This window comes from Afipia sp. GW823-FHT06G09 (genome assembly GCF_058794875.1).
The window spans coordinates 1-57671 of record NZ_JBXAHF010000005.1 but is presented as its reverse complement, the minus strand read 5'-3'; the positions used below and the strand labels follow the sequence as shown (position 1 = coordinate 57671).

The following is a 57671-nucleotide window of genomic DNA, read 5'->3' as shown; positions in this document are numbered from 1 at the left end:
AATTCGTCGCCGAGGTCACCGAGTCCGAACGCAAGGTGATCGATACGCTGGGGCTGGCGAAGAAAACCAACTGACGCCTGCGCACAGTGCGTGAAGGGCTCGCGCGTCGCGAGCCCTGACCTGAGGGGAGGGGCGCGATGGCGGTTGAGAAGAGTTCGAAAAGCCTGCTGGGCAATTCCGAACTGTGGAGCGGGCTCGTTGGCCTCGCGCTTGGCGTGTTCGTGATATGGGCGGGGCAGAAGCTCAAGATCGGAAGCATCAACGATCCGGGTTCGGGTTTTGTGCTGTTCTACACGGGCATCCTGATGTGCCTGTTCGCCGGCACGATCGTTGTCGCGGCGATCACGGAAGGCGGTCCGAGCGTCGCATCGCTGTGGGCCGGAACGCGATGGACCAAGCCGCTGGTCGTCATTGTGTGCCTCGCTGCGTTTTCCTTCCTGCTTCAGCCGCTCGGCTTTCTGCTGGCAACGATCCCGCTGCTGCTCTTGCTGCTGCGGGTGATCGATCCGGTACGCTGGACGCTGGCGATCCCGCTCGCGGTGCTGGCGCCGCTCTGCGTGTGGTGGGTGTTGAAACACGCGCTGCTCATCCAGTTGCCTGCGGGCATGTTCAACATCGGCTGATCGGGCAGGCTCATGGATGTTCTCGTCAACGTCTCGCATGGTCTCGGCGTCGCGCTTCAGCCGGTCAACCTGCTGTACTGTTTCATCGGCGTATTCATCGGCACACTGGTCGGCGTCCTGCCGGGCATCGGCCCGATCTCGGCGATGTCGCTGCTGCTGCCGGTGACGCTGTCCGGCACGCCGGAGTCGGGCATTATCATGATGGCGGGCATCTATTACGGCTCGATGTATGGCGGCTCGACCACGTCGATCCTTGTCAACATTCCGGGCGAGGCGGCATCGGTGGTGACATGTCTCGACGGTCACCAGATGGCGAAGCAGGGGCGAGCCGGCCCGGCGCTCGGCATCTCCGCGCTCGGTTCGTTCATCGCAGGCACCTTCGCGCTGATCGCGCTGATGCTGATTGCGCCGTCGCTCGCAAGCGTCGCGGTTGCGTTCGGACCGGCTGAATACTTCAGCCTGATGGTGCTCGGCCTCGTGGTACTGACCTTCCTGACCCAGGGCTCGATGGCGAAGGCGCTGCTGATGGCGTGCATCGGGGTCGTACTCGGGTTGATCGGCCTCGACAGCATCACGGCGCAGCCGCGGCTGACGTTCGGCCGCCTCGAGCTGATCGACGGCATTGGTCTCGTGCCGGTGGTCATGGGTTTATTCGGTGTCGCCGAAGTCCTCATCAATATTGAGCAGGTGATCAAGCGCGATGTGATCGAAGCCAGGATCACACAGCTTCTGCCCAACAAGGACGACTGGAAGGCGAGCGCCGGCCCTGTCGGCCGCGGCACGCTGCTCGGATTCTTTCTCGGCATTTTGCCGGGCGGCGGCGCGGTCGTCGCATCCTTTGCGTCCTATGCGCTGGAGAAGCGGCTGTCCAAGACGCCGGAGCGTTTCGGCAAGGGCGCCATCGAAGGTGTGGCAGGACCGGAAGCGGCCAACAACGCCGCCGCCGGCGGCGCGTTCATTCCGCTGATGACGCTCGGCATTCCGCCGAATGTGGTGATGGCGCTCTTGTTGGGCGCATTTGTCATCCACGGCCTTCAGCCGGGACCGCTGATGATCACGCAGAACCCCGGCCTGTTCTGGGGCATCATCGCCAGCATGTATATCGGCAACATCATGCTGCTGATCCTGAACCTGCCGCTGATCGGCATGTGGGTGCAGTTGCTGAAGCTGCCTTACAACGTGCTGTTCCCACTGATCCTGCTGTTCACCATCGTCGGCGTCTATTGCAGCAGCAATAACGTCTTCGATGTCTACGTCATGGTCGGGTTCGGCGTGATCGGCTACCTGATGCGCAAGTTCGGATACGAGCCCGCGCCGTTGGTGCTTGCCTTCGTGCTGGGACCGCTGATGGAAAACAATCTGCGCAAGTCGCTGATCCTGTCGCAGGGCGACCTGATGACTTTTGTGCAGCGCCCGATCTCGGCGATCTGTCTTGTGATCGCGGCGATCCTGCTGATCGGGCCGCTGCTGCCGGCGCTCAGAAAGAAGCGCGAACTGGTCGCGCTGGACGAGGGAGCCTGAACGGAGACATCAGCGAACGGAACTTTTGCCACGTTCTGGCGTCATCATGGTTGCGGTACCGGGGGCGGTTTCCAGCCATGATTGAAGCGAATGATGTTCGATCCTGAGAAAGTTCGGCAGAGCGATTTGCGGGGCGGTACGTCGCCCTGGGGCCAGAGACTCATGCAGCCCGGCCGGCCCTCGGTCGATCGGGATTTCCGCTGCGAGGTTCTGGTGGTCGGCGCGGGTGTTACAGGCTCGCTGGCAGCTGAGCATCTCGCGGCCGAGGGGCACGAGGTTTGCGTCATCGACCGGCAGCGTCCCGGTCTCGGCAGCACCATCGCGAGCACCGCGATGCTGTTATGGGAGATCGACCGCTCGCTGAGCGATCTCACGGCGATGTACGGATTTGAGCGCGCGGCCAACATCTATCGCCGCAGCTTCCGCGCGGTCAGCGGATTGGCCGAACTGGTAAATGCGCACAGGCTGGCATGCGGCATGCGCCACAAGCGCTCGCTCTATCTGGCAGCGGGCAAGATCGGTGCGCGCGAACTCAAGGCCGAGCATGAACTTCGGATGCGGGCCGGGCTACCCGGCGACTATCTCGATCACCTGACGCTGTTGGAGGAATTCGGTCTCTACAGGGAGGCGGCGATCCATTCGATCGGCTCCGCGGATGCTGATCCCTTGTTGTTGTGTCAGGCGCTGCTGGCCGCAGCCGCAACGGAAGGCGTCAGGATATTCGACGCAAGCGCGGAAAATTACGACAACAGCGGGCAGGCGGTCGTCGTCGGACTCGACAACGGTCATGTGATCGAAGCGAAACAGGTCGTTCTCGCGACCGGTTATGTGATGCCGGATTTCATCAGCTCCAGCCTTCACAAGATTTCATCGAGCTGGGCCATTGCGACGCCGCCGCAGCCGGCCGACGGCTTGTGGCGCGACGGCGCGCTGATCTGGGAGGCATCGGAGAACTACAGCTATGCACGCACAACAAACGACAACCGGATCATCATCGGCGGCGAGGACGACGATCAGGCGATCGAACCCGAGGCGCGCGACCGTCTGATGCCTGCTAAGGCTGATGCTCTCCTGCACAGACTCAATGGGCTGTGGTCGCATGCCGAGCCTGTCGCAGAGTTTGTGTGGTCCGGCGCGTTCGGAACGACGACCGACGGTCTGCCGCTGATCGGGCGCGTGCCCGGTCATCCGCGTATTCACGCGGCCTACGGCTACGGCGGCAACGGCATCACCTACAGCTATCTTGCCTCGCGCATGATCGCGGCGTCGATTGCCGGCAATCACCAGCCATGGTTCGATGATTTCGCTATCGACCGCGATGCGCCGAAAATCGCAGCCTAGCGCAACGAAAAACCCCGGCACGAGGCCGGGGTCCATCGAAGCAGTTCAGGGTGGGCCTAGCCGCCCTTGCCCTTTTCCTTGAAGTACTTCAACGCGCCGGGATGGAACGGCACCGGTGAGCGATCCTGCACCTGGTTGTCGAGCGAGAAACTCTCGGCTTCTTTGTGGACGGCGACGATATCCGCCTTCTTCTCCACCAGCGTCTTGACGATGTTATAGGCCTCGTCATTGCTCATCTTGTCGCCGGTGACGATGATGTTCCAGACCTCGGCCATCTTGTTGTCGACGTCGTAACCCGGATACGATCCGGCCTTGATGACGCCCGCGCTGTAGAGCTTGCCGTACTTGGCGTTCATCTTGTCGACGACATCGGCGTGGTCGATCAGCCTGAGCTTGACGCCGGGTGTGGCGGCGAGGTCGGTAACCGATGCGGTCGGGATGCCGCCGACCCAGAAGAATGCGTCGATCTTGCCGTCCTTGATGGCGTTGACGGATTCGGCGACGCCGAGGCGTTCGCGCTTCATGTCCTTGTCCTTGTCGAGACCGGCGGCCTCGATCACGCGGAAGGCCATCACCTCGGTGGCGCCGCCGGGCGAACCGGTGGAGACGCGCTTGCCCTTGAGATCGGCCATGGTCTTGATGCCGGTGCTCTCGACCGTCACGACATGCATGCGGTTCGGATACACCACGAGCAGCGCTTGCAGCGGAATCTTTCCGCTCTTGAATTTGTCTTCGCCCTTGTAGGCGTCGAGCGCAGCGTCGGCCATGGTAAAGCCGAGTTCGTTCTTTCCGGTGCCGATCAGTTTCAGGTTGTCGACCGATCCACCGGTGACCTCGGCGGTGGCCTGCACGTTCGGCAGGTTCTTCGACAGAACGTTCGCGATAGCGCCGCCGAGCGGATAGTATACGCCACCGGTGCCGCCCGTTCCGATCGCCATTGTCTTTTGTTGCGCGTGGGCCGTTATCAGTCCGGCGGACAGCGCGAGGGCCAGCACCGCGGCCATTTTCGTCGTTTTCTTCATTCTCGATCATCCTCCCATTTGAGTTTTCAGGCCGGTCGTTGAACCGCCGGCCCTTTTGCCTGCCATAACAATACCCCCAATCCGATCAGGACGCCGGGTACATAAGTATAAGAAATATCGCGACCAATCGCCGCTTCGATGACGGCCTCGATCAGGCTCGGAAAGACCAGCAGAAGCCCGGACAGCACCAGCAACCCACGTTCGATCAGCGTGGTGTGGTGAAGGACCCAGCCCTGTGCCGCCGCCGCCAGCGCCATCAGGCCGAGCGTGGTCTTGAGGGTGATTTCAAAGATATCGACCCATGAGCCGCCCTTCGGGATGTTGAGCAGCAGGCCGACGCCCTGCGGATCGAGCACGAACACGAACGGCACCAGGAATGCCGGCAGCGTGTACTTCCAGGATTGCAGCGTGGTCTTGTAGGGATCGCCGCCGGTGATGGCGGCTGCCGCGAACGGTGAGAGCGCGGTCGGCGGCGAGACTTCCGACAGCACGGCGTAATAGAAGATGAACATGTGCGCGGCGTAGTCCGGCACGCCGAGCTTGATCAGGGCAGGGGCCGCGATCACTGCGCAGATGATGTAGGACGCGGTGACGGGGACGGCGAGGCCGATGATCCAGACGATCAGCGACGTGTAGATCGCTGTCAGCAGCAGGCTGCCGCCGGCGTAGGCGATCACGATGGACGAGAACTTCAGGCCGAGACCGGTGAGCGTCACGATGCCGACCACGATGCCCGCACATGCGCAGGTGGTCGCGGCGTTCAGTGCGCCGATCGAGCCGTCGGCCAGCGCGCGTTTCAGCTTTGGCGGCATCAGAGCGGTGTCCTTGCGCAGAAAGCTGAGCAGGAACGTGGTGATGATCGCATAGAACACCGACAGAGCCGGCGAATAGCCGATCACCATGAAGACGACGACGGCGACGAGCGAGATGAAGTGGAAGCCATAGCGCCTAGTCATCGCGCCGAGCGACATTTCCGGTGTGAAGTTGACGTCGCGCGCGCCGAAGCGCTTGGCGTCGAGTTCGACCATGATCAGCAGCGACAGGTAATAAAGACAGGTGGGGATGGTGGCCATCCAGATCACGTCGAGATAACTGATCTTGAGAAACTCGGCGATCAGGAATGCGGCGGCGCCAAGCACCGGCGGCGACAGGATGGCGCCAAGGCCGCCCGCGGCGAGCAGGCCGCCGGCGGCGTTTTTCTCGAAGCCGGCTTTCTTCATCATCGGATATGCAACGGTGCCAATCATCACGGTGGTGGCGACGCCGGATCCCGACGGCCCGCCGAGCAGGAACGACGACAGCACCACGGTGCGCCCGGCGCTGTTCGGCTTGCCGCCCATCATCGCCAGCGAGAAATCGATGAAGAATTTTCCGGCGCCCGATTGCTGGAGAAACGCTCCGAAGATGGTGAACAGGATGATCAGCGTCGCCGACACGTCGACTGCGACGCCAAAGATGCCTTCGAGCGTGATGAAGAGATGTCCGACAAGCCGTGACAGGTCGTAAGGACGATGGGTCCAGGGGGCAGGGAAGTACGGGCCGAGCATCGCGTAGGCGATGAACAGGATGGCAACCACCGGCATGATCGCGCCGGTGGTGCGGCGGGTTGCTTCAAGCACGAGGACGATGAAAATCACGCCGACGATAACGTCCCAGCGGTCCGGCGTGGTGGCGCGGTCGGTGAAATCGTCACCGCCCCACAGCGCATAGACGATGGTCGCGACGGCAAGGATGCCAGGGATCACATCCCACCAGCGCACCCGGTTGCGAAAGCGCGCGGCCAGTGGAAACAGCAGGAAGCTCAGCACCAGCGTGAAGGCGACGTGGGTGTAACGGAGTTCCTGCGTCGGGACGATCGCGTAGGCTGCGTAGAGATGAAACAGACTCATCGCGATGGCGATGCAGGTGACAGCCTGACCGGCCAGCCCGCCTAGTCTGTTGGTCGCGCCTTCATCGGCCTCGATGAATTCCTCAGCCTTGCGCAAAGCCTCGTCGGAAATGACCGTCGGGTCATTGCCCGGCGGTGTATTTACCGTCGTCATGCTGCCTCCCCCTGGCCCTGATTGTTCCGGGCCTTAGCGGCCTTCCCGCCGGGGCGGGGGCCATTCGTTGTGTCCATTGAGGCGGGTTTGCCCGATTAAGGCAAGACTTCGTTCTGGGCAGGATGAAAGATCAACAGCGGACAGAGTGACGTGGGGCGCTGATGACTCAAAACGCGGGACGGTTCGCGGTAATTCGATCCGCAGAATCTGATTGCAGGCACCAGCCGCAAACGTGCCTGACAGAGTTCCCGACACTGGTCTTATGGCGAGACGCTGGATGCCCAATTGTGGCTGAAATGCGCATTGCGTTGCAGCAATTCCAGTTGACTTTAGGCTAAGTGAGTGCTTACTCACGCCGCATGAGCACCCTCAGACTCACGAGCGATCTCCGCCGGGAGCAGATCCTGGAGGCGGCCAAACGTTGCTTCGCCCTGTATGGTTTCGCGGGGACGACAACGCGAAGTGTTGCGCAGGCTGCGGGTATCTCGGAAGGATTGCTGTTCAAGCATTTCCCTACTAAAGCCGCACTCTATGCGGAAATACTCGCGGAAGCCTGCGAGGCTGATCCGGAATTGCTTCGGCTGCGCGAGTTGAAGCCATCGACGGAGACACTGGTCATTCTTATCCGCGAAATGGTCGCGCACTTCATGCGCGCGACCGAAGAACCGGATCAGGAAGACGCGCAGCGGGTCAGACTTCTGATCTCCAGCCAGCTTACCGACGGCGAATTCGCGAGGCTGCTCTATGACAAAATCGGAGAGCTGATCGGCCCCATCTTCAACGCTTCGCTTGAAAGCGCCATCGCGGCGGGTGACGCGGAGCGGGTTGAGGGTGAATCGCTAAATCTCTTCTGGTTCGCGCATCAAGTTGTTCACATGATTGCCCTGACAAGGCTTCCCGCGACTCCCTCGCTCGACTATCCAAGCGCGCCGGACTTCGAACGGCATATCTGCCAGTTCATTCTTCGGGGAATCGGAATGAACGGCCACGCTATCGCTTCTTATTTGGATACCGTTCCGTCGCTCTCGCCAGCGACGGTCCGGATTGTGGAAAGTGCATAAACATGGACGCCAAGAGCTCGCCTTCCCATCAAACTCCTGCTGCGAAGTCTCCGCAAAAGCCCATTCGCATGCGGCGCTGGCTGATCATCGTCGGCGGCGCGCTTGTGCTGCTAGTCGGCATCATCTGGGGTTTTAACGCCTTCCGCAGTCACATGATCGCGGAGTTCTTCAAGAACAACAAACCGCCTCCGACCGTGGTGGCCGTGGCTGAAGCCAAGTCCGAAGTGTTGCCGAATCTCCTGACGGCAGTCGGCGATCTCGCCGCGATCAATCAGGTCAACGTCACCACCGACGTCAACGGACGCGTCACCGAGATTCTCTTCCAGCCAGGCTCGGAAGTGAAGGCAGGCGATCCGTTGCTCCAGATCTATGACGCGCCGGAGCAGAGTGATCTCGCCAGCTTCAAGGCGCAGACACTGGCGGCGCAGCTCGCGCTCGACCGCGCCAAGACGCTGCTCGCCAGATCGTTCGGTCCGCAAGCGACGGTCGATCAGGCGCAGGCGGCTTACGATCAGGGTGCCGCCGCGGTCGCGAAGACCGAAGCCATCATTTCGCAGAAGCGCATCACCGCGCCGTTCAACGGCGTACTCGGCGTGCGTCTGGTCCAGCTCGGTCAGTATCTGAGCGCGGGAACGCAGATCGTCTCGCTCACCGATCTGTCGCGCCTCTATCTGAACTTCACGGTGACCGAAAAGGACCGTGCTGTTCTGAACGTGGGCCAGACCGTCCGCATCAAGGTGGACGCCTATCCGGGCCGCACCTTCGAAGGCAAGATCACCACCATCGAGCCGCAGATCAGCGCCGACACGCGCAACGTGCGCGTCCAGGCGACGCTGGATAATCCGAACCGTATCCTGCAGCCGGGCATGTTCGCATCGACCACGGTCGAGCTGCCGCCGAAGCCTGCGGTGATTACCGTGCCGGAAACTGCCGTGGACTATACGCTCTACGGCGATTCCGTCTGGCTCATCACCGAGACCAAGGGCCCCGACGGCAAGGTGTCGCTGAAAACCGACCGGACCTTCGTGAAGACCGGACAGCGCATCAACGGCCGTGTCGTCATCGCCAGCGGCATAAAGCCGGGGGATCGGGTGGTTGCAGTCGGACAGCTCAAGCTGCAATCCGGCTCGGCTGTCACGATCTCGCCTGACCAGCCACCGCAGATTCCCGCGCAGCCGCCGCGCTACTGATTTTTGAACGGAGCGCCACTCATGGCCTTCACCGATATCTTCATCAAGCGGCCCGTCCTGTCGCTTGTCGTCAGCCTGCTGATCCTGCTGATCGGTTTTCAGGCGGCGACGCATCTTGGAATTCGTCAGTATCCGAAGCTGTCGAACACTGTGGTCACCGTCACGACGTCGTATCCCGGCGCGTCGCCCGACCTGATGCAAGGCTTCATCACCCAGCCGATCGAGCAGGCGGTGGCGTCGGCGGAAGGCGTCGATTACATCACGTCGTCGTCGGTGCAGGGCACCAGCACGATCTCGGTCTACATCAAGCTCAATGTCGATCCGAACTCCGCGCTGACCGAAGTCAGTTCGAAAGTCAGTTCGGTCAGATACCTGATCCCGCGAGAATCGAACGACCCGGTCATCACCAAATCGACCGGCCAGACCACGGCCGTGATGTATCTCGGTTTCGCCAGCGACGAGCTGAGCGGGCCGCAGATTTCGGACTATCTGGCCCGCGTGGTGCAGCCGATTCTTTCGACGGTGGATGGCGTCGCATCGGCCGATATTCTCGGTGCGCAGACGCTGGCAACCCGCATCTGGCTGGACCCGGTGCGGATGGCCGGCCGCAACGTGTCGCCCGACGACATCGCCGCGGCGATCAGAGCGAACAACTTCCAGGCCGCCGCAGGTCAGTCGAAGGGATACTTCACCGTATCGAACGTGACGACCAATACCGACCTGACCAGCATCGAGCAGTTCAAGCGGATGACGGTGAAGGCCAAGGATGGCGGCTTCGTGAGGCTTGAAGACGTTGCGACGGTGGAGCTCGGCGCGCAGAGCACGGACTCAAGCGTTGCAATGAGCGGCCAGCAGGCCATCTTCATCGGCGTTCAGTCGACGCCGCAGGGCAACCCGCTGAATATCGTCAAGGGCGTGCGTGGCCTGTTCCCGGAAATCGAGCGCAATCTGCCGCCGTCGCTGAAAATGCGGGTGGCTTACGATTCAACCAAGTTCATTCAGTCGTCGATCGACGAGGTGCGTGACACCCTGCTTGAGGCGGTGGTGATCGTCGTCGTCGTGATCTTCCTGTTCCTCGCGTCGTTCCGTTCGGTGATCATTCCCGTTGTCACCATTCCGTTGTCGTTGGTCGGCGCCTGCATCCTGATGCTGGCGATGGGCTTTACGCTCAACCTGCTGACGCTGCTGGCGATGGTGCTCGCCATCGGACTGGTGGTCGACGACGCCATTGTCGTGGTCGAAAACATCCATCGGCATCTGGAGGAGGGCAAATCGCCCGTTGAGGCATCGCTGATAGGCGCGCGCGAAATTGTCGGCCCGGTCATCTCCATGACGATTACGTTGGCCGCGGTGTATGCCCCGATCGGCTTCCTCGGAGGCCTGACCGGCGCCCTGTTCCGTGAGTTCGCATTCACGCTGGCGGGGTCGGTGATCATCTCGGGTGTGGTCGCGCTAACGCTGTCGCCGATGATGTGCTCGGTGCTGCTCAAGGGCGGTCACGAACAGGGCCGTTTCGCCAAGCTTGTCGATCGCGTGTTTACCCGGGTGACCGACTGGTACGGCCGCAAGCTGGACCGCTCGCTGGACTATCGGCCCATCACGGGCCTCTTCGCCCTGACGATTCTGTTTCTTGTTGGCTTCATGTTCGTCAACACCAATAAGGAACTGGCGCCAGAGGAAGACCAGGGCATCCTGTTCTCGGTGACCAAGGCGCCGCAATACGCCAACATCGACTACAGCAAGTTCTACGGCGAGAAGCTCGACAAGGTCTTTGCGGGTTTCCCCGAAACCGATCTGCGCTTCATCATCAACGGCACCAATGGCCCCGCCAACGGCATTGCCGGCATGATCCTGAAGCCATGGGATGAGCGCAAGCGATCCTCGCTGGCGCTCAAGCCTCTGGTGCAGAATGAGTTGAGCAAGGTCGAGGGTGTGAATGCGTTTGCCTTCAATCTGCCGGCGCTGCCGGGTGGCCCCGGCGGCCTGCCGATCCAGATGGTCATCAGCAGCACGAGCGGCTTCCAGGCCGTATTCGAGCAGATGGAGAACCTGAAGAAGGCGGCCCGCGCCAGCGGACTCTTCATCGTGGCTGACAGCGACCTGGCATTCAATCAGCCGGTGGTCCGCGTCGTTGTCGATCGTTCCAAGGCGAACGACCTCGGCATCAACATGGCTGCCCTCGGCAATACGCTGTCGACCCTGCTGGGCGGCAACTACGTGAACCGGTTCAATCTGGAAGGCCGGTCGTATCAGGTAATCCCGCAGGTGCCGCGTGACCTGCGCCTGACGCCGGAATCGATCGGCAACTATTACGTTGCGACCAATACCGGCCGGCAGGTGCCGCTCTCGACCGTCGTTACGATCGAGACGATGACCAACCCGAACGCTCTGACCCATTTCAACCAGCTCAACTCCGCGACGTTCCAGGCCGTGGCCATGCCGGGCGTGACGATGGGCAAGGCGGTGGAGTTCCTCGAGCAGCAGGCGAAGCAACTGCCTGCGGGCTTCTCCCGCGATTATCTCGCGGACTCGCGTCAGTATGTGCAGGAAGGAAACCAGCTCACGGTTACTTTCATATTCGCGCTCATCATCATCTACCTGGTGCTGGCCGCGCAGTTTGAAAGTCTGCGCGATCCGCTGGTAATCCTGATCTCGGTGCCGATGGCGATCTCGGGCGCGTTGATCCCGCTGTTCTTCGGCCTTGCCACCATCAACATCTACACGCAGGTGGGTCTGGTGACGCTGGTCGGCCTGATCAGCAAGCACGGCATCCTGATGGTGGAATTCGCCAACGAGATGCAGGTCAACGAAGGTGTGGACCGGCGTACTGCCATCGAGCACTCGGCGCGCGTTCGTCTGCGGCCGATCCTGATGACGACGGCCGCGATGGTTGCCGGCCTGCTGCCGCTGCTCACCGCGAGCGGTGCCGGCGCGGCAAGCCGTTTCTCCATCGGCATTGTGGTCGTCGCGGGCATGTCGGTCGGCACGCTGTTCACGCTGTTCGTCTTGCCGGCGGTTTATACCGTGCTTGCGACTGACCACAGGGCTGCGGCTGAAACCGAGCGGGCCAAGGATATCGAGAAATACGAACTCAGCCTGACTTGAGGCTGTGACGCGTCGTCATGCCCGGCCGCAGCGGTCGCAAACCGCGAAATTTGTCTGTGTGCCGGGCATCCACGTCTTTATCGGTGCCCGTTTAAGACGTGGGTGGCCGGGGTAACCCCGGCCATGACGATGTTTCAACCTTCATCGTTGGCACCGGTTGATGCTTCATGATGTACGGCGAAGTCGGCTTTATGTATGATCGCCGCAACCATGCTGACCGTTCGCAACCTCACCAAATCCTATCGGACGTCGGAGGAGCAGCTTGCGGTGTTGCGCGGCGTTGATCTTGCGCTGGCGGCCGGCGAGAGCGTGGCGCTCACCGGCGAATCCGGCAGCGGCAAGAGCACCCTTCTTCATCTGATCGCGGGCCTCGATAAAGCGGACAGTGGCGAGGTTTGGCTCGACGGCGCGCTGGTGTCCGATCTGTCCGACAGCGACCGGGCGGCGATGCGGCGTGACCGGCTGGGTCTCGTGTTCCAGCAGTTCAACCTCATTCCCAGTCTTCGGGTCGCCGACAATCTCGCGTTCCAGGCGCGCATCGCCGGCCGCCACGATCCGGTGTGGCAGGATGAACTGGTGCAGCGGCTCGGGCTTCGCACGCTGCTCGACCGCTATCCAGAGCAATTGTCCGGCGGCCAGCAACAGCGTGTCGCGATCGGACGCGCACTGGCGATCAAGCCGCTCGTGCTGCTGGCCGACGAGCCGACCGGAAATCTCGACGAAGCCACCGCCGACGATGTGCTGGCGTTGGCACGCGATCTGGTCGCCCGTACCGGCTGCGGTTTCCTGATGGTGACGCACAGCGAGCGGCTTGCCGCGACGCTCGACCGGCGAGTCCATCTGACCGCGGGGCGCATCACATGACGCGTCCGTTCTGGATTCTGGTCGGCCTTTTGAGCCACTGGAAGCGGCACCGGATGCAGCTTGCGACCTTGCTGGTCGGATTGATTTCGGCGACTGCGTTATGGAGCGGGGTACAGGCGCTCAACCAGCAGGCGCGCAACAGCTACGACCGCGCGGCAGCCACATTCGGCGGCGGCAACACCGCAATGCTGGTCGGGCGCGACAGCCCGGCATTTCCGCAGCAGTTGTTTGTTGATCTGCGCCGCGCCAACTGGCCGGTGTCGCCGGTGGTCGAAGGCCGGGTACTGATCGGCGGCCGGTCGTCCCGGTTATTAGGAATTGAGCCTGTCTCGCTGCCTCCGGGGGCGGGGTCAGCGCCCGAACTCGGGCAGGCGGACTTGCAGAAGTTCATTGCGCCGCCTGGCCAAACGCTGGTCGCACCGGAAACGCTGGCGGATTTGAAAATGCACGAGGGCGCATCGCCGCAGATAAACGGCATGTCGCTGCCGCCGCTCGTGGTGCAGGACAATCTCGCGCCGGGCGTGCTGGTGGTCGACATCGGCGTCGCGCAGCGCATTCTCAAAATGCCGGACCAGATCTCGCGGCTTCTTGTCGGCGACATGCGCAGCGGCAAGCGTCCTCCACTTGCGCAGGTCACCGGCAGCAAACTGTTGCTGGTGGAGGCAGGCGCACCGAGCGACCTCGAGCGCCTCACCAGCAGTTTTCACCTCAATCTGACAGCGTTCGGTCTGCTGTCGTTCGTGGTCGGTCTTTTCATCGTTCATTCTGCGATCGGGCTCGCGTTCGAGCAGCGGCTGCCGATGTTGCGCACGATGCGCGCCTGCGGCGTGTCGGCGAGGGCACTTACCGTTGTGCTCATCACCGAACTGGTGTCGCTTGCACTGCTGTCCGGTGTTATCGGGCTGATCTTCGGCTATGTCGTCGCGGCCTTTCTGTTGCCGGATGTCGCGGTCAGTCTGCGCGGATTGTATGGCGCGCAGATTCCGGGACATCTGTCGCTGCGGCCAGGCTGGTGGCTGTCGGGCCTCGGCATGAGTGTGCTCGGCGCGCTGCTCGCGGCGGCGGCGGGGCTCTATCGCGTCTACCGTCTGCCGGTTCTTGCTGCGGCGCAGCCCTATGCCTGGCAGCAGGCGCAGCACCGATGGCTGATACGGCAGGGCGCCATGGCGGGGGCGGTCGCGGTTGTCGCTGCGGCCTGTCTTTATTTCGGCGACTCGCTCACCTCGGGATTTTTGGTGCTTGCGGGGATGCTGCTCGCGGCGGCGCTGGCGTTGCCGGTGCTGCTTGGCATGGTGTTAAGTCTGGGTCAGCGCGGCACCGTCCGGCCTGTCGTCAAATGGTTCTGGGCCGACAGCCGGCAGCAACTTCCCGGACTGTCGCTGGCGCTGATGGCCTTGCTGCTTGCGCTCGCGGTCAATGTCGGCGTCGGCACCATGGTGCAGAGCTTCTCGCGAACCTTCACCACCTGGCTCGACGACCGGCTTGCGGCGGAGGTCTATCTGAACGCGAACAGCGATGCGCAGGCCGTGGAGATCGTGCGGTGGCTGCGCCAGCGCCCGGAAGTCGAAGCAATCCTGCCGGCCTGGCGCACCGACGTGACGCTGGACACGTTGCCGGTGGAGATTCTCGGCTTCGCCGATCACGCGACCTATCGTGAGCGCTGGCCGCTGCTGGAATTCATGCCGGGCGTTTGGGACAAGGTGCGGGCGGGCAAGGGTATGCTGGTCAGCGAGCAGCTTGCGCGGCGCTTGAAAGCCGGTCTCGGCGATCACGTTGTGCTTCCAGCGGTAACGGGGCCATGGCCCGTCATGGTTGCAGGGATTTATCCCGACTACGGCAATCCCAAGGGCCAGATCGGCATCGATATCGACGCGCTCGCGGCGCATTGGCCGGACATCGCGCGGACGCGGTTCGGCCTGCGTGTGACCCCCGCGAAAGTGCCTGAACTCGTCACGGCGTTGCGCGAAGAATTCGGTCTCGACACCAGCCGTCTGCTGGATCAGGCGACGCTCAAGGCTGAATCGACGCGCATCTTCAATCGTACATTCTCGGTCACGACCGCGCTGAACGCATTCACCCTCGGTGTCGCCGGGGTCGCGCTGCTGACGAGTTTGCTGACGCTGAGCAACAGCCGGCTCCCGCAACTGGCGCCGTTGTGGGCACTCGGACTGACGCGGCGGCGGCTTGCAGGGATTGAACTTCTGAAAACGATGTCGGTCGCATTCATCACCGCGCTGCTGGCGCTGCCGCTCGGTTTGCTGGTGGCGTGGTGTCTGGTGGCGGTGGTGAACGTCAAGGCCTTCGGATGGCGGTTGCCGTTCCATGTCTTCCCGGCGCAACTGGCGCAATTGCTTGTCGTGGCTATGCTGGCGGCACTGCTCGCGACATGTCTGCCGATCCTGCGCCTGATGCGTCTGCAACCTGCAACTCTTGCGAAGATATTCGCCAATGAGCGCTGATTTTCGCACCAGCCGCCGTTCGTTCCTCGGCGGCAGCCTGCTCGCAAGTCTCGGTGGTACGCTGGCGCGCGCCCAGGGCTTTGCAGGACTGGGCGGCGAGAGCGAAGGCTTTGCGGCCGTCGTGCCCGGCAAGGTGCTGGAGTTCCCGCGCGAACACGGTGCGCATCCGGATTACCGGATCGAGTGGTGGTATCTCACGGCGAATCTGAAGGACACAAACGGCGCGCAGTGGGGCGCGCAATGGACCCTGTTCCGGCAGGCGACGGCACCGGGTTCGCAGCAGGAAGGCTGGGCCAATCAGCAAATCTGGATGGGTCATGCCGCCCTCACCAGCGCAAGTGTTCATCGGTATGCCGAGAAGTTCGCGCGCGGAGGTGTGAAGCAGGCGGGCGCGGACGCGTCGCCGTTTCATGCATGGATCGATTCATGGGAGATGCGAGGGCTTGAAGATTTCAACGCGCGGAACGTCGCGCCGCTTGCCGTCTCGGCATCGGGATCAGATTTCAGCTACACCCTGCATCTCACTGCGGATCGTCCGCTGGTGCTTCAGGGTGAGGGCGGTTACAGCAAGAAATCGGAACGTGGTCAGGCGTCGTATTATTTCAGTCAGCCGTATTTCAAAGCCACGGGCACGATCATACTGGGTGACAGGCAGATCGCCGCCACCGGCGACGCCTGGATGGACCGTGAATGGAGCAGTCAGCCGCTGGCGTCTGACCAGACCGGATGGGACTGGTTTTCGCTGCATCTCGATTCAGGCGAGAAAGTCATGCTGTTTCGTCTGCGTCAGAAAGACGGACGGAACTATTTCGCCGGAAACTGGATTGAGCGCGATGGGCACTCGGTGCCGCTTGCGCCGGATTCGATCGTCATGACACCGACCGGGTTTACCACCATCGAGAGCCGCAACCGCAAGCTGCCGACGTCATGGACCGTTGCGATCGCGGATCGCGGACTGAAGATCGAGAGCGTGCCGCTTAATGCCAAAAGCTGGATGGGAACGCGCTTCGCCTATTGGGAAGGCCCGATCAATTTCAAAGGCAGCCATGCAGGTGTCGGCTATCTTGAAATGACGGGTTACTGAGAAAGAACACAGAATGAAGCAGAAGCCATTCGGCCAGACGGGACAGCAAACCTCAGTCATCGGGCAGGGCACCTGGTACATCGATCATGGTGACCGCAAATCTGCGGTGACGGCGCTGCGCTGCGGCCTCGATCTCGGCATGACTCATATCGACACCGCAGAGATGTACGGCGATGCCGAACTTGTGGTCGCGGAAGCGATCAACGGCCGGCGGGACGAGGTGTTTCTGGTCTCAAAAGTGCTGCCCAGCAATGCTTCGCGCAAGGGGACGATCCAGGCGTGCGACCGTTCGCTGAAGCGGCTCAAGACGGATCGTCTGGATTGCTACCTGTTGCACTGGCGCGGATCATATCCGCTGGAAGATACCGTCGCTGCGCTGGAAGAACTGGTGAGCGCGGGAAAGATCCGCTCGTGGGGTGTCAGCAATTTCGATGCTGGCGATCTTGCAGAGTTGGTCGATGTCGCCGGCGAGGGACGTATCGCCTGCAATCAGGTGCTCTATCATCTGAACGAGCGCGCTATCGAACATTCGGTGATCCCGTGGTGCGAGGCGCATGGCGTGGCGGTGGTGGCGTATTCGCCGTTCGGACACGATGATTTTCCGGCTCCGCAGTCGACTGGCGGCAAGGTCCTGCATCAGATCGCTGCAAGGTACAATGCAACGCCGCGTCAGGTGGCGCTGAGTTTTCTGGCGCGATGGCCGTCGGTGTTCACGATTCCCAAGGCATCGTCATCGGATCATGCAGCGGAAAATGCGGGTGCGGGAGACATCACCTTGACCGAAAGCGACATGGCAGCGCTGGACAAGGCGTTTCCGCTCGGCCGTGAACCGCGCAGTCTGCCGATGCTCTAGATTATTGCTGCGACGCCCTGCCAGAGCAGCAGCAACGAGATGATGAACAGCAGCACATAGGCGATGTTGTAGAACAGTCCGGTCGGCGTCTTGCGGACCAGCCAGATGCCCGCGAAGTTTGCGAGCACCGCGATCGGCAGCAGCAACAGCGAGGTCGCGAAATTCTTTGTGGTGAACTGATCGAGCATGAAATAGGGCCCGATCTTCAGAACGTTCACGACCGCGAAAAAGATTGTGGTGGTGCCGACCAGCGTGAGCTTTGGCAGACGCTGCGGCAGAACGTGCACCTGAAACGGCGGCCCGCCGCCTTGTGTCATGAACGAGGTGAACCCCGAGACGCCGCCCCAGAATACTCCGCTGACCGCGGTTGCCGGATGCGGCTCGATCCTCCCGCGGCGCAGCCAGGTGTTGGCGACAAAGGCGAGCCCGATAATGCCGATGATGATGCGGACAAGGGCGTCGGACAGGTGCGACGCCAGCAGCCAGCCAAGCCCCATGCCGGCAATCGCGCCGGGCAGCATGACTTTCAGATTCCATCCATCCCAATCGCGCCGGTAGACATAAATCGAGATCACGTCCTGCGTGATCAAAATCGGCAGGATCAGCGCAGCGGCTTCCAGCGGCGGAAGATAAAGTGCCAGCAGCGGGGTCGACGCGATGCCGAGCCCCGAAAAGCCGCCTTTGGCTAGTCCCAGCAGGATCACCGCCGGAACCGCCACGAAATAGAACAACGGCTCGGTGATGATGGTATGCACGTCATGATTCCGTCAGATAGCTTTCACTTAGGCCTCAAAAAGCCCGTCCAGATCAACAGCTATCGCCGCGCAGAAATGCAGGCCGCCCTTGTGGGTTTGCCATGGCGACAATAGATTTCGGCCATGCCCCGCTACTTCTTCAACACCCGTATTGGCGAGACGCTTATTCCTGACCCGGAGGGCGAGGAACTGCGCGACCCGGATCACGCCTGGGAGGTCGCGCGTGCGACCATCCGGCAGATCCTTCAGGAAGAGGGCAAGGAGCCGGGGCTGCTGTCGGCGTCGCTCGAAGTCACCGACGAAGCCGGCGAAATCGTGCTCGAGTTTCCGTTCAGCGAAGCGCTCGAGATTCCGGACGAGCCACAGTCGCGGCACTGATAGCGCGCTGGGACACCGTAGGGTCGTCTTCGCCCTGCGCCAGCTTGGCGGCAACATCGGCGACCAGTTCAGCGGCAAGCGTGTCGGGTGATGCCAGCCAGCTCGCGGCGAATGTCAGTGTCGGGACATGCAGGTCGGTGGACAAGAGACAGAGCTGGCCTTCCGCCAGTTCACGCTCGACGATCGCTGTCGGGATCACTGCGACTCCCAGACCATCGGTCGCCATGCGGATCACCGTTCCCAGTGAAGCGCTGGCGTGCAGCCTTGTGTGAGGCAGATCGGGCCGATTGAACAGGGATCTCACGATTTCATATGGTTGCGTCTTGCGTGCGAATGTGATGATCGCGAACCGCGCCAGATCATGCACCGTCAGCACGCGGTCGCCGAGACCAAGCATAGGGCTGGCCACAAACGAAATCGGATAATCGCACAGCACGCGGTTGCGCACGTTCGGAAACGACAATGGCCCGAGACAAAAGGCGAGATCGATCTCCTGCGCCAGCAGCCGCGCGCGAAGATTCGGCGTGATGTCGACTTCGACTTCGAGCGAGAGATTTGGATGTGTGCTTGCGACGCGTTCGATCAGTTGCGGCAGCCAGGTGTGAACAATTGTCTCGGAAACGCCGAGACGCAGGATGCCGCGCATCCCGGATCGATCCATCACCGCGGCCAGCATCTCGGAGCGCAGCGCGATGAGCTTCTCGGCATACTGCATCATCTGCCGTCCGCTCGGCGTCGGCATCACGGTGCGGCTGTCGCGTTGCAGAAGCTTCACGCCAATCTCGCTTTCGAGCTGGGCGATGCGCTGAGAGATTGCAGGCTGGGTGGTGTTGAGCTTTCGCGCTGCGCCGCCGAAGCTTCCAAGCGTCACCACCCAGAGAAACGTCTCGATTGACTTGAAATCGATCATGCCCGTTTATCTCGCTGCCTATTAGTCCAGCTTATCGTTTCTTATAAGAAAACACGACTAGACTTTATCAAACGGCAATGATCCACTCTTTTCTGTGAGAAATGGAGTGGTCTTATGCTTTCGGCAGCCCAACAGATGTCTCCAACCGGTCAGCGCTCTGGCGTCGATCTCCCGAGCCGGGACGCGCGGCTGGCCTATCGGTCCGGCAAGGTGGGGGTCACCGCCGGCGTCGCGCCGGGCTTCGTTCAGGGCAATCTCGCCATCCTCCCGGAAAAACTCGCTTCGTCGTTCCACCGGTTCTGCCAGCTCAATCCCAAGCCATGCCCGATCATCGGTATGTCGGAAGTCGGCGATCCGCGCATTCCGGCGCTCGGCCTCGATCTCGATCTGCGCACCGATCTGCCGCGCTACCGGATCTGGCGCGATGGAAAGCTGGTTGAAGAGCCGACCGACATCATGGCGCACTGGCGCGATGATCTTGTTGCCTTCGTCATCGGCTGTTCGTTCTCGTTCGAGGAAGCGCTGATCGCGGACGGATTGAAGATTCGCCACATCGAGGAAAAGCGGAACGTCCCGATGTACCGCACCAACGTTGCCTGCGCGTCCGCAGGTCCGTTCGCGGGGCCTCTGGTGGTGTCGATGCGGCCGTTCAAGCCTGCGGAAGCGATCCGGGCGATTCAGATCACCACTCGTTTTCCGGCTGTGCATGGTGCGCCGGTGCATTTCGACAAGCCGGAGCAAATCGGCATCAAGGATATTTCCAAGCCTGACTATGGTGACGCAGTAAGCATTCAGCCCGATGAAGTGCCGGTATTTTGGGCGTGCGGAGTGACACCGCAATCGGTCATTCTGCAATCGCGGCCTGACTTCGCGATCACTCATGCGCCGGGCCATATGCTGGTGACGGACGCTCGCAATTCGGAATTTTCGATTCAGTGAAGTTTGCTCAACCAGCCGCCAAGCCTTTGCCTGACATAAGGCTTCGTCACACACAGGAGTATTGTCGATGAATCGTCGCGAAGTGTTGTTGTCCGGTGTTGCGTTGTCTTTGGCCGGTGCTGTCGGAACGCGCGCCGTCGCGCAAGGCGGCGAAGTGCTGATCGGCTGCATCTGGCCGCTGACGGGGCCGACCGCCCAGATCGGCGCCGATGCGCGCCACGCGCTGGAGACCGCGGTGGACATCGTCAACGGGTCGCACGATCTCGATCTTCCGATGGCCAAGAACGCGGGCCTTGCGGGTCTCGGCGGCGCCAAGATCAAGCTGGTGTTCGCCGACCATCAGGGCGATCCGCAGAAGGGCCGCGCCGAAGCCGAGCGCCTGATCACACAGGACAAGGTGGTCGCCATCTGCGGCGCCTTCCATTCGTCGGTGTCGGCAACGGTCAGTGCATCCTGCGAGCGCTACGGCATTCCCTATGTTGCCGCCGACTCGTCATCGCCGAGCCTGCATCGCCGTGGCCTGAAGTTCTTCTTCCGCCCCGCCGCGCACGACGAAATGTTCTCGCTCGCGATGTTCGAGTTCATGGATGCGCTCAAGAAGAAGGGCAAGAAGATCGACAGCGTCGGTCTGTTTTTCGAGGATACGATTTTCGGCACCGACTCGTCTAACGTGCAGCGCAAGCTCGCCGCAGACCGGGGCTACAAGGTAGCCGTCGACATCAAGTATCGCGCCTCTTCGCCGTCGCTGACCGCCGAAGTGCAGCAGATCAAGAGCGCCAATCCTGATGTGCTGCTGCCGTCGAGTTACACCACCGATACGATTCTTCTTATGAAGACCATGGATGAACTCGGTTACAAGCCGAACAACATTCTCGCGCAGGCTGCGGGCTTTTCCGACAAGGCGACCTTCGACGCGGTAGGGGACAAGCTCAACGGCATGATCTCGCGCGCCAGCTTCTCGCTCGATCTCGCCGCCAAGCGCCCGTCGGTCGGAAAGGTCAATGATATGTTCAAGGCGCGCGCCAACCGCGACCTCAACGACAACACCTCGCGGCAGTTGACCGCGTTGCTGGTGGTTGCGGATGCCATCGATCGGGCGAAGTCCACCGACGGCGAGAAAATCCGCGCGGCACTGGCGGCCACCGATACGCCCGGCGAGAAGACCATCATGCCGTGGAAGCGCATCAAGTTCACCGCTGAGGGCCAGAACGACGACGCTGACCCTGTATTGCTGCAATATCTCGGCGGAAAATTCATCACCGTGTATCCGGCGCAGGCGGCAATCGCCGAGCCGAAATGGCCGATGAACGGTTGAGGTGCGACAAGGCGCTGTCTTCAAGGCAGCGCCTTTTTCCTGAATGCTACGATCCGTAGTTCCCGGCGGCGGGGCCGCCTTGCACCTTTCCGCGATGGATTGCTTCCGGTGACGACACAGGCTTTTCTTCAAGTGATCGCGAGCGGCCTTCTGATGGGGCTGATCTACGCGTTGATCGCGGTCGGCCTGTCGCTGATCTTCGGTCTGATGGATGTGGTCAACTTCGCGCACGGCGAATTCCTGATGCTCGCTATGTATGCGACCTTCGGGCTGGTGCTCATGACCGCGCTCGATCCTGTCGTGCTGGCGCCGCTGGTGGTGGCGCTGATGTTCGTGCTCGGGGTATCGGTGTACGCCGGCATCATCCGCTACGCGATGCGCGCCAAGGCAAACCCCGGCATGGTGCAGATTTTCGCGACCTTCGGCCTCGCTCTGCTGATCCAGGGACTGGCGCAGTACTTTTTCACGCCGGACTACCGCAACATCGCCAACACCTGGCTCGGCGGCAAGACGCTTAATCTAGGCGGCGTGTTTCTGCCCTGGCCGCAGATATTCGGCGGGGCGGTCTCGCTGGCGGTGTTCGCCGGTCTTTACTGGCTGATCACGCGCACCGACTTTGGCAAGGCGCTTGAAGCCACGCGCGAGGATCAGGGGGCGGTGGCGCTGGTCGGCATCGACCGCAACCGTGTGTTCGCGCTCGGGTGGGGGCTTGGCGCCGCGCTGGTCGGCATCGCCGGCGCTGTGCTGGCGATTTTCTACTACATCCATCCGCAGGTCGGCGGCACCTTTGCGCTGATCGCCTATGTCACGGTTGCGCTCGGCGGCTTCGGCAGCATCTTCGGCGCACTCGTGGCCGGTGTAATCGTCGGGCTGGTTGAGGCGCTGACCACGCTGATCCTTCCGGCATCGCTGAAATCGGTCGGCGTCTACTCACTCTATCTGCTGGTCCTGTTTATCAGGCCGAGCGGCCTGTTCGGGAGGCTGTGATGACCCAGAACGCTGTCACCACGTCCTCGATGTCGTCATTTGTCGCTGGCCGGCGGCGGCAACTTCTGACGGCGCTCGCCGTGTTCGCGGTGATTGCGCTGGTGCCGCGTCTGGTCACCGATGTCTACATGATGAACGTGCTGATCCTGACGCTGCTGTTCGCAGCGCTATCTCAGAGCTGGAATTTGCTCGGCGGTTACTGCGGTCAGGTGTCGCTCGGACATGCGCTGTATTTCGGGATAGGCGCTTACGCGACCAGCATTCTTTATGTGAAATTCGGCATCACCCCGTGGGGCGGACTACTCGCGGGCGGGATTATCGCCGCGCTGATCGCGCTGGCGCTCGGCTATCCGTGCTTCCGGCTCAAGGGGCACTATTTCTCGATTGCGACCATCGTCATCGCCGAGATCGGCCTGCTGCTGTTTCATAACTGGGATTACGCAGGCGCCGCGCTCGGCATCCAGTGGCCGTTTACGCCGGATTCATGGTGGACCTTGCAGTTTGCGCGCGACAAGGCGCCGTACTTCTATTTCGCCCTCGCATTGTTCGCGGTGACCTGGCTGGTGACATTCGCCATCGTCGAGTCGAAGTGGGGTTACTGGTGGCGCGCCGTGAAGGACAACGCGGAGGCGGCGGAAAGCCTTGGCGTTACGATCTTCCACTCCAAGATGGCGGCCGCCGCGATCTCGGCATTTTTTACCGCAGTCGGCGGCGGCTTCTATGCCGCATTCGTCTCCTATATCGATCCGGATAGCGTGATGCATTTCCGCTTTTCGCTGCTGATGGCGCTGCCCGCCGTGCTCGGCGGCGTCGGTTCGCTATGGGGGCCGGCGATCGGCGCGCTGATCCTGATCCCGCTGGCCGAACTGACACGCTCATATCTGGGCGGGTCGGGCTCGGGTCTCGATCTCGTTATCTACGGCGGGCTTGTCATGATCGTCTCGCTGACGCGGCCCGAGGGCATTCTCAGCATCATCAAGCCGCCGGCTGCGCGCGGGGCGGCGTCATGAGCGAGGCTCCGCTGATTACTTGCCGCAGCGTGACACGCCGTTTCGACGGCCTTGTTGCTAACGACTCCATCGATCTTGACGTCAAGCGCGGGGAAATCCTTGGGTTGATCGGTCCGAACGGTGCGGGCAAGTCGACGCTGTTCAACCTGATCGCAGGGGCGTTTCCGGTGTCCTTCGGCGTCATCGAATTCGACGGGCGGGACATCACACCGCTGCCTGCGGCCGACCGCTGCGATCTCGGCATTGCGCGCACGTATCAGGTGCCGCGCTCGTTCGATTCCATGTCGGTGGTCGAGAATGTCACCGTCGGTGCGTTTGTGCGCTATCCGGGCGTATTGCAGGCCCGCGCCAAGGCGCTCGATGTGCTCGACTATGTCGGTCTTGCGGCCCATGCCGATGCCTCCGCGGCGGATCTCACGCCGCCGCAGAAGCGCCGGCTTGAAGTTGCGCGCGCGCTGGCGACCGAACCGAAGCTGTTGCTGCTCGATGAAGTTTTGACGGGCCTCACGCCGAGTGAGGCGGCGGCTGGCGTCGAATTGATCCGCAAGGTGCGGGAGACCGGCGTCACGGTGGTGATGGTCGAGCATGTCATGGAAGTGGTGATGCCGCTGGTGGACCGTGCCGTGGTGCTGCATCTCGGCAAGGTTCTGGCAGAAGGACTGCCGAAGGAAGTCGTGCGCGACGAGAAGGTGATCGCGGCCTATCTGGGGGATCGTCATCGTGTTGCTTGATGTCGCAAACCTCACTACGGCCTATCGCGGTCTGATCGCGATTTCGGATATTTCGATCAACGTCGATTCCGGCGAGATTGTCACGGTTGCGGGAGCGAACGGAGCTGGCAAATCGACCTTGCTGAAATCCATCGCCGGAATGGAGAAGCCGAAATCAGGGGCGGTCAATTTCGTTGGCGAACGGATCGACACCATTCCGGCGCATCTGATCACCGCGCGGGGGCTGGCCTTCGTTCCGGAAAACAAGCGGTTGTTTCCGCGGCTCAGCGTGGCGGACAATCTGCGGCTTGGCAGCTACCTGCATCGCGGCAGCCCGGATCGCGACAGCCCGCTGGAATTCGTGTTCAAGCTGTTTCCGCGTCTCGAAGAGCGCCTGTCGCAGCGTGCGGCAACGCTGTCGGGTGGGGAGCAGCAGATGCTGGCGATTGCCCGCGCATTGATGACGCGGCCGCGTCTGCTGATGCTGGATGAACCGTCGCAGGGCATCATGCCCAAGCTGGTCGACGAAATTTTCCAGGCGGTACAGCAAATCCGCAATAACGGAGTGACCATCCTGCTGGTCGAGCAGCGCTTGTCGGAGAGTCTTGAAATCTCCGACCGCGCCTATGTGCTGCAAACCGGGAAGGTTGTGATGAGCGGTCCGGCGGCCGACATCAAGTCCAACCCGGAAGTGCGGCGCATCTACCTAGGCATGTGATGCGATCAGCGCCTTCAGAACAGCATCCGGCCGCTCCGCCGTCAGCATGTGACCCGCGCCCGGCAGCACCACAGGCTTTGATCCCGCAATGGCGGCGGCAAGCTGCTTGCCCGATTTGAGCGGCGTCATCATATCGCGCTCGCCAAGGATGAGCGTGGTGGGGGCGGTAACCTTCGCCGCGGATTCCATTGCCGCCTTGTAGTCGTTGCAGGCCGCGAGATCGTTGTGGAGCACGCCGGGTGCGTCGCGCTCCAGCACGCGCATGCCGCCGCCCATCATCCAGAGGCCCGGTGCCTGTGAGCCGCCCAGACCAGCCGCGAATCCGAAACCCCAGATCGACACCATGTCGATGGCATCGTGGTTGTTGTCCTTCGCTGCGTTGAGCAGGTCAGGGGACACCGGCATCGCACCGCCGACGCCGATCAGCGAGAGAGAGGAGACCTTGTCCGGATGACGCGCCGCCGCGTCGAGTGCAATCAGCGAGCCCATAGAATGGCCGACCAGGCCGGCCTTCTTCGCACCGGCGGCTTCGATCAGACGGATCGTCCAGTCCGCCATTCCCGGAATCGAGGTGATGAGCTCGCCCTCGGAGCGTCCGTGTCCCGGAAGGTCCGGCGCCAGCACGCTGTAGCCATGATGGGAGAACCACCGGCTGAACAGTGCCCACATCGAATGATCGAAACCCGCGCCGTGCAGAAAGACCACCAGCGGAAGTTCCGGATTGAATGGCTTGCCGCCCGTTGTCGCGAAAACCTTGGCGCCGTCCACAGTCAAAATCATGTCTCAAGCCTTCTGTGAAAAGCGCAGTGCCTGGCCGAGGTCGCCAATGATGTCTTCGGCGGCTTCGATGCCGATGGACAGGCGGATCAGTTCTTCGCCGATTCCTGCGACCTTCAACTGTTCGGCGTTCATCTGCTGATGCGTGGTGCTGGCGGGATGAATGACCAACGTCTTGGCATCGCCGACGTTTGCCAGATGGCTGGCGAGTTTCAGCGCCTCGATGAACTTGCGGCCTGCGTCGCGCCCACCCTTGATGCCGAAGGTGATGATCGAGCCCGCGCCGCGCGGCAGCAGTTTTTTGGCAAGCTCATGGTCAGGATGATTGTCGAGGGAGGGATGCAGCACCCACTCGACGGCCTTGTTCGATCTAAGAAATTCCAGAACGGCGACGGCATTCTCCACATGGCGCTGCATACGGACGTGGAGGGTCTCGACGCCTTGCAGGATCTGGAATGCGTTGGTCGGCGACAGGCACGCGCCGAAATCGCGCAGGCCTTCGGCGCGGGCACGCATGATGAATGCCTGCGGGCCAAACTCCTCGCTAAAGACGATGCCGTGATAGCCAGCATAGGGCGTGGTCAGCGTTGGGAACTTGCCGGACTTCTCCCAGTCGAAATGGCCGCCGTCAACGATGACGCCGCCGATGGCAATGCCGTGTCCGCCGATCCACTTGGTGATCGAGTTCATCACGATGTCTGCGCCGAGCTCGATCGGGCGAGAGAGGTAGGGCGTCGCAAACGTGTTGTCGATCAGCAGCGGAATGCCCGCGTCGTGCGCGATCTTTGCGACCGCAGGAATGTCCAGTACTTCGAGGCCGGGATTGCCGATGGTCTCGCCGATCACGAGCTTGGTATTCGGCTTGATCGCGGCGCGGATTCCGTCGAGGTCGCGCGGCTTCACGAAGGTCGTGGTGATACCGAAGCGCGGCAGAGTATGGGTGAGAAGATTGATCGTTCCACCATAGAGCGATGCGGACGCGACGATGTGATCGCCGGCGTTGAGAAGCGTTGCAATCGCCAGATGCAGCGCGGCCATGCCGCTGGCGGTGCAGACCGCGCCGACGCCGTTTTCAAGCGCCGCGAGCCGTTCCTCCAGCACCGCAATGGTCGGGTTGGAAATGCGGGTATAGATGTGGCCCGCGCGTTCGAGGTTGAACAGCGCGGCAGCATGATCGGCATCCTGGAAGACGTAGGACGTCGTCTGATAGATGGGCACGGCGCGCGAGCCGGTGACCGGATCAGGATGCTGGCCCGCATGCAGGCTGAGCGTATCGAACGCAGGTTGTTTTGGCGCTGCCATTTATCTTCTCTGGTTGCCGGGTGCCGTATCTTTCACGCAGGGCGGTCGATTGCAAGGCCGCTTCGGGATCACTTGCCCGGCCGGGGATCGATCGGAGTGATGGCGCCAAGCCCGAGGATATTTTCCAGCAGCTTGCCGCCTGCGAGCGCCCGGGCCTCGCCGCGAGGTGGCGCGACGACCTGCAATCCCACCGGCAGGTTCTCGCGGGTGAACCCGCACGGAATCGACAGACCCGGGCAGCAGGCAACGGTGATGGCGGACACGATGGCGAGCCAGCCGACGTAGTTGTCGAACTTCACGCCGTTGCATTCGGCGAGATAGCGCTGCTCGACCGGGAACGGCGCGACGATGGTGGTCGGGCAGAGCAGCAAATCGTAGGTCTCGAAGAAGGCGAGGGCACGGTTCATCAGTGTGACGCGCTGGGCCTCGGCACGTTCGATGTCCGCGAGCGTCAGTTTGAGACCTTCCTCGATGTTCCAGATTACTTCCGGCTTCAACTGGTCGCGGTGAGACTTGAGCAGCTTGCCTTTGGTCAGGACATAATCGTAGGCGCGCAGCACATGGGCGCAGGCGACCGCCTCGCTGAAATCCGGATGGGCCTCCTCGACAATGACGCCAACCTCTTCAAAGCGCTGCGCGGCCTTGCGCGTGATCTCGGCGACCTCGGGGTCGACGGGCGAAATGCCAAGGGTGGCGGAATAGGCAATGCGCCTCGGCTTCGCGCCGGATCGCGCGGCGGAGAGAAACGATGTCGGCAATCGAGGCAGGGACAGCGCGTCGCCCGGATGCTCGCCGGACATGGCGTCGAGCATCAGCGCCAAATCCTCGACGTTCCGGGCCATCGGACCATCAGCGCTCAGCGTGCGATCGACCTTTGCGGCTTGCGAATGCGCCACTCGGCCGATGCTGGGGCGCATGCCGACCACGCCGCAGAAGCTGGCGGGATTGCGCAGCGAGCCGCCGACGTCGGTGCCGTGGGCGAGCCAAGCCGTGCCGCTCGCAAGTGCTGCCGCGGCACCGCCCGAGGAGCCGGATGCGGAGCGGGATAGATTCCACGGGTTGAGCGTCGCGCCGAACACGTCGTTGAAGGTCTGCGCCCCGGCTCCGAATTCCGGTGTGTTGGATTTGGCGTAGACGATCGCGCCGTTGGTTTCGAGGTTCTCGACCACGATGTTGGACTTGGCCGCAACGACATCCTTGAAAATCGGCGAACCCTGCGTGGTCCGCACACCTGCGACATCGGTCAGGTCCTTGATGGGCACCGGCATACCGGCAAGCAGGCCGCGCTCGGCGGCCGGCTTCTTCATCAGCTTGTCGGCGTGGTCGCGGGCGCGGTCGAAGCAGAGGATGGGGAGGGCGTTGACCCCGCCGTCCACTTTGCGAATTCTAGCTTCCAGCGCATCGAGCAGATCGTGGGGCGTAATCTCGTTCTTGCGGAGCCGTTCGACGATGTCGCAGGCCGTCGCCCGCACGAGTTCTTCACTGGATCCCACGAAATCGCCTCCCGCTCATTGGCTTCTTGGGTGGCCAATATAGCGGGAGGCATCGCAATGGCGAGGCGAAATTAGGCGATATCCGCCTCGCTCAACTCAGGTCACGTCAGCGCGATGCGCATGGTCGCGGGCTTACCGCTCGCCTCCGGCTTCGCCGTCGATCACAGCGCCGAACAGCTCCCAGCGCTCGCCCTTGAAGCGCATCAACTGCAACTGCTCGATGGGTGAGAAGTCCGTCGCGCTGGTCTTGATCAGGACGCCGGGCAACATGCCGCCTTGCTGGATGCCGTTGATGCTGGCGGCCTGCTTCATGACATTGGCGCGGGTGAGATCGTCGCCGCATTGCTTCAGCACTGCGGCCATGGTCTGCGCCATGTTGTAGCCTGTAAGAGCGGAGCTGTCCGCGACGTTTGCTTCCGGGACATACTTGGCGAGGAAGGCCTTGTATTCTTTCATGCCGGGATCGTCGTTCCACTGCGGGTCCGATGTATCCTTGGCGTAGGCTGCGGAAATGACCCCCTGCGCGTTATCAAATCCGGCAGGCTTCATCACGGTTGCCGTCGAGGCGCTGACGTTGGTGATGATCTGCATCGGTTTCCAGCCGAGTTCGCCCACCTTCTTGATCGTCTGCGCGCCGAACTTCGGCGTGGTGAAGATCACGAGAACGTCCGGGTTCAGGGATTTAATCTTGACGATGTGCGAGTCGATGGTCGGTTCGGACAGCTCGTAGCTCTCCTCGATAACGATCATGGACTTCTTGGCGCCGAGACCGTCCTGGATACCCTTGAGGTAGTCCTTGCCGAAATCGTCGTTCTGGTAGAGCACGGCGATCTTGGCGTCGGGCTTCTCCTTCAGGAGAAATTTCGCATAGATGCGACCCTCGCTTTGGTAGCTCGGCAGCCAGCCCATGGTCCATGGAAACGCCTTCGGATCATTCCATTTGGTAGCGCCGGTGGCGAGGAACAGGTGCGGCACCTTCTTCGAATTCATGTATTTCTGAATTGCAGAATTCGACGGCGTGCCGAGTGCGCCGAACACCAGCAGTACCTCGTCGCTTTCGACCAGCTTGCGGGTCTGCTCCACCGCTTTCGGCGGGCTGTAGGCGTCGTCATACGAAATGAAGTTGACCTTGCGGCCGTTGATGCCGCCCTCGTCGTTGATCTTTTTGAAATAGCCTTCCATCGCCTTGCCGACGACGCCATAGGCCGAGGCGGGACCGCTGTAGGGAATGATATTGCCGATCTTGATTTCGGTATCGGTCGCGCCGGTATCGTATTTTTTCTGGGCCATCGCACTCCCGGTCGCGGCAATCAGAAATCCTGCGGCAACGGCGGCGCATAGCGGTTTCGTCAAGCGCATTCAGTGGTCTCCCTGTTTGTTTTTTTGTTTGTGGACGGGGCAAGGCGCTACGCGCGCTTCGCCTTGTCCTTTTCGTTCTGCGCCATGATGGCGTCGCGTGCTGCGCTCCAGTCGGAATCCTTCCAGTCGCGCAATTGGTAGAAATTGCCGCCCATCGCCAGCGCCTGCGCGCCATCCATTGCGATGGTCTCGCCGTTGATCCAGTCACAGCCGCCGGAAATCAGGAACGTTGCGAGGTTTTGCAATTCTTCCATGGTTCCGACGCGGCCCATCGGGTTCATAGCGATGGTTCGCGCACCGGCTTCGTCGCCGGGCTTGATGCGCTTGCTCATGCCTTCGGTCGGGATTTCGCCCGGTGCGATGGTGTTGAGACGAATGCCATAGCGTCCCCATTCGGTCGCCAGCGACATGGTCATGGCGTGGATCGCGGATTTGCTCATGGCTGAGGGGACGACGTAAGGGCTGCCGTTGCGCACCCATGTCACTGTAATCGACACGACATTGCCGCGATGGCCGCCGGCGATCCAGCGCTTGCCGACAGCGTGGGTGACGTAGAACGTTCCGTGCATCACGATGTTGGCGACCGCGTCGAAGCCGCGCGGCGTCAGGTCCTGGGTGCGCGAAATGAAGTTGCCCGCGGCATTGTTGATCAGGTCGGTGAGCGGGCCGTCCTGGAATGCGCTTTCGATCATCGCATCGACGGCGGCGGCATCGCGAATGTCCACCCCGTGAGCGGTGACCTTGCCGCCATGAAGTTTCATCAGTTCGGCGGCGGTTTCCTCGCAAACGCCCTTGCGGCGTCCGCAAATGTGGATTTCCGCGCCAAGGCTGAGGAACCTGGCGGCCATGGCCTTACCGAGGCCGGTGCCGCCACCGGTCACCAGAATCTTGCGGCCCGCGAGAAGTCGATCTGTGAACATGGTGCAATCCTCCCAGAATTGCTTTTCTTCATTAGTTAGTTGATTAATTAAAACAGCATGCGCTAATCCTGTAAAGAGAAGAGATCAAAAACAACAGGAGAAACGCCATGACTGCCGCAAACGATCGCATCACGGTTTCGATGTCGGAGGGGGTCGCCGACGTCCGTCTGGTCCGTGGGGACAAGATGAACGCGCTCGACGCGGCGATGTTCAATGCGCTGGTGGATACAGCGGCGCGGCTCAAGACCGAGAAGGGCTTGCGCGCGGTGGTGCTGTCCGGCGAGGGACGGGCGTTCTGCGCCGGGCTCGATATGGGGCGTTTTGCCGCAATGGGCGGCGGCTCCAGCGATCTGCGCGATCTCGCCAAGCGGACTCACGGCCTGACCAATCATTCGCAGCAGGCGGTGTGGGGCTGGCGGCAGCTGCCGGTTCCGGTGATTGCAGCTGTGCACGGCGTTGCATTTGGCGGCGGCTTCCAGCTCGCGCTCGGCGCCGATATGCGGTTTCTCGCGCCGGACGCGCGCATGTCGATCATGGAAATCAAATGGGGGCTGGTGCCCGACATGGCGGGAACGCCGATTCTCGCCAGTCTGGTCCGCGACGATATTCTGCGCGACCTCACTTTCACTGGCCGGATTTTCTCCGCGCAGGACGCGATGAGCTACGGTCTGGCCACGCGGATTTGCGACGATCCCCGTTCGGTCGCGCTGGAAACCGCGCGCGAGATCGCCGGCAAGAGTCCGGATGCCATCCGCGCCATCAAGCGGATGCTGAACAATCTCTCAACGGCCAATCCCGGCCCGGCGCTGCTGGCGGAATCCGTCGAGCAGATGAAGCTGATGGGATCGCCCAACCAGACAGAGGCGGTGCGTGCCAATATCGAAAAGCGCGCGCCGAAGTTTGCCGACGGCTCGAATTGAACGGCTGCGGCATGTCGGGGTTAGCGACGGGCATCGTCAGCGGCGGGCGCCGCAAGTCCCGTGACGAGGTGAATGAACGTGCACGCCTGATCGCGGGCGGGCTCGAACGGCTCGGCATCAGGCAAGGTGACAGCGTCGGCATCCTGATGCGCAACGACATTGCGTTTCTTGAGACGGCCTATGCGGTGATGACGCTCGGCGCTTACGCCGTGCCGATCAACTGGCACTTCAGGCCGGACGAGATCGCCTACGTCATGGGCGATTCCGGCGCGCGCGTTCTGATCGGCCATGCTGATCTATTACACGGGCTCGACGGCGTCGTTCCTGTCGGCGTCACGATGCTCAGCTTGCCGCCGCCGCCGGAAATCGTTGCGGCATACCGGATTGATGCGGTGTTGTGCGCGACGGCGCACGGAACACTCGATTTCGATACATGGCTTGCGCAGCAGACGCCCTACGATGGACCCGCACTGCCGCAGCCGCAAAACATGATTTACACGTCCGGCACCACAGGGCATCCCAAAGGCGTCAAGCGTTATGCGCCGACGCCGGAGCAGAGTGCGTCGATGGAAGCGATGCGCGCGCTGATCTACGGACTGAAGCCGGGTGTGCGCGCTTTGCTGCCGGGGCCGCTGTATCATTCGGCGCCGAACGCGTTCGGCCTGCGTGCCGGGCGGCTCGGTGATGTGACGATCCTGATGCCGCGCTTCGAGGCCGAGGAGTTTCTGCGCATCATCGACCAACAGAAGATCGACAACGTCTTCATGGTGCCGACCATGTTCACCCGGCTTCTGAAGCTGCCGGAGCACGTCCGCAAGTCCTACGACGTCTCGTCGCTGCGTCACGTCATCCACGCGGCTGCGCCGTGCCCCGCGGATGTGAAACGGGCAATGATCGAATGGTTCGGTCCGGTGATTTTTGAGTTCTACGGCAGCACGGAATCCGGCGCGGTGACATTCGCGAGCTCGGAAGATGCGTTGAAGAAACCGGGCACGGTGGGCAAGATTTCACCGGGAACTGAACTCCGCTTTCTCGGCGAGGATGGCCGGATATTGCCGCAGGGCGAGATCGGCGAGATTTACTCGCGCATCGCCGCGAACCCCGACTTCACCTATCACAACCGGCCCGAGAAGCGGTCCGAGATCGAGCGCGACGGTTTCATCACCAGCGGCGATGTCGGCTATATCGACGCCGACGGCTACGTTTTCATCTGCGATCGCAAACGCGATATGGTGATCTCGGGCGGCGTCAATATCTATCCGGCGGAAATCGAAGCGGTGCTGCACGGAATTTCCGGTGTTCACGACTGCGCCGTGTTCGGCATTCCCGATGACGAGTTCGGCGAGGCGCTGATGGCGGTGGTGGAGCCGCAGCCCGGAGCCGTGCTCGACGTCGCGGCGATCCGTGAGCAACTCAGGATTTCGCTGGCGGGTTACAAGGTGCCCAAGCACATCGAGATTCAGACCGGTTTGCCGCGCGAGGATTCGGGAAAGATCTTCAAACGGCGGCTGCGCGATCCCTACTGGGAGCGGGCCGGGCGCAGGATCTAGACCTTTTCAACCGGGGCCCGCCTGTCGTGAAGAAAATACGAAAAAATCATTAGCCGAACGCAAGATCGTTGCGCGGAAAGGCAGGACGGGTATCCGCCGCTTGCGCCGGTGCGCAAAAATTGCGACTTGAGAGGACGGGAACAGCTCTCACGGGATCGCGTCATGTCATACGAAGCGAAACAGTCCGATACTCGGGACGTGAAGCTTCGCGGGACCGATCCGGCCGCTGCCGATGACGATGCGCTGTTGCGGGCCGATATCCGGCGGCTGGGTCGAATTCTTGGGGACACCGTCCGTGACCAGGAAGGAGCGGATGTCTTCGATCTGGTCGAACGCATCCGGCAGACCTCGATCCGTTTCCACCGCGATGACGACAAGCCGGCCCGCCGCGAGCTTGAGGCCATTCTGGATGGCATGTCGATCGCCGACACCGTCCGCATCGTTCGCGCGTTCAGTTATTTCTCGCATCTGGCCAATATCGCGGAAGACCAGAACAATATCCGCCAGCGCCGCGCGCAGGACATGGCAGGCACCGCTGCGCGCCCTGGCACCCTGACGCGGGCGCTTGCGCGCGCGCAGGAAGCAGGCATCGATGCCGATGCGTTGCGGGCATTCTTTGCCAAGGCGCAGGTCAGCCCGGTCCTCACCGCGCATCCGACCGAGGTCCGCCGCAAGAGTACGATCGACCGCGAGATGGAGATCGCCTCCGTACTCAACATACGCGACCGCACGCAGATGACTGCCGACGAGATCGCCGCGAGTGACGAGCAGTTGCGCCGTGCGGTGGTGACGCTGTGGCAGACCAATCTTTTGAGGCGCACCAAGTTGACGGTGCTGGACGAAGTCTCCAACGGCCTGTCGTTCTATGACTATACGTTCCTGCGCGAAGTGCCCCGGCTGCACTGTTCGCTTGAGGACCGGCTGGCCGAAGAGGGCGGCACGGCCGTCGATGCGCACGATGTCCCGGAGCTTGCGACATTCCTGAAAATGGGAAGCTGGATCGGCGGCGACCGCGACGGCAACCCGTTCGTGACAGCGGAGGTGATGCGCGGTGCTCTTAACCTGCACGCTACGCGCATTCTTCGTTTTTATCTTGCCGAATTGCACGACCTTGGCGCGGAGCTTTCACTCGCGGCCCATCTTGCCGACGTGTCGCCTGAATTGCGCGCTCTCGCAGGGCAGTCCCCCGACCCGTCGCCCCACCGCAGCGGCGAACCCTATCGGCTTGCGGTTTCCGGCATCTACGCCCGGCTGGCGGCAACCGCCTTGAAGCTGAAGATTGAAACCAGCCGGCCGCCGGTGGGCGCTGCGGCGGCCTATGCCGGTCCGGACGAACTTGCGCGCGATCTTGATGTGCTGCATGCCTCGCTAGTCGCCAACAACTCGCTGGTGATCGCGCGGGGACGGCTGCGGCATCTGCGCCGTGCGGTGGACTGCTTCGGCTTCCACCTTGCGGCGCTTGATATGCGGCAGAACTCTGCCGTGCATGAACGGACCATTACTGAACTCTTTGAAGCGGCTGCACCGGGCACCAATTATCAGGAGATCCCGGAAGAGGCGCGTATCGCGCTGCTGTCCGGCGAATTGAGGACCGCGCGTCCGCTGGCGTCGCCGTTCGTCGCGTACGGCGAAGAGACGATCAAGGAACTCGCCGTGCTGCGCGCGGCTGCGGAAGCCCATGCGACATTCGGCGGCGCTGTCATTCCCCAGTGCATCATCTCGATGACCGAGGGCGTGTCGGATCTGCTCGAGGTCGCTGTTCTGCTGAAGGAAGCGGGTCTCGTCTCGCCGGACGGCACCAGCCGTCTCAACATTGTGCCGCTGTTCGAGACCATCGACGATCTGCGGCAGTGCGCGCAGATCATGGACAACCTGTTCTCGTTGCCGGAATATCGTCGCCTCGTCGACAGCCGGGGCGGCCTTCAGGAGGTTATGCTCGGCTATTCGGACAGCAACAAGGACGGCGGTTTCGTCACCTCGGGCTGGGAACTATACAAGGCCGAGATCAGTCTCGTCGAAGTGTTCGAGCGCCACGGCGTGCGCCTGCGGCTGTTTCACGGGCGCGGCGGCTCGGTCGGCCGCGGCGGCGGCCCGAGCTATGACGCAATCCTGGCGCAGCCCGGCGGAGCGGTGAACGGGCAGATCCGCATCACCGAGCAGGGAGAAATCATCTCCAGCAAATACTCCAATGCCGACGTTGGCCGCCACAACCTCGAAATTCTCGCGGCGGCAACGCTGGAAGCGAGCCTGTTGCAGCCGAAACATTCCGCGCCGCGCGATGAATACATCGCCGCGATGGAGGAGCTCTCCAACCTCGCTTATGCGGCCTATCGCAACCTCGTCTATGAAACCGAAGGCTTCGAGGATTATTTCTGGGCTTCCACGGTAATCTCGGAAATCTCGACGCTGAACATAGGCAGCCGACCGGCTTCGCGCACAAAGACACGCAGGATCGAGGACTTGCGTGCTATTCCCTGGGTGTTCAGCTGGGCGCAATGCCGCCTGATGCTGCCGGGCTGGTATGGCTTCGGCAGCGCTGTCGATGCCTGGGTCAAGCAGCATCCGGACAAAGGCATCGCGTTCCTCCAGGAACTGTACCGCGAGTGGCCGTTCTTCCAGACGCTGCTGTCCAACATGGACATGGTGCTGTCCAAGAGCAGCATCGCCATCGCCTCGCGCTACGCGGACCTTGTCCCGGATGAAAAGCTGCGCGCCACCATCTTTGGCCGTATCCGCTCCGAGTGGCATGACTCGATCGAAACGCTGCTGACCATCATGGGCCATGACCGGCTGTTGCAGGGAAATTCCTTGCTCGAACGATCGATCCGCAATCGCTTCCCTTACCTCGATCCGCTCAACCATGTGCAGGTCGAACTGCTTCAGGCGCACCGGGCTCAGAGCACGGATGAGCAGGTGCTGCGCGGCATTCAGCTCACCATCAACGGAATTTCCGCGGGGCTACGCAACAGCGGCTAAGATAAAAACAACGGGAGGTATCGATGACCGAGACTGACACCATTCTTGTGGAGCACGAAGGACCCGTTACCATCGTTTCCATCAACCGGCCGGAGCGCAAGAATGCCGTCGATGGCGCCACGGCGCGCCGCCTGTTCGATGCCTTTCGCGCCTTTGATGCCGATCCGGATTCTTCCGTTGCCATATTCACGGGTACAGGCGGCGCGTTCTGCGCAGGTGCTGATCTGAAAGCTGTTGCGATCGGCGATCGCGAGAAAAAGCGCGAGCTTGGCGGACACGACACCATCGCGCCAATGGGACCGAGCCGCTTGCGTCTGAGCAAGCCGGTGATAGCGGCGGTAGAGGGCCATGCGGTCGCGGGCGGCATGGAACTGGCGTTGTGGGCCGACATGCGCGTGGTGGGCGAGGGCGCGACCTTTGGTATCTTCTGCCGCCGCTTCGGCGTCCCCCTGATCGACCTCGGCACCATCCGTCTGCCGCGGCTGATAGGCCATTCCCGCGCAATGGATTTGATCCTCACCGGGCGGCCGGTCGACGCGAAGGAAGCATTCGATATCGGGATCGCCAACCGCCTTGTGCCGAAGGGTGAAGCGCGTGCGCACGCGATTGCATTGGCGCAGGATCTGGCGAAGTTTCCGCAAGCCTGCCTGCGCAACGACAAGCGCTCGGCGCTGCGTCAATGGGATCTCGACGAGACGTCTGCCATCCTTGATGAAATGCAGGGCGGTCTCGATGTCATTGCGTCCGGCGAGACGCTGGAAGGCGCCAAGCGCTTCGCCAGTGGCACCGGACGGCACGGGTCCTTCAAGTAAGGCCGGCCGCCCGTTCTCCTAGATCGCATCCCACGAGAAGATATCGGCGGAGCGATCGAGCTTGTAGAATGACGATTTCAGCGCGGGCATGCCGTGCTCGGCGATGGTTTGCGGCGTCCAGCCGCCGTCGCGATGGATCGAGCGCAGCGGACGCGACTGGCCCATCAGGAAGATTTCGTTCATCCGCACGGCAAAGATCTGCCCGGTGACATCCTTGGCGGCGTCGCTGAGCAGGAACACCGATAGCGGCGCGATCTTCTCCGGTCCCATCTGCTGCATGCGCGCAACACGGGCCTTCTCTTCCTCGGTCTCGGTTGGAATGGTGCCGATCAGACGGCTCCATGCGAACGGCGACACGCAGTTCGAGCGCACGTTGAAGCGCTCCATGTCGAGCGCGATCGACTTCGACAGGCCGACGATGCCAAGCTTGGCGGCGGCATAGTTCGCCTGGCCGAAGTTGCCGATCAGTCCCGATGTCGAGGTGAAGTGGACGAATGCGCCGCTTTCCTGCTCACGGAAAATGCGGGCGGCAGCGTGTGAGGTGTAGAACGAGCCGAGCAGGTGAACCTTGATGACCGACTCGAATGCCTCGATGCTCATGCGATGGAAGATCGCATCGCGCAGAATGCCGGCGTTGTTCACGACGCCGTCCAGCTTGCCGTAGGTGTCGACGGCTTGCTTGATGATCTTGCTGGCTGGAATGGCTTCCGCCACCGTTTCGAAGTTGGCGACGGCGGTGCCGCCACGCTTCTTGATCTCCTCGACGACCTCCTCGGCGGGGGCGGCGTTGGTGCCCGATCCGTCGGCCGCAACACCGGGATCGTTGACCACCACCTTGGCGCCCTCGGCGGCGGCGAGCAGGGCGATCTCGCGGCCGATGCCGCGGCCCGCACCGGTGACAACGATGACCTTGCCGTCCAGCGACTTCTTGTTCGACATTGTTGTAACTCCTGTTTTCGCTGTCAGCGTTCGTTGGTGAAAATGATGGTGCCGCTGGCGGCGAACATGCCGCCGACACCGTGACACACCGATATCTTCGCGCCTGGCACCTGTGCAGGTGCGATGCCGCGCATCTGCCGCACGCTTTCCTGCAAGGCATACATTCCGTACATGCCGGAATGCATGTAGCTGAGGCCGCCGCCGTTGGTGTTCATCGGCAGCTTGCCGCCGATGGCAGTATTTCGGTCGGCAATGAACTTGCCGGTTTCCTCATGCGGCATGAAGCCGAGATCGCCGAGGCCGAACAACGGCAGATGCGCAAAGGCATCGTAAATCATCAGGTGATCGACATCCTTGTGCGCAATGCCGGCCTCGCGAAACGCGGTCGGGCCCGCCACCTTGAAAGCGCGCGACGAGTTGAAGGTTTCCATCTGGCTGACCATCGGCGTCTCGACGCTTTCGCCGGTGCCGAGGATGTAAACCGGCTTCTGCGGAAAATCCTTGGCGCGGTCGGCACCGGTCAGGATCAGCGCGCCGCCGCCATCGGTGACGAGGCAGCACTGAAGAATGCGGAACGGGTAAGCGATCATCCGCGAGTTGAGTACATCCTCGACCGTGATCGGGTCCTTCATCATCGCGCGCGGGTTCTTCGCGGCCCATTCACGCTGAACCACCGACACCATCGCAATCTGCTCGTGGGTGATGCCGTAGGTTTTCATATAGCGCAGTACGGGAATTGGAAACATGCTGGGCGGACCGTAGACGCCGAAGGGGGCCTCGAACTGGCCCTGCAGGCTGTCGGCGGGAATCGAGCGCGGCAGCTTGCCGATCATCGACTTGCCGCTCTCGGCATGGGTGATCAGCACAGTCTTGCACAGTCCGGCCTCGATCGCCGCGGCGGCGTGGCGGACATGCAGCATGAATGAACAACCGCCGACCGACGTGCCGTCGACCCATGTCGGCGTGATGCCGAGATAGTGCGCGAGCTGTTGGGGCGTTTCGACTGCAGTCGCGATGCCGTCGATGTCCGACAGCTTCAGTCCCGCGTCCGCCAGCGCATTCAGTGCGGCATCCGCGTGCAACTGGATCTGCGACATGTCGGGAATGACGCCAAGCTTGGTGGTCTCTGCCGCGCCGACGACGGCAACCTGATTTCTGCGCATGCTCTTAACCCTTCGCCGGACGGAACTGGGGAAGGGTGATCTTGTCGCTGACTTTCTCGAACGCGACTTCGAGTTTCATGTCGAGCACAAGGGCCTCGGGCGTCTGCGGGCAGTCGAGAATATTGCTCATCATCCGCGGGCCTTCATCGAGTTCGACGACGGCAATCGCATATGGCGGCGTGAAGCCCGGAGCGGCAGGCCGGTGGTTGATCACATAACTGTAGAGCTTGCCCTTGCCGCTGGCCTTGAACACGCTGACCTTGCGCGAGGCGCACGAAGGGCAGAACGGGCGAGGCGGAAAATAGACGTTCGAGCAATCGTCGCAGCGCTGCAGACGAAGTTCCCCTGACTGTGTGCCGTCCCAGAAATGCTGGGTTTCGGGCGTTGGCACCGGCAAGGCGCGCGAAGGTGCAGCCATCTGCAGTCTCTCCCTGATCGTTGGCTTTTGTTAATTGGTCGATTAACTTTATGCAGGTATTCCCTGCCGAGGCAAGTGGCCTTCCTGCGCCGGGGAATCGGGGCGGGCATGCACGGTTGCCGAGCGCCGCCCGGCTATTTGCCGAGAAGATTGAGGGCAGCTGCTTCAAATGTTTCAAGCGGCTTCATACTTTTCAGCATGTTGCGATGTTCATGACCGGCCTGTGCCGCATGCTGCCGCATATTGTCGTCGGCGAGGATATCTTCCAGAGACTTCGAGATGTCGACCTGTGGCCCGAAACTATCGATGACTTTTCCGAGGCCGGCATTTTCAAGCTGAAGCCCATTCAGGAGCTGCTCGATGTGGGTCGCGACGACAAGTTGCGGAATGCCTGCCGCTATGGCGTGCGATGCCAGTCCACCCCCGCCGAAATGAACGGCGAGTCGCGCCGATGCCAGTGTCTCGCTCAATGGTAAATGTTGCGAGAAGACCCGCGCGCCGCAGCGCGAAAGATTCTCGGATTGCTCGCCTGTTATGTCCGGCGCGGAAATGATGAGACGTTCAGCGACCGGGACCAGCGTCGGAACAATGTCGAAAGGCAGTGCGGACAGCACGCCGCGCGACAGGTAGACAAAGATGCTGTCTGCATCTGTCCGAGCCTCCAGCGGCGGGCTGTCGAAGATCGGGCCGGCCAGTGGCTCCGGTCTTTGCAGATCATAAGGATCGAGCACCGGAAAAGTGAGAACGATCTGCGCATCGCCTGAGAACATCTGCGGCAGCTGTTCAAGGAAAGGCCGGCCCAGAGATCGCAATACGCGATTGACTGTTCCCAGTGTTTCTTCCTCGCTCCAGCGCGGGGGATGAACACGATGCAGCAGCGGAAATCGTTTCATGTCGCCGGGAGGGACCGTGTATCCGTTGCCGACAACGACCAGCGGAATCCTTCCGCGCGCCATGAGGCTTGCCGCTGGTGCATAGTCCGCGACCATAAGATCCGGCAAAACGGTTCTGAAAATATCGTCCCACGATTGCAGCAGCGACCGCAGGCCATTCTCATCAGTCAAACCGTTTGAGGCCAGTTGATCGTGCATCGTCGCTGTTGAGCGCAGGGACCGCGCGGCGGGCCATGATGGAGCCTGCAAAACAACCGCATTGAGTCCCATCAGACGTGCGGCTTGCGGATCCTTGAGCACGAATACCGGGCGCACGTGGTGGCGGCTCAGCTGTGCAGCGAAACGTTCCAGGTTCGCGATATGGCCAAAGCCGCCGCCGTGCTCCCAGGCAAAAAGAACGGTCTTCATGACGGCGTCTTGCTTCTCTCTTTGCGTTGACAACGCAGGCCGGAATACTGGCTATAATGAGTGAGCATCAAAAGGCAATCGAACATCGCATGCAGCCATTGTCTCCTGTGACGCATCGTCAGGAAGTGCATACTTTTTGGACGGGGCCCAATCTCAGCTCCTATGAGGATTTATCGCTGCGGAGCGCTGTTGCGACCGGTGCCCGGGTCTTGCTCTATTCGTATAACGAGAGCCTGAACGTCCCCGACGGCGTCGAGCTTGTGGACGCGCGCGAGGTTCTGTCCGGCCCGCTCCATCAATTCCATCACAAGGACGGCGATCTTTCGCTCGCCCTGCATTCCGATCTGTTCCGGTATCTCGCCATCCAGAAATTCGGCGGCTGGTACATGGACCTCGACATCGTCGTGATGAAACCGGCCTTGCCCGGCGACAAGATCTATCTCGTATATCAGGAAGATGGCGTCATCAATGCCGCCGTGATGAAGTTTCCCGCGCGGTCGCCCATCATGACGGCAGCCGTGGATGAGGCGATGGGATTGCTGCCGGCGGCGGGCACGGTGGCGCCGGGAGCCGATCACGGCATTGTCGGACCTCAGCTCATCACGCGCCTCGCCTCCGAGTATGCGATCGATCATCTGGTTAGTCCGAAAGCCAGCGCCTATGAGGTTCATCCCAACGAAGTGCTGATGTTCTTCGATCCCGCTCAATGCGAAGCTGCATGTCAGCGGCTCGCCTCAAGCGATTTCGTTCATCTCTGGAATGACCTGTGGCGCGCGCTGCGCATTCCGAAGAATCTGGGGCCGCCGGAAGGCAGCTTTCTGGATTCGCAGTTCAGACAGTATGGAATTGATGTTCCGCAGGGAGCGCGTCTGTCCTCTCAGGCCATTGAAGGATGGTTTCGCGAGTTCTGGGTGATGAAAGAGCTCAAGCAGAAGCTCTCCCTCCAAAGCGTGCCCTACGATGCGCTGGATCATCTGGCGCGGTCCATACAGGTCAAGGGCTGGCAGCCCGGCCAGCGTTCCTTCGGTAGCGCTCCGGTGTTGCAGCAGGAGGACCATCCGCATGCCATCGCTCCCCAGACCGTCAGAACCTTCTGGCACGGCGAGACGATCGGTCCGTATCAACTGATGTGCCTGAAGAGCTTTGCTGCAAGCGGGCATCGCGTCGAGGTGTTTTCCTACAATCGCGACCTGAATGTTCCCGGCTGGATATCGGTAGGGGATGCGGCCGAAATTCTTCCGCGCGAAGTTGTGTTGAGACCGCTGGGCGAGGAGGGGCCGCTCGCCATTCACGCGAATCTTTTTCGATACGCTTTGCTTCAGAAGCTGGGTGGATGGTGGATCGATCCAGACGTTCTGTTGCTGAAGTCTGATCTTCCAGCCGGCGATGTTTTCTTTGCAGAGTTGGATGTCTTCGGGCGTGTGCCGACGGGTGCTCTGAAATTCCCTGCCGGACATGGAATGCTCACCGAAGCGCTGGCTGAAACCGAGCGTCTTTCGCATTCATGGGAGAGTTGGGAGGAATCAGGCTCGGCGTTGCTTACGTCGCTCGCGGGACGACACAAGCTGAACGGTAAGATTTTAGGCAGGACGTCTCTTGGTCCTGTCTCATGGTTCGATGTGCCGGATTTGTTCAATCCGGACAGCGCCGGAAAATTGAGTCGATTGTGCAACGATTTTCAGTTCCTGCATCTTCACGACGATGCATGGCGCCGTGCCGGGATACCGCATAATCTCGCGCCGCCCGAGGGCTCATTCCTCGATAGCCAAGTCCAGAAATACGGCGTAGCCGCTGATTTTCCGGCGAAAATTTCTTTCCGCGAATTGAACCGATGGATGACGCACATGTACGAATGCATACGCCTGAGGCAGGGATAACCGAGTTCCGACGGCCAGTGTTTTCTTCAGCCTGTATCAATTCGGCCACTGGATACGGGTCGTACAGCGTTGATTGGAGACCGCTTTTATGGTTCTTCCGTAGTCATTGGCGACGGGAATTTTTGAAATGTGGTTTCGGGTATTGTCTCTTTTAACAGGTTCGCGGACGCAGGCCGTATCGGCCCGTAGCGTCTGGGTAGTTTGCGCGCTTGTCTTTTTCGCTCCTGCGGGCGTTGCGCGCGCACAGGATGCGTCGGAACAGCAGAACCTGTTTCAGCAGATGGTCCGCAATCCCGGTAATCACGAAATCACGTTTGCTTACGTGAAGGTTGCAACGACACGCGGCGACTACGAAGCCGCAATCGGCGCGCTCGAGCGGCTGCTGTTTTACAATCCCAGGCTTACGCGCGTGAAATACGAACTCGGCGCGCTGTATTTCCGGCTCGGCTCCTATGAGATGGCGAAGCGCTATTTCAAGGAAGCGCTGGCCAGCCCGGATATCGATGCGATCACCAAGGAGCGTATCGAGACCTACTTGCCTGATACCGAAAAGCAGCTTCAGCCGAGCCGGTTCTCTGGTTTCGCGCAGACTGGTATTCGCTCGCAGAGCAATGCGAGCTTCGCGCCCGGTGGCGGCGTTCTGCGCCTCGGCGGTCAGGATTTGGCTTTGCTGCCGACCGCGCAGCGGAAGGCCGATATCAACTGGTTTGGGTTGGTCGGCCTGAGCCACGACTATGATTTGCAGAACCAGCGCGGCGATATCCTCGAAACGCGCGCCGTTGGATATCTTACCGAGCAATCGCGCCTGAAGGATCTGAACGTCGGCTTCGTCGATGTCAGCTTCGGCCCACGGCTTGCGCTCGCGCCGGAACTTCTGCCGGGCGTCACCATCAAGCCCTATGTGGTTGGCGGAAACACCTGGGTCGGCGGATCGTCGTACTTTTCAACAGCCGGCGCCGGTGTTGGCGTGAAAGTTCCGGTGAACGACAGATTTACCTTCGGTCCCGATTTCGAATGGCGCCGCGCGGATTTCAGGAACGTCGATCCTGTCGCGGGCTTCGGTTCAAGCGACTGGTATACGACCAGCCTTACGGCGAGCTGGAATATCGCGCAGCAGATCAAGCTCGACGCGCGCGGACTGTATCGTCGTGGCGATGCCTCTCTCGTGTATCAGTCGTTCGACCAATGGGCGATTGAAGCCGCATTGACGCTCGAGTTCGCGCCGCCGTTCGTCTGGATGTCACGCAACTGGAGCGTGGCGCCGTTCGTGCGGTGGATCGAGACCCGCTTCGATGCCGCAAATCCGTTCATCGATCCGCTGGTCGCTCGCAGCGACAACCAGTGGTCGGTGGGCGCGCTGTTCAATGCACCCGTGACGAAGAACTTCGGCATCTCGGCTGCGGTTCAGTATGACAAGACCAATTCCTCGCTGCCGAACTATCGCCTGGATAATTTCTCCGTGATGTTCGGTCCGACCGCTCGTTTCTGAGGGCAGCAGATGTTATTTTCCAAAGAGACATACTTCACATCGTTTCTGACGGTGCTGCTCTCGACGACCGCGCTTATTCCGGCGGCAGAGGCGCAGAACTCGGGCCGCGTCGGGGCCGTGAATCTCGATGCAACCGGCACACCGCCGGGCGCCGGAACGCGCACGCTCACCATCGGCACCAACATCATCTACAAGGAGCGGGTGCAGACGTCGGCGCAGGGATCGACGCAGATCATGTTCCCTGACACCTCGACACTGAATGTCGGCCGCAACAGCAACATCGTCATCGACGAATACGTTTATGATCCGGCCGCCGGGACCGGAAAGATGGTCGCGACCGTCTCGAAGGGGGTCATGCGTTTCGTCGGCGGGCAGATCAGCCACACGGCGGGCGTTACGGTGAAGACTCCGGTGGCGACGCTGGGCATTCGCGGCGGCGTGGCGACAGTAGTTTATCCGATCCCGCCGGGCTTCGCCGGTTCCGACCCGAAGCTGGCGCAGGCGCGGGGTGAGATCGTCATCGGCCATGTCGGTTCGGTGGTCATCAAGAACAATGTCGGTTCGGTGGTCGTCCGCCCCGGTTACATGACGTGGGTGTCCGGACCGAACGATCCGATCCCTGAGCCGTTCCCGATTCCGGACTTCCTGCTGCAGAAGATCATGGCTGCGCTGACCAGCGGACCCGGCCAGACCGGCGGCGTATCCGATCTGCCCACCGACCAGATGGCCGCGCGGCTCGGCTTCGGCAAGACCATCGTCACCGATCCTGCGAAGCCGCCGGGCACTGATCCGCTCGGATATTTCTCGATCTTCGACGGCGGCAATTCCATCGCGAAGAACAAGTCGCAGTCGAACCAGACCAACCAGACCAATCAGGTCAATCCGCCGCCGAATTCCAATCCGGGCGGCTGTTATGGATACTGCTACTAAGCTGTAGATCGCAGACGGCGAATGCCGTTCGATTTACTTTTGTCCGTTGGGCATGAATAGCGCCTGAGCCTGGCTTGCCTGTTCGGCAATGAAATCCGCCGTGACCCGGACGCGCGCGATGTTGCGCAGGTCGCTGTGCAGCAAAAGCCAGAACGTCCTGATCAGGCGGAAGCTCGGCAGCACCCGCACGAGATCCGGTTCGGTGAGCGCGATAAAGCACGGCAGCACGCACAGGCCCGCGCCTGCGAGGGTGGAGTTGAGCTGCGCGATCAGGTTCGAGCTCTTGATCGCCGGGCGCAAATCCGGTGATACGAAATGCGCGTATTCGAGCTCGGGCGAGAAGATCAGATCGTCGATGTATGAAATGAATCGATGAGACGGAACATCTGCCGTTGTCTCCACGGCCGGGTTGTTGGCCAGATAGTCGCGGGACGCGTAGAGACCGAGTTCGTAATCCGTCAGCTTGCGGCCGTGCAGCCTGCCTTCCGTCGGCTGCGTCAGGCTCACTGCAATGTCGGCTTCACGGCGGGAGAGATTGAACTCGCGCGGCATCGCCACGAGTTCGATGGTGAGGTCCGGGTGGCGATCGCTGAGTTTGCCGAGCCGCGGTGCCAGGAATTTGGTTCCAAAGCCGTCGGGCGTGCCGATGCGCACTGCGCCGGTGGCCTGCGCCTTTGAGTCGCCGATCGACTGCGCCGCCGAGGTCGCAAGCTGGTCCATCTGCTCGGCCATTTCGAGCAGCCGCTCTCCGGCTTCGGTGAGCGACGAGCCGCTGGTGCGGCGGTCGAATAACTGGGAGCCAAGTGATGTTTCCAGCGCGGCGATACGCCGGCTGAGCGTCGAATAGTCGATCTTCAGCCGCTTCGCCGCAGCCGTCATGCTGCCGGTGCGTGTGATCGCCAGGAACGATCGAACAAGATTCCAGTCAAACTGGTCGGTCATCACTACTCTCGATAGTCGCCGGCGGGGCTTGAATATCGTGCCAGCCAGCCTTGGGTAATCCATAAGAGGCCTTCGGCCAAGGTTCATCTGGCTGCGAAGGCGGGCAGGGGCCGCGCCATATTGACAGGGTTGCCTCGGCTCGCCTCTACTTCCGCCCGAACAGCATCCGCGCCGTCAGGCGGCTGCATAAGAAAAGGGAGAGACGCGATGAAGAGTTTCAAGGTCACCGATTTCAACGCACCCTTGACCGAAGTCGACATCGCGACCCCGAAACCCGAGGGCACGCAGGTCCTGCTCAAGGTCAAGGCGGCGGGTGTCTGTCACAGCGATCTTCACATTTGGGAAGGCGGCTATGATCTGGGCCATGGCCGCAAGCCGCTATCCCTGAAGGATCGTGGTGTTTCGCTGCCGCTGACCATGGGACATGAGACGGTGGGCGAAGTCGTTGCATTCGGGCCTGAGGCGAAGGGCGTGGCTGTCGGCGATATCCGGCTGGTGTATCCGTGGCTCGGCTGCGGCGAATGTGCGACCTGCAAGGCAGGCGACGAGAACATGTGCATCGTCAAGCCGAATTCGATCGGCGTTTATTGCGACGGCGGTTATGCCGATCACATCACGGTGCGCCATCCGCGCTATCTGCTGGACCTCAAGGGTCTCGATCCGGTGACCGCGGCTCCTTATGCGTGCTCCGGCGTCACCACATATAGCGCGATCAAGAAACTCGAAACGATTCTGGACCAGCCCATCGTGATCTTCGGTGCGGGCGGCCTCGGCCTTATGGCTCTGTCGATCCTGAAAGCCATGGGTGGCAAGGGCGCCATCGTTGTCGATATCGATGAGAGTAAGCGCAAGCCTGCCGAGGAGGCCGGCGCGCTCGGATTCGTCAATGGCGCGGCACCGGATGCCTTGCAGCAGATTGCCGCGAAGGCGGGAAGGCCTGTTCTTGGCGCGATCGATCTGGTCGGTAACGCGGCGACGGCGCAACTCGGGTTCGATTGTCTCAGCAAGGGCGGCAAGCTCGTTATGGTCGGACTGTTTGGCGGCGGCGCGCCATGGGCGTTGCCGCTGATTCCGATCAAGGCGATCACGATTCAGGGCAGCTACGTCGGTAACCTGCGCGAGACGCAGGAGTTGATCGACCTGGTGCGCGAGAAGAAGATCGCGCCAATTCCGGTCACCAGGATGCCGCTGAAGCAGGCCGATGCTGCGCTCAACGATCTGAAGAAGGGCAAGCTGGTCGGCCGCGCCGTGCTCGTTCCCTGACGCAGATTACCTGGGTGCATCTGCAAACGGCAGAACGACAAGCGAGATGTCCGAGTTCTGCGGATCTGGTCCGATCTGAAACCCGAGCCGCCGGCACATATCCAGCATCCTGGTATTCCGGCTGAGGACCTGGCCGCGGATGGCGCGCACGCCTTCCGCGCTTCCGTACTCGATGATCATTTTCATGAACAGCAGGCCGAGTCCCACTCCCTTGAGGTCGGACCGGACCAGCACGGCGAACTCCGCGCTGGAGAAGTCCGCCTCGGTGTGAAGGCGGACCACGCCGAGCATCTTGCCGGTGGTTTCCTCGATAGCGATGAAAGCCATCGCGCGTGCGTAGTCGAGCTGAGTCAGACGCGCGATAAACGGATGCGTCAGTTCCTTCATCGCCGAGAAGAACCGCAGCCGGATGTCTTCCTGACTGACGTGCGAGAAGAACTCCGGATAAAGGTGTTCATCCTCGGGCCGGACCGGCCGCACGAAAATTTGCCGGCCGTCCTTGAGCGTGGTGTGCCGTTCCCATTCTTTCGGATATGGCCGGATCGCGAAGCGGTAGTGACCCGAGCCGCGAAGTGCTTCGCTCAGAGGCGCGATTGACACCTGTGCATCAACCGCGATCACGCCGTCCTTGTCGGCCAGCAGAGGATTGATGTCGAGTTCACGGATCTCCGGCAGATCCGCCGCCATTTGTGCGATCTTGACCAGTATCAGCGCGACCGCGCCTTCGTCCGCAGCAGGAACGTCGCGATAGCTCTTGAGGATGCGCGAGACGCGGGTGCGCGCGATCAGGCTTTTCGCCAGGTTCAGATCGAGCGGCGGAAGCGACAGCGCCTTGTCGTTGATGACCTCGACCGCGGTGCCGCCGCGTCCGAACACCACAACAGGACCGAACGTCGGGTCGTCGGCAAGGCCGGCGATCAGTTCGCGCGCACGAGGGCGCAAGATCATCGGATGGACCGTCACGCCGTCGATGCGGGCCTTTGGCCGCATTTTGCGCGCCCGTTGCAGGATATCGTCGGTCGCATCGTGGACCGCACGCTCGCTGGTGAGATTCAGCCGCACGCCGCCGACGTCGGACTTGTTCAGAATGTCCGGCGAGCTGATCTTGACGACCACCGTATTGCCTTCCGCCAGGATGGGTGTCGCTGCGCGAGCCGCCTGATCCGGATCCTGCGCCAGCACCGCGGAGGCGATGGGAATCGAATAGGCTGCAAAAAGGTCGTTGATCTCGATCGGATTGAGCCAGTTGCGGCGATCCCGCAGCGCGTTCTGGATGATGGCGCGTCCCGCGGCCACGTCTGGCGCGAAGTCCTCCGGAAGGCTGGGCGGCGTCTGCATCGCGATATCGAGTCCTTCGCGATAGCGCACGATATGCATGAAGCCGCGCACGGCGTCGGCTTCGCTTGGAAAATGAGGAATGCCTGCTTCCCCGAACACGGCGGAAGCGGCCCCGTTATCTCCGACCCAGGCGGCGAACACCGGCTTGCGGGAATACGTTTCAGTACGGAATTTTTTCACTGCCGCGACAACGGCCTTCGCGGACTCGACCGGTGAGGCCAGTGTGTTCGGCGAATTCATGATCAGGACCGCGTTGTTCGCCGTGTCTCCCAGGACGAGTTCGCAGGCCTTGGCATAGCGTTCGCCATCGGCGTCGCCCAGGATGTCGACGGGATTTGCTCCGGACCACCGCTCTGGCAGCACCTTGTCGAGGCTCTTCTTGACGTCTTCAGACAGGCCCGCAAGTTCACCGCCGAGATCGATCAGCCGATCCACCGCGAGAACGCCAAGTCCTCCGCCATTGGTGACGATCGCGAGCCGGTGGCCATGGGACGATTGCAGATGCCCCAGTGTTTCAGCGGCGGAGAACAACTCATCAAGATCCAGCACGCGCAGCAGACCGGCGCGGCGAAATGCGGCGTCGTAGACGGCATCCGATCCCGCCAGCGCGCCGGTGTGCGTGGCCGCGGCCCGCGCACCTTGCGAATGCCGGCCCGACTTGATGGCGACCACAGGTTTGACGCGCGCCGCAGCTCGCGCCGCCGACATGAATTTTCGCACGTCGCTGATCGATTCCACGTAGAGCAGGATGGCACGCGTGTCCGAATCCAGTGCGAAATAGTCGAGTAAATCTCCGAAATCGACGTCGAGATTTTCGCCAGTTGAGACAATACCCGAGAAACCGACATTGCGGTTCGCCGCCCATTCGACCAGTGCGGTCGAGATCGCACCGGACTGCGATATCAACGCAAGGTCGCCGGCCTGCGGCAGGCGTGATCCAAAACTGGCGTTCAGTTTTATCCGCGGCACCAGAACGCCGAGCGATGGTCCGATCAGGCGCAAGCCGGTTTTCCGGGCCGCTTGCGCGATCGCCTCTGTGTAAGATCCGGTGCCGACGCCGAGACCGCCGGAGAGCACCATCGCGGCCGGGTGCCCCCGGGCGCCGGCTGTTTTCACAATATCCTGAATGGCGGAAGGCGGGGTCGAGATGATCGTGAGATCGGGTATCGCGGGAAGATCCTTGATGTCGTGAAACGTCTTGATGCCTTCGATTTCGGAATGCTTGCGGTTGACGATGTAGATCGGTCCGCTGAAACCGCCGGCAAGCAGGTTGCGCAACGTTGCGCCCCCGACCGACGCAGGCTTCGAACTTCCGCCGACGATTGCGATCGAGCGCGGGGCAAACAGGTGGTCGAGGCGATACGTGCTCATGAAAGGTCTCGGGCCATCGTCGTCACAGGCTATCGCAATCGGGCGGGAAATGCGTCAGGGCCGGTCCAAGGGCAAGAGGTCGCATGTCGCGATTCCTCGGGTTGTGGCCTTGTGCACCTTGTTACGGAACATGGTGCAGAGCAATAAAATTCACCACATCATCCTTTTGGTCGAAAGCCGATTGGCAGGAACCCCGACATGCTTCTAGACTGTGCGGACTGCCTCAGTGCGGAGCAGTAAGAGCGTGTGTGATGAAGCTGTTTGCCCGGGCAGGTCGCAATGACAGTTAACGAGAGCCACCTCGCCGAAAAGGGCCGACTACGTCCGCCAAATCTCGGTCTGTTTCTGGCCGAAGGGCGAGGGGTGTTCGAACTGAACGCCACGTTGCTGATGGCACCCGCACTTCTGACGGCTCCGCGCGGCGACGGTCATCCCGTGCTGGTCCTGCCGGGCCTGCTGGCGAGCGATGTCTCAACGCTCATTCTGCGGCGCTATCTCGATCTGCTCGGATTTTCGACCCATCCGTGGGGGTTCGGCCGGAACACCGGCGGCGTCTACAGCATGCGCGACAAACTCGGCAAGCTGCTGACCAGCGTTCACAGCGCGACCGGCCGCAAGGTCAGCCTGGTCGGCTGGAGTCTCGGAGGCGTCTACGCACGTGATCTGGCGTTACGGATGCCTGAGATGGTCCGTTATGTCGTAACGCTCGGCAGCCCGTTCGCGGGCGACATCACTGCGACAAACGCCAAGCGCGTGTACGAGATGGTGTCGGGTGAAACCATCGAGGATGCGGACATCAAGGACATTCAGGCGCTGTCCGGCGATCTGCCGGTGCCGACGTCGTCGCTCTATACCCGCACCGACGGAATCGTGAACTGGCGGACTTGCCTCGTGCGCGAGGCCAACACTGCCGAAAACATCGAGATCACGCTCGCGAGCCATATCGGCATTGGGGTGAACGCGGCTGCGCTGTGGGCCGTCGCCGACCGTCTCGCGCAGAAGGAAGGCGAGTTTCATCCGTTCGATCGGTCAGGACCGTTCGCGCTGGCTTATGCGCGGCCGGAGAAAGTGGGCGCATAAAAGAATACTGCCGGACGAGATCGCCTGAAAGGCGACAGCGGCTCTCGGATCACGATACAGGACGGAACGAATTTCCGGAACATCGTGATCTCGCCTGTTCAAGGGAGGGTACTATGAGTCACGCCAAGAAGCTGTCCTCGATGGACGCATCGTTTCTTTATCTCGAGACGCCCGAGATGCCGATGCACGTCGGAAGCATGGCGATCTTTAAGCTGAAGGACGGTTATCAGGGTGATTTCTTCGAAGACTTTAAGAAGATGATCGCGGACCGGATTCATGTTGCCCCAATCCTCAAGGCGCGGCTGGAAAAAGCACCACTCGACATCGATAATCCGAGCTGGATCGAGGACGATCAATTCGACATCAATCGCCACATATTCCGCGGTGGCCTGCCAGCGCCGCACGATCGTGCAACGCTGGAACGCACCGTGGGCTGGATTCACGCCAAATTGCTCAACAGGGCGCGCCCGCTCTGGGAGTTCTACGTGTTCGAGGGCATGGAGAACAACGAGGTCGGGCTTTATTCCAAGATGCACCATGCCTGCATCGACGGTGGCGCGGGCGCCGCGCTCACCAACATGATCTATGACATCACGCCGGTGCCGCGCGAGTTTCCGAAGGTCGTTCCGAACAAGCAAGCCAACGAGCCGCGAGACATCGCGGCCAACATGCTGGATTCCTATACGCAACTCTGGCGTCAGCCGCTCGATGCGTCAAAGGCAAAGAGCTTCGATCTGCCGCGCAGCGGCAAGAGCGATCTTGGATCCGTGCTGTTCGACAACGCGATGTTTCAGATCGAGAGCGGCATCAGGATGCTCGGCGGGGTGCCGGAAACCGTCAAGAGCATCCGCGACATGGTCGCGAAGGTGTCGGACCCGAAATCACGGGAGAGTCTGGCAAGCATGGTCTCGCCATCGACCATGCTGAACAAGACGATTTCATCGGAACGCAGTTTTGCCGGCGTCTCGGTCTCGCTGCCGGAAGCCAAGGCAATCGCGAAGCAGGCCGGCGGCAAACTCAATGACGTGGTAATGGCGCTGTCGAGCGGCGTGCTGCGCAGGTATCTGCTCGAGCATGGCGGATTGCCCAACCGGTCGCTGACGGCAGCTGTCCCGATTTCGCTGCGCGAGGAGGGCAACACCGAAGCCAACAACCAGGTGTTCGGGATGATCTGCTCGCTGGCGAGCAATATCGAAGACCCGAAGGAGCGTCTTCAGGCGATCATCGCCCAATCGTCCAAGTCCAAGGAAATGTCGCACCCGCTGCGTGCGCTCATGCCCTCGATCTCCAACATCTCGATGCTGGGCGCGCCGATCCTGATCCAGGTGCTGGCGCTGCTCTACAGCCGCTCGAACCTGTCCGACGTACTTCCACCCAGTGCGAACGTCACTATCTCAAACGTGCCGGGACCGCGGCAGACACTCTATGCAGTGGGTGCGGAGTTGCTTCATATTTTCCCGGTTTCGATTGCGACCCATGGCCTCGCATTGAACATTACCGTGCAAAGCTATCGCGACCAGCTCGATTTCGGCTTCATCGCCGGAGCAAACATCATTCCGCATGTTGAGGTGCTGGCGAATATGCTGCCCAAGGAGTTCGAGCTTCTTGCCGCCGCCGTCGCGCCCGGCAACCGTGCAAGCGCGGCAAGTTGAAGCGTGGCACCTGCAATGATGGAAATGCCGCCGCTTCAGTATGCCCAGGTCAATGGCATTCGCATGGGCTTCTACGAAGCCGGTCCCAAATCAGACAAGCCGCCTCTGGTGCTGTGCCATGGATGGCCCGAGATCGCCTTTTCCTGGCGGCACCAGATCAAGGCGCTGAGCGAGGCGGGCGTTCGGGTCATCGCGCCCGATCAGCGCGGATACGGTGCGACGGACCGGCCCGAAAAGGTTGAGGATTACGATATTGAAAACCTCACCGCTGATCTGGTGGGACTGCTCGATCACCTGAACATCGACAAGGCGATTTTTGTCGGCCACGACTGGGGTGGTTTCATCGTCTGGCAGATGCCGCTGCGGCATCCGTCACGGGTCGCCGGTGTGATCGGCGTCAACACGCCGCATACGCCGCGCACGCCGAGCGATCCGATCGGGCTGCTTCGCCAGCGGTATGGCGACCATCTCTACATCGCGCAGTTTCAGGACCCCGAACGCCGCGCTGACAAGATATTCGACAGCCGTGTCGAGCAGACCTTCGACTTCTTTATGCGCAAGCCGATGCCGCAGAAGAAAGCGCCAGAAGCCGGCGAGGGTCCGCCAGCGGCTGGTCTCGGTGCGTCGCCGAAGCTGAACATGGCCTTTCCGCAGATGGTTGCGGGTTACGACGGCAAGCTCGACCCGCGCGAGAAAATCCTGACTCCTGAGGAAATGCAGGTGTTCGTGAATGCATTCAAGGTCTCGGGCTTCACCGGCGGGATCAACTGGTATCGCAACATGACCCGCAACTGGGAGCGATCCGGGCACATCGACCACACGGTGCGCGTGCCTTCGCTGATGATCATGGCCGAGAACGATGCGGTGCTTCCGCCGTCCTCCTGCGATGGAATGGAGAATATTGTTCCTGATCTCGAAAAACACCTGATCAGGGACAGCGGCCACTGGACACAGCAGGAGCAGCCCGGCGAGGTCAGCGCCAAGATCCTCGAGTGGCGCAAGCGGCGTTTCGGGTAACGCCGCCGGGAGGCCAGCCAAAGCCCTTGCAGTATAAGTTCTTTGCAAAAGATGCGCCGGAACAGTAGCTTCGGAGAAAAGCTCCGGGCCAGGCCGGGCATCAATAAGTCACGTGGGCAGGAGATATCCGAGCGATGGCGTCCCAGAACAAGCTGAATCCGATTCCGCATCCGCCGAAGAAGCCGGTCGTCGGCAACATGCTGTCGCTGGACTCGAGTGCGCCCGTGCAGGATCTGGTCCGCAAGACCAAGGAGCTTGGCCCGATCTTCTGGCTCGACATGATGGGCCAGCCGCTGGTGATCGTCTCGGGCTTCGAACTTGTCAACGAGTTGAGCGACGAGAAGCGGTTCGACAAGGCGGTGCGCGGAGCGCTGCGCCGCGTGCGCGCCATCGGCGGAGATGGCCTGTTCACTGCGGACACCACCGAGCCGAACTGGAGCAAGGCGCACAACATCCTGTTGTCACCGTTCGGCGGCCGGGCGATGCAGTCCTATCACCCGATGATGGTCGATATCGCAGAACAACTCGTCAAGAAGTGGGAGCGCCTCAACGCCGACGACGAAATCGATGTCGTTCATGACATGACCGCGCTGACGCTCGACACCATCGGGCTGTGCGGGTTCGACTATCGGTTCAATTCATTCTACCGCGAGGATTATCACCCGTTCGTCGGCGCGCTGGTGCGCTCGCTTGAAACGATCATGATGACGCGCGGCCTTCCGCTCGAAGGGCTGTTCATGCGCGCACGGCGTGCCGATCTCGCGGACGACGTCGCCTTCATGAACAAGATGGTCGACGAAATCGTCGCCGAGCGCCGCAAGAATGCGGAAGCTGCTGCCGGCACCAAGGACATGCTCAATGCGATGATGACCGGTGTCGACAAGGCGACCGGCGAGCAACTCGACGACGTCAACATTCGCTATCAGATCAACACTTTTCTGATCGCCGGGCACGAGACCACGAGCGGCCTGTTGTCCTGCGCGATCTATGCCATGCTCAAGCACCCTGAAGTGCTCAAGAAGGCATATGAGGAAGTCGATCGCGTTCTCGGCGCTGATATCAACGCCAAGCCGACCTTCCAGCAGGTCACGCAGCTTCACTACATTTCGCAGATTCTGAAGGAATCGCTGCGGATGTGGCCGCCGGCGCCCGCTTACGGCGTGTCGCCGCTCAAGGATGAAACCATCGGCGGAAAGTACAAGCTAAAGAAAGGCACCTTCGTTACGATCCTGGTGATGGCGCTGCATCGCGATCCGTCGGTGTGGGGGCCAAACCCGGACGTGTTCGATCCGGAGAATTTCAGCCGCGAGGCGGAGGCGAAGCGTCCGCCTAACGCCTGGAAGCCGTTCGGTAACGGTCAGCGCGCCTGTATCGGCCGCGGCTTTGCGATGCATGAGGCTGCACTGGCGCTCGGCATGATCCTTCAGCGTTTCAAGCTGCTCGACCATACGCGCTACCAGATGCATCTGAAGGAAACGCTGACGATCAAGCCCGATGGCTTCAAGATCAAGGTGAGAGCGCGTTCGGACAAGGATCGCACCATTGTCGCCAACCGCCCCGGTGCAGCGGTCGCCGATACATCCGGGACAGCCGCGCCGGCGCGCGTTCGTCCCGGTCACAACACGCCGCTGCTTGTTCTGTACGGTTCAAATCTCGGCACCGCGGAGGAACTGGCGCATCGCGTCGCGGATCTCGCCGAGGTCAACGGGTTCGCGACCAAACTCGCGCCGCTCGACGATTATGTCGGCAACCTGAAGGATCAGGGCGACGTCATCATCTTCTGCGCGTCCTACAATGGCGCGCCGCCTGACAATGCGACCAAGTTCGTCAACTGGCTGAACAGCGATCTTCCGAAAGACGCTTTCGCGGGGGTCCGCTATACCGTGTTCGGTTGCGGCAACAGTGACTGGCTGGCGACTTACCAGTCGATTCCGCGCCTGATTGACGAGCAGCTTGCCGCCCACGGCGCGAAGGCCGGGTTGCCGCGCGGAGAGGGCGATGCCCGCGACGATCTCGATGGACAGTTCGAGAAATGGTTCAAGTCGGTGCGTGAGCTTGCCGGGAGGGAAGCCGGCATCGAGACGGGGTTCACGCGCGAAGCCAACGACGAGCCGCTCTACAAGATCGAGCCGGTGGCGCACAGTGCCGCCAATACGATCGCGGCTTCAGGCGGCGCCCTGCCCGTCAAGATCATCGTCAACGACGAGTTGCAGAATCAGTCCGGCGCCAATCCATCGACCCGTTCGACACGGCATATTGAAGTGGAGCTGCCGGAGAACATCACGTACCGCGTCGGCGATCACCTCAGTGTCGTTCCACGGAATGCCCCGGAGCTTGTGGACGCGGTCGCGCGGCGTTTCGGCTTCCTGCCGACGGACCAGGTCAAGCTTCAGGTGGCGACGGGCCGCCGCGCGCAGCTTCCGGTCGATAATGCCGTGTCGGTCGGCCGTCTGCTGGGCGAGTTCGTCGAATTGCAGCAGGTCGCGACCCGCAAGCAGATCCAGATCATGTCGGAGCATACCCGCTGCCCGATGACCAAGCCGAAGCTCGAGGCATTGACCGGCGACGATCCTGCCTCGACCGAACTCTATCGCTCGGAGATCCTCGCCAAGCGGAAGTCGGTTTACAACCTGATGGAAGAATACCCGGCGTGCGAGCTGCCGTTCCACACTTATCTTGAAATGCTCTCGCTGCTGTCGCCGCGTTACTATTCGATTTCGTCGTCGCCTGCGGTGGCGGGGGCATCGAAATGCAGCGTGACCGTCGGTGTGGTCGATGCGCCTGCGGTTTCAGGGCGCGGTATCTACAAGGGCGTCTGCTCGAACTATCTCTCCAGCCGCCGCTCGGGCGATGTGGTCTATGCCACTGTTCGCGAAACCAAGGCCGGTTTCCGTTTGCCGGAAAAAGCATCGGTGCCGATCATCATGATCGGTCCCGGCACCGGCCTCGCGCCGTTCCGCGGATTCTTGCAGGAACGCGCCGCGATGAAAGCCAAGGGACAGTCGCTCGGCCCCTCGATGCTGTTCTTCGGCTGCCGTCATCCCGAGCAAGACTTCCTTTATGCCGATGAGCTGAAAGGCTTCGCGGATCAGGGCATCACAGAACTGCATGTCGCGTTCTCGCGGGCAGACACGCCGAAGAGTTACGTGCAGGATTTGATCGCCGCCCAGAAGGACAAGGTTTGGAAGCTGATCGAAGCCGGGGCGATCATTTACGTGTGCGGTGATGGCGGCAAGATGGAGCCCGACGTCAAGCGCGTGCTGATGTCGATCTATCGCGAGAAGTCGGGTGCAGATGAAACCGCTGCTGCAAGCTGGATCGACGCCATGGGAACGCAAAACCGTTACGTGCTGGACGTCTGGGCGGGGAGCTGACGCTACAATCCCTCTCCATGTTGTCCCCGCGTAAGCGGGGACGACAATTGAGTGTGATGCGACAGCGTGCGCCATTTGCGGCTGTCATCACCGGGCTTGTCCCGGTGATCCCGATGAAGTGAGCACGGTGTCTTCGTTATCGGGATGACCGGAACAAGTCCGGCCATGACAGTGACGGTGTGGCTGCCTTCAGCGGCTCATCGTCATTTTCCAGATTCAATTGTCAAACAGCAGGCGCGCGTGGGGCTTGCCCCATTCGCGCCAACGAAAGGCGCGCGTCATCGTTCTCGCGCATCGCGCGAGGTGAGCTTTGGTTTTGCCCCCTTGATGCGCACGCGAGGCCTGCCTCGTTCGCGCCCTCAAAACGAGGGGCATGGAGCGCCGCGAGGCGCACCTTGTGTTCGTCTCGCTTCCGGCATCGCGTGCGAGGCGATGGGATTCCGAAAGCGCATCGCCTTGCGGCGCTCCACTGCGGCGATTTTGGGCGAGGGGACCGTACTTCCGGGTGCGGACGGGGGAGG

Annotated in this window: 45 protein-coding genes (1 of these 45 running past the window's edge); 30 read left to right on the top strand and 15 right to left on the bottom strand. The window is 61.5% G+C overall.

Going from position 1 to position 57671, the window contains the following annotated elements; genetic code table 11:
- The 4 genes from AC1Q67_RS21255 to AC1Q67_RS21240 form a co-directional block, all read left to right on the top strand.
- Positions 1-74 carry the 3' end of a tripartite tricarboxylate transporter substrate binding protein gene (locus AC1Q67_RS21255; protein WP_492237445.1) on the top strand. 901 nt of this gene lie to the left of the window's left edge, so only the last 74 of its 975 coding nucleotides appear in the window; its start codon lies off the left edge, out of view; it ends in the stop codon at positions 72-74.
- 63 nt (positions 75-137) lie between these two features.
- Positions 138-623 carry a tripartite tricarboxylate transporter TctB family protein gene (locus AC1Q67_RS21250; RefSeq protein WP_492237446.1) on the top strand — a complete coding sequence of 162 codons (486 nt, stop codon included), beginning with the start codon at positions 138-140 and terminating at the stop codon, positions 621-623.
- Between the two features lie 12 nt (positions 624-635).
- On the top strand, positions 636-2144 hold the full coding sequence (locus AC1Q67_RS21245) for a tripartite tricarboxylate transporter permease (protein ID WP_492237447.1): 1509 nt from the start codon (positions 636-638) through the stop codon (positions 2142-2144).
- A 93-nt stretch (positions 2145-2237) separates the two neighbouring features.
- Positions 2238-3485: an NAD(P)/FAD-dependent oxidoreductase gene (locus AC1Q67_RS21240; RefSeq protein WP_492237491.1), complete on the top strand. Its 1248-nt coding sequence runs from the start codon at positions 2238-2240 to the stop codon at positions 3483-3485.
- Positions 3486-3541: 56 nt separating this feature from the next.
- Here the strand turns inward: AC1Q67_RS21240 and AC1Q67_RS21235 are convergent, their stop codons facing one another.
- The gene (locus AC1Q67_RS21235) at positions 3542-4507 is read right to left on the bottom strand and encodes a TAXI family TRAP transporter solute-binding subunit (RefSeq protein WP_024573823.1); all 966 of its coding nucleotides are present in this window, start codon (positions 4505-4507) and stop codon (positions 3542-3544) included.
- 26 nt (positions 4508-4533) lie between these two features.
- Positions 4534-6549, bottom strand: coding sequence for a TRAP transporter permease (locus AC1Q67_RS21230; RefSeq protein ID WP_492237448.1), 2016 nt, complete (start codon positions 6547-6549; stop codon positions 4534-4536).
- Positions 6550-6908: 359 nt separating this feature from the next.
- Here AC1Q67_RS21230 and AC1Q67_RS21225 point away from each other — a divergent pair, with 359 nt between their 5' ends.
- From AC1Q67_RS21225 to AC1Q67_RS21195, 7 genes are all read left to right on the top strand, one after another.
- The gene (locus tag AC1Q67_RS21225; protein WP_024573825.1) at positions 6909-7610 is read left to right on the top strand and encodes a TetR/AcrR family transcriptional regulator; all 702 of its coding nucleotides are present in this window, start codon (positions 6909-6911) and stop codon (positions 7608-7610) included.
- Between the two features lie 2 nt (positions 7611-7612).
- The gene (locus tag AC1Q67_RS21220; protein WP_051358697.1) at positions 7613-8800 is read left to right on the top strand and encodes an efflux RND transporter periplasmic adaptor subunit; all 1188 of its coding nucleotides are present in this window, start codon (positions 7613-7615) and stop codon (positions 8798-8800) included.
- A gap of 21 nt (positions 8801-8821) precedes the next feature.
- Positions 8822-11905, top strand: a complete 3084-nt coding sequence (locus AC1Q67_RS21215; RefSeq protein ID WP_492237449.1) for a MexW/MexI family multidrug efflux RND transporter permease subunit — start codon at positions 8822-8824, stop codon at positions 11903-11905.
- Between the two features lie 195 nt (positions 11906-12100).
- Positions 12101-12769 (top strand): ABC transporter ATP-binding protein, encoded by a 669-nt coding sequence (locus tag AC1Q67_RS21210; RefSeq protein WP_492237450.1) that lies wholly within the window; start codon positions 12101-12103, stop codon positions 12767-12769.
- On the top strand, positions 12766-15228 hold the full coding sequence (locus AC1Q67_RS21205; protein ID WP_492237451.1) for an ABC transporter permease: 2463 nt from the start codon (positions 12766-12768) through the stop codon (positions 15226-15228). The genes AC1Q67_RS21210 and AC1Q67_RS21205 overlap by 4 nt, the downstream gene beginning before the upstream one ends.
- The gene (locus AC1Q67_RS21200; protein ID WP_492237452.1) at positions 15218-16312 is read left to right on the top strand and encodes a lipocalin-like domain-containing protein; all 1095 of its coding nucleotides are present in this window, start codon (positions 15218-15220) and stop codon (positions 16310-16312) included. The genes AC1Q67_RS21205 and AC1Q67_RS21200 overlap by 11 nt, the downstream gene beginning before the upstream one ends.
- A gap of 13 nt (positions 16313-16325) precedes the next feature.
- Positions 16326-17165: an aldo/keto reductase gene (locus AC1Q67_RS21195; RefSeq protein ID WP_492237453.1), complete on the top strand. Its 840-nt coding sequence runs from the start codon at positions 16326-16328 to the stop codon at positions 17163-17165.
- On the opposite strand, the gene AC1Q67_RS21190 is transcribed toward AC1Q67_RS21195, so the two are convergent.
- The gene (locus tag AC1Q67_RS21190; protein ID WP_492237454.1) at positions 17162-17920 is read right to left on the bottom strand and encodes a sulfite exporter TauE/SafE family protein; all 759 of its coding nucleotides are present in this window, start codon (positions 17918-17920) and stop codon (positions 17162-17164) included. The two genes, AC1Q67_RS21195 and AC1Q67_RS21190, sit on opposite strands and share 4 nt — an antisense overlap.
- Positions 17921-18043: 123 nt before the next feature.
- On the opposite strand from AC1Q67_RS21190, the gene AC1Q67_RS21185 reads away from it, so the two are divergent.
- Complete coding sequence (locus tag AC1Q67_RS21185; protein WP_024573833.1) at positions 18044-18298, top strand: DUF6894 family protein; 255 nt, start codon at positions 18044-18046, stop codon at positions 18296-18298.
- On the opposite strand, the gene AC1Q67_RS21180 is transcribed toward AC1Q67_RS21185, so the two are convergent.
- The gene (locus tag AC1Q67_RS21180) at positions 18252-19208 is read right to left on the bottom strand and encodes a LysR family transcriptional regulator (RefSeq protein WP_492237455.1); all 957 of its coding nucleotides are present in this window, start codon (positions 19206-19208) and stop codon (positions 18252-18254) included. The genes AC1Q67_RS21185 and AC1Q67_RS21180 overlap by 47 nt on opposite strands.
- A gap of 114 nt (positions 19209-19322) precedes the next feature.
- On the opposite strand from AC1Q67_RS21180, the gene AC1Q67_RS21175 reads away from it, so the two are divergent.
- The 6 genes from AC1Q67_RS21175 (at position 19323) to AC1Q67_RS21150 (ending at position 24887) form a co-directional block, all read left to right on the top strand.
- Positions 19323-20147, top strand: coding sequence for a putative hydro-lyase (locus tag AC1Q67_RS21175; protein WP_492237456.1), 825 nt, complete (start codon positions 19323-19325; stop codon positions 20145-20147).
- 67 nt (positions 20148-20214) lie between these two features.
- Positions 20215-21462, top strand: coding sequence for an ABC transporter substrate-binding protein (locus AC1Q67_RS21170; protein ID WP_492237457.1), 1248 nt, complete (start codon positions 20215-20217; stop codon positions 21460-21462).
- Positions 21463-21570: 108 nt separating this feature from the next.
- Entirely contained in the window at positions 21571-22449 is an 879-nt protein-coding gene (locus AC1Q67_RS21165; RefSeq protein WP_492237458.1) for a branched-chain amino acid ABC transporter permease, read from the top strand.
- Positions 22449-23459 carry a branched-chain amino acid ABC transporter permease gene (locus AC1Q67_RS21160; RefSeq protein ID WP_492237459.1) on the top strand — a complete coding sequence of 337 codons (1011 nt, stop codon included), beginning with the start codon at positions 22449-22451 and terminating at the stop codon, positions 23457-23459. Before AC1Q67_RS21165 ends, AC1Q67_RS21160 begins: the two co-directional genes overlap by 1 nt.
- Positions 23456-24190: an ABC transporter ATP-binding protein gene (locus AC1Q67_RS21155; protein WP_024573839.1), complete on the top strand. Its 735-nt coding sequence runs from the start codon at positions 23456-23458 to the stop codon at positions 24188-24190. The genes AC1Q67_RS21160 and AC1Q67_RS21155 overlap by 4 nt, the downstream gene beginning before the upstream one ends.
- Positions 24180-24887, top strand: coding sequence for an ABC transporter ATP-binding protein (locus tag AC1Q67_RS21150; protein WP_492237460.1), 708 nt, complete (start codon positions 24180-24182; stop codon positions 24885-24887). The genes AC1Q67_RS21155 and AC1Q67_RS21150 overlap by 11 nt, the downstream gene beginning before the upstream one ends.
- Here the strand turns inward: AC1Q67_RS21150 and AC1Q67_RS21145 are convergent.
- The 5 genes from AC1Q67_RS21145 to AC1Q67_RS21125 form a co-directional block, all read right to left on the bottom strand.
- Positions 24876-25667 (bottom strand): alpha/beta fold hydrolase, encoded by a 792-nt coding sequence (locus AC1Q67_RS21145; protein WP_492237461.1) that lies wholly within the window; start codon positions 25665-25667, stop codon positions 24876-24878. The genes AC1Q67_RS21150 and AC1Q67_RS21145 overlap by 12 nt on opposite strands.
- A gap of 3 nt (positions 25668-25670) precedes the next feature.
- Positions 25671-26966 (bottom strand): O-acetylhomoserine aminocarboxypropyltransferase, encoded by a 1296-nt coding sequence (locus AC1Q67_RS21140; RefSeq protein ID WP_492237462.1) that lies wholly within the window; start codon positions 26964-26966, stop codon positions 25671-25673.
- A 68-nt stretch (positions 26967-27034) separates the two neighbouring features.
- Positions 27035-28459 (bottom strand): amidase, encoded by a 1425-nt coding sequence (locus AC1Q67_RS21135; protein WP_492237463.1) that lies wholly within the window; start codon positions 28457-28459, stop codon positions 27035-27037.
- A 132-nt stretch (positions 28460-28591) separates the two neighbouring features.
- Positions 28592-29818, bottom strand: coding sequence for an ABC transporter substrate-binding protein (locus tag AC1Q67_RS21130; RefSeq protein ID WP_492237464.1), 1227 nt, complete (start codon positions 29816-29818; stop codon positions 28592-28594).
- A gap of 47 nt (positions 29819-29865) precedes the next feature.
- On the bottom strand, positions 29866-30738 hold the full coding sequence (locus AC1Q67_RS21125) for an SDR family oxidoreductase (protein ID WP_492237465.1): 873 nt from the start codon (positions 30736-30738) through the stop codon (positions 29866-29868).
- 107 nt (positions 30739-30845) lie between these two features.
- Here AC1Q67_RS21125 and AC1Q67_RS21120 point away from each other — a divergent pair, with 107 nt between their 5' ends.
- The 4 genes from AC1Q67_RS21120 (at position 30846) to AC1Q67_RS21105 (ending at position 36996) form a co-directional block, all read left to right on the top strand.
- Positions 30846-31658: a crotonase/enoyl-CoA hydratase family protein gene (locus AC1Q67_RS21120; RefSeq protein WP_492237466.1), complete on the top strand. Its 813-nt coding sequence runs from the start codon at positions 30846-30848 to the stop codon at positions 31656-31658.
- Between the two features lie 11 nt (positions 31659-31669).
- Positions 31670-33208, top strand: coding sequence for an acyl-CoA synthetase (locus tag AC1Q67_RS21115; RefSeq protein ID WP_492237467.1), 1539 nt, complete (start codon positions 31670-31672; stop codon positions 33206-33208).
- Between the two features lie 162 nt (positions 33209-33370).
- Complete coding sequence (gene ppc / locus AC1Q67_RS21110; protein ID WP_492237468.1) at positions 33371-36184, top strand: phosphoenolpyruvate carboxylase; 2814 nt, start codon at positions 33371-33373, stop codon at positions 36182-36184.
- 23 nt (positions 36185-36207) lie between these two features.
- The gene (locus tag AC1Q67_RS21105; protein WP_492237469.1) at positions 36208-36996 is read left to right on the top strand and encodes a crotonase/enoyl-CoA hydratase family protein; all 789 of its coding nucleotides are present in this window, start codon (positions 36208-36210) and stop codon (positions 36994-36996) included.
- Positions 36997-37014: 18 nt separating this feature from the next.
- On the opposite strand, the gene AC1Q67_RS21100 is transcribed toward AC1Q67_RS21105, so the two are convergent.
- From AC1Q67_RS21100 to AC1Q67_RS21085, 4 genes are all read right to left on the bottom strand, one after another.
- Complete coding sequence (locus tag AC1Q67_RS21100; RefSeq protein ID WP_024573850.1) at positions 37015-37935, bottom strand: SDR family NAD(P)-dependent oxidoreductase; 921 nt, start codon at positions 37933-37935, stop codon at positions 37015-37017.
- Positions 37936-37958: 23 nt separating this feature from the next.
- The gene (locus tag AC1Q67_RS21095; protein ID WP_492237470.1) at positions 37959-39098 is read right to left on the bottom strand and encodes a thiolase C-terminal domain-containing protein; all 1140 of its coding nucleotides are present in this window, start codon (positions 39096-39098) and stop codon (positions 37959-37961) included.
- Between the two features lie 4 nt (positions 39099-39102).
- Positions 39103-39516 carry a Zn-ribbon domain-containing OB-fold protein gene (locus tag AC1Q67_RS21090; protein WP_425993373.1) on the bottom strand — a complete coding sequence of 138 codons (414 nt, stop codon included), beginning with the start codon at positions 39514-39516 and terminating at the stop codon, positions 39103-39105.
- A 134-nt stretch (positions 39517-39650) separates the two neighbouring features.
- On the bottom strand, positions 39651-40817 hold the full coding sequence (locus tag AC1Q67_RS21085) for a glycosyltransferase (RefSeq protein WP_492237471.1): 1167 nt from the start codon (positions 40815-40817) through the stop codon (positions 39651-39653).
- Between the two features lie 56 nt (positions 40818-40873).
- Between AC1Q67_RS21085 and AC1Q67_RS21080 the strand changes: the two genes are divergently transcribed.
- The 3 genes from AC1Q67_RS21080 to AC1Q67_RS21070 all read left to right on the top strand — a co-directional run bounded on the left by AC1Q67_RS21080 (position 40874) and on the right by AC1Q67_RS21070 (position 45113).
- On the top strand, positions 40874-42694 hold the full coding sequence (locus AC1Q67_RS21080; RefSeq protein WP_492237472.1) for a glycosyltransferase: 1821 nt from the start codon (positions 40874-40876) through the stop codon (positions 42692-42694).
- 127 nt (positions 42695-42821) lie between these two features.
- Positions 42822-44183, top strand: a complete 1362-nt coding sequence (locus tag AC1Q67_RS21075; RefSeq protein ID WP_492237473.1) for a tetratricopeptide repeat protein — start codon at positions 42822-42824, stop codon at positions 44181-44183.
- A gap of 9 nt (positions 44184-44192) precedes the next feature.
- On the top strand, positions 44193-45113 hold the full coding sequence (locus AC1Q67_RS21070; protein ID WP_492237474.1) for a FecR family protein: 921 nt from the start codon (positions 44193-44195) through the stop codon (positions 45111-45113).
- Positions 45114-45146: 33 nt separating this feature from the next.
- Here the strand turns inward: AC1Q67_RS21070 and AC1Q67_RS21065 are convergent, their stop codons facing one another.
- Positions 45147-46055 carry a LysR family transcriptional regulator gene (locus AC1Q67_RS21065; RefSeq protein ID WP_492237475.1) on the bottom strand — a complete coding sequence of 303 codons (909 nt, stop codon included), beginning with the start codon at positions 46053-46055 and terminating at the stop codon, positions 45147-45149.
- A 207-nt stretch (positions 46056-46262) separates the two neighbouring features.
- Here AC1Q67_RS21065 and AC1Q67_RS21060 point away from each other — a divergent pair, with 207 nt between their 5' ends.
- Positions 46263-47318 carry an alcohol dehydrogenase gene (locus tag AC1Q67_RS21060; protein WP_024573858.1) on the top strand — a complete coding sequence of 352 codons (1056 nt, stop codon included), beginning with the start codon at positions 46263-46265 and terminating at the stop codon, positions 47316-47318.
- A gap of 6 nt (positions 47319-47324) precedes the next feature.
- Here AC1Q67_RS21060 and AC1Q67_RS21055 read toward each other — a convergent pair whose 3' ends face one another.
- Positions 47325-50027 carry a bifunctional acetate--CoA ligase family protein/GNAT family N-acetyltransferase gene (locus tag AC1Q67_RS21055; RefSeq protein ID WP_024573859.1) on the bottom strand — a complete coding sequence of 901 codons (2703 nt, stop codon included), beginning with the start codon at positions 50025-50027 and terminating at the stop codon, positions 47325-47327.
- 279 nt (positions 50028-50306) lie between these two features.
- On the opposite strand from AC1Q67_RS21055, the gene AC1Q67_RS21050 reads away from it, so the two are divergent.
- The 4 genes from AC1Q67_RS21050 to AC1Q67_RS21035 all read left to right on the top strand — a co-directional run bounded on the left by AC1Q67_RS21050 (position 50307) and on the right by AC1Q67_RS21035 (position 57150).
- Positions 50307-51107 (top strand): esterase/lipase family protein, encoded by an 801-nt coding sequence (locus tag AC1Q67_RS21050; protein WP_492237476.1) that lies wholly within the window; start codon positions 50307-50309, stop codon positions 51105-51107.
- Positions 51108-51220: 113 nt separating this feature from the next.
- A complete protein-coding gene (locus tag AC1Q67_RS21045) occupies positions 51221-52759 on the top strand; it encodes a WS/DGAT/MGAT family O-acyltransferase (protein ID WP_492237477.1) in 1539 nt (512 codons plus the stop codon).
- A gap of 15 nt (positions 52760-52774) precedes the next feature.
- Positions 52775-53776: an alpha/beta fold hydrolase gene (locus AC1Q67_RS21040; protein WP_492237492.1), complete on the top strand. Its 1002-nt coding sequence runs from the start codon at positions 52775-52777 to the stop codon at positions 53774-53776.
- Positions 53777-53910: 134 nt separating this feature from the next.
- Entirely contained in the window at positions 53911-57150 is a 3240-nt protein-coding gene (locus tag AC1Q67_RS21035; protein ID WP_492237478.1) for a bifunctional cytochrome P450/NADPH--P450 reductase, read from the top strand.
- Positions 57151-57671 lie beyond the last annotated feature (521 nt).

What these genes read in the sequence shown, in the direction of transcription:
- AC1Q67_RS21140 (WP_492237462.1), bottom strand. Translation starts at nt 26,966, where the DNA reads ATGGCAGCGCCAAAACAACCTGCGTTCGATACGCTCAGCCTGCATGCG.
- AC1Q67_RS21065 (WP_492237475.1), bottom strand. Translation starts at nt 46,055, where the DNA reads ATGACCGACCAGTTTGACTGGAATCTTGTTCGATCGTTCCTGGCGATC.
- AC1Q67_RS21090 (WP_425993373.1), bottom strand. Translation starts at nt 39,516, where the DNA reads ATGGCTGCACCTTCGCGCGCCTTGCCGGTGCCAACGCCCGAAACCCAG.
- AC1Q67_RS21080 (WP_492237472.1), top strand. Translation starts at nt 40,874, where the DNA reads ATGAGTGAGCATCAAAAGGCAATCGAACATCGCATGCAGCCATTGTCT.
- ppc (WP_492237468.1), top strand. Translation starts at nt 33,371, where the DNA reads ATGTCATACGAAGCGAAACAGTCCGATACTCGGGACGTGAAGCTTCGC.
- AC1Q67_RS21160 (WP_492237459.1), top strand. Translation starts at nt 22,449, where the DNA reads ATGACCCAGAACGCTGTCACCACGTCCTCGATGTCGTCATTTGTCGCT.
- AC1Q67_RS21250 (WP_492237446.1), top strand. Translation starts at nt 138, where the DNA reads ATGGCGGTTGAGAAGAGTTCGAAAAGCCTGCTGGGCAATTCCGAACTG.
- AC1Q67_RS21050 (WP_492237476.1), top strand. Translation starts at nt 50,307, where the DNA reads ATGACAGTTAACGAGAGCCACCTCGCCGAAAAGGGCCGACTACGTCCG.
- AC1Q67_RS21125 (WP_492237465.1), bottom strand. Translation starts at nt 30,738, where the DNA reads ATGTTCACAGATCGACTTCTCGCGGGCCGCAAGATTCTGGTGACCGGT.
- AC1Q67_RS21120 (WP_492237466.1), top strand. Translation starts at nt 30,846, where the DNA reads ATGACTGCCGCAAACGATCGCATCACGGTTTCGATGTCGGAGGGGGTC.
- AC1Q67_RS21100 (WP_024573850.1), bottom strand. Translation starts at nt 37,935, where the DNA reads ATGTCGAACAAGAAGTCGCTGGACGGCAAGGTCATCGTTGTCACCGGT.
- AC1Q67_RS21060 (WP_024573858.1), top strand. Translation starts at nt 46,263, where the DNA reads ATGAAGAGTTTCAAGGTCACCGATTTCAACGCACCCTTGACCGAAGTC.
- AC1Q67_RS21145 (WP_492237461.1), bottom strand. Translation starts at nt 25,667, where the DNA reads ATGATTTTGACTGTGGACGGCGCCAAGGTTTTCGCGACAACGGGCGGC.
- AC1Q67_RS21155 (WP_024573839.1), top strand. Translation starts at nt 23,456, where the DNA reads ATGAGCGAGGCTCCGCTGATTACTTGCCGCAGCGTGACACGCCGTTTC.
- AC1Q67_RS21055 (WP_024573859.1), bottom strand. Translation starts at nt 50,027, where the DNA reads ATGAGCACGTATCGCCTCGACCACCTGTTTGCCCCGCGCTCGATCGCA.
- AC1Q67_RS21195 (WP_492237453.1), top strand. Translation starts at nt 16,326, where the DNA reads ATGAAGCAGAAGCCATTCGGCCAGACGGGACAGCAAACCTCAGTCATC.
- AC1Q67_RS21180 (WP_492237455.1), bottom strand. Translation starts at nt 19,208, where the DNA reads ATGATCGATTTCAAGTCAATCGAGACGTTTCTCTGGGTGGTGACGCTT.
- AC1Q67_RS21200 (WP_492237452.1), top strand. Translation starts at nt 15,218, where the DNA reads ATGAGCGCTGATTTTCGCACCAGCCGCCGTTCGTTCCTCGGCGGCAGC.
- AC1Q67_RS21175 (WP_492237456.1), top strand. Translation starts at nt 19,323, where the DNA reads ATGCTTTCGGCAGCCCAACAGATGTCTCCAACCGGTCAGCGCTCTGGC.
- AC1Q67_RS21085 (WP_492237471.1), bottom strand. Translation starts at nt 40,817, where the DNA reads ATGAAGACCGTTCTTTTTGCCTGGGAGCACGGCGGCGGCTTTGGCCAT.
- AC1Q67_RS21225 (WP_024573825.1), top strand. Translation starts at nt 6,909, where the DNA reads ATGAGCACCCTCAGACTCACGAGCGATCTCCGCCGGGAGCAGATCCTG.
- AC1Q67_RS21185 (WP_024573833.1), top strand. Translation starts at nt 18,044, where the DNA reads ATGCCCCGCTACTTCTTCAACACCCGTATTGGCGAGACGCTTATTCCT.
- AC1Q67_RS21210 (WP_492237450.1), top strand. Translation starts at nt 12,101, where the DNA reads ATGATCGCCGCAACCATGCTGACCGTTCGCAACCTCACCAAATCCTAT.
- AC1Q67_RS21205 (WP_492237451.1), top strand. Translation starts at nt 12,766, where the DNA reads ATGACGCGTCCGTTCTGGATTCTGGTCGGCCTTTTGAGCCACTGGAAG.
- AC1Q67_RS21115 (WP_492237467.1), top strand. Translation starts at nt 31,670, where the DNA reads ATGTCGGGGTTAGCGACGGGCATCGTCAGCGGCGGGCGCCGCAAGTCC.
- AC1Q67_RS21230 (WP_492237448.1), bottom strand. Translation starts at nt 6,549, where the DNA reads ATGACGACGGTAAATACACCGCCGGGCAATGACCCGACGGTCATTTCC.
- AC1Q67_RS21170 (WP_492237457.1), top strand. Translation starts at nt 20,215, where the DNA reads ATGAATCGTCGCGAAGTGTTGTTGTCCGGTGTTGCGTTGTCTTTGGCC.
- AC1Q67_RS21095 (WP_492237470.1), bottom strand. Translation starts at nt 39,098, where the DNA reads ATGCGCAGAAATCAGGTTGCCGTCGTCGGCGCGGCAGAGACCACCAAG.
- AC1Q67_RS21235 (WP_024573823.1), bottom strand. Translation starts at nt 4,507, where the DNA reads ATGAAGAAAACGACGAAAATGGCCGCGGTGCTGGCCCTCGCGCTGTCC.
- AC1Q67_RS21070 (WP_492237474.1), top strand. Translation starts at nt 44,193, where the DNA reads ATGTTATTTTCCAAAGAGACATACTTCACATCGTTTCTGACGGTGCTG.
- AC1Q67_RS21215 (WP_492237449.1), top strand. Translation starts at nt 8,822, where the DNA reads ATGGCCTTCACCGATATCTTCATCAAGCGGCCCGTCCTGTCGCTTGTC.
- AC1Q67_RS21040 (WP_492237492.1), top strand. Translation starts at nt 52,775, where the DNA reads ATGATGGAAATGCCGCCGCTTCAGTATGCCCAGGTCAATGGCATTCGC.
- AC1Q67_RS21105 (WP_492237469.1), top strand. Translation starts at nt 36,208, where the DNA reads ATGACCGAGACTGACACCATTCTTGTGGAGCACGAAGGACCCGTTACC.
- AC1Q67_RS21245 (WP_492237447.1), top strand. Translation starts at nt 636, where the DNA reads ATGGATGTTCTCGTCAACGTCTCGCATGGTCTCGGCGTCGCGCTTCAG.
- AC1Q67_RS21035 (WP_492237478.1), top strand. Translation starts at nt 53,911, where the DNA reads ATGGCGTCCCAGAACAAGCTGAATCCGATTCCGCATCCGCCGAAGAAG.
- AC1Q67_RS21130 (WP_492237464.1), bottom strand. Translation starts at nt 29,818, where the DNA reads ATGCGCTTGACGAAACCGCTATGCGCCGCCGTTGCCGCAGGATTTCTG.
- AC1Q67_RS21240 (WP_492237491.1), top strand. Translation starts at nt 2,238, where the DNA reads ATGTTCGATCCTGAGAAAGTTCGGCAGAGCGATTTGCGGGGCGGTACG.
- AC1Q67_RS21220 (WP_051358697.1), top strand. Translation starts at nt 7,613, where the DNA reads ATGGACGCCAAGAGCTCGCCTTCCCATCAAACTCCTGCTGCGAAGTCT.
- AC1Q67_RS21045 (WP_492237477.1), top strand. Translation starts at nt 51,221, where the DNA reads ATGAGTCACGCCAAGAAGCTGTCCTCGATGGACGCATCGTTTCTTTAT.
- AC1Q67_RS21075 (WP_492237473.1), top strand. Translation starts at nt 42,822, where the DNA reads ATGTGGTTTCGGGTATTGTCTCTTTTAACAGGTTCGCGGACGCAGGCC.